Annotated in this window: 50 protein-coding genes and 1 tRNA gene (2 of these 51 running past the window's edge); 36 read left to right on the top strand and 15 right to left on the bottom strand. The window is 71.3% G+C overall.

Translation table 11 applies throughout. From position 1 onward, the window contains the following. The 12 genes from recG to HHX37_RS16140 form a co-directional block, all read left to right on the top strand. Positions 1-1198: the 3' portion of an ATP-dependent DNA helicase RecG gene (gene recG / locus HHX37_RS16195; RefSeq protein WP_111698195.1), read on the top strand. The gene continues 965 nt to the left of window position 1, outside the view; the window shows 1198 of its 2163 coding nt (coding positions 966-2163); its start codon lies beyond the left edge, outside the window; the stop codon is at positions 1196-1198. Between the two features lie 413 nt (positions 1199-1611). Beyond that, positions 1612-2181, top strand: a complete 570-nt coding sequence (gene rsmD, locus HHX37_RS16190) for a 16S rRNA (guanine(966)-N(2))-methyltransferase RsmD (RefSeq protein ID WP_138462893.1) — start codon at positions 1612-1614, stop codon at positions 2179-2181. Positions 2182-2198: 17 nt separating this feature from the next. Then, positions 2199-2675 carry a pantetheine-phosphate adenylyltransferase gene (gene coaD / locus HHX37_RS16185; protein ID WP_111698171.1) on the top strand — a complete coding sequence of 159 codons (477 nt, stop codon included), beginning with the start codon at positions 2199-2201 and terminating at the stop codon, positions 2673-2675. A gap of 69 nt (positions 2676-2744) precedes the next feature. Next, positions 2745-3299: a YceD family protein gene (locus HHX37_RS16180; protein WP_182885912.1), complete on the top strand. Its 555-nt coding sequence runs from the start codon at positions 2745-2747 to the stop codon at positions 3297-3299. 1 nt (position 3300) lies between these two features. Beyond that, positions 3301-3480, top strand: coding sequence for a 50S ribosomal protein L32 (rpmF, locus tag HHX37_RS16175; RefSeq protein ID WP_111698173.1), 180 nt, complete (start codon positions 3301-3303; stop codon positions 3478-3480). Between the two features lie 287 nt (positions 3481-3767). Next, entirely contained in the window at positions 3768-4517 is a 750-nt protein-coding gene (gene rnc, locus HHX37_RS16170; protein ID WP_182881387.1) for a ribonuclease III, read from the top strand. 19 nt (positions 4518-4536) lie between these two features. Beyond that, complete coding sequence (gene mutM, locus HHX37_RS16165; protein ID WP_182885911.1) at positions 4537-5418, top strand: bifunctional DNA-formamidopyrimidine glycosylase/DNA-(apurinic or apyrimidinic site) lyase; 882 nt, start codon at positions 4537-4539, stop codon at positions 5416-5418. Positions 5419-5488: 70 nt separating this feature from the next. After that, entirely contained in the window at positions 5489-5758 is a 270-nt protein-coding gene (locus HHX37_RS16160; RefSeq protein WP_182875400.1) for an acylphosphatase, read from the top strand. Positions 5759-5946: 188 nt separating this feature from the next. Continuing rightward, a complete protein-coding gene (locus HHX37_RS16155) occupies positions 5947-6141 on the top strand; it encodes a hypothetical protein (protein WP_079312688.1) in 195 nt (64 codons plus the stop codon). Between the two features lie 190 nt (positions 6142-6331). Further along, complete coding sequence (locus tag HHX37_RS16150) at positions 6332-10045, top strand: chromosome segregation SMC family protein (protein ID WP_182885910.1); 3714 nt, start codon at positions 6332-6334, stop codon at positions 10043-10045. 108 nt (positions 10046-10153) lie between these two features. Beyond that, on the top strand, positions 10154-11326 hold the full coding sequence (gene ftsY, locus HHX37_RS16145) for a signal recognition particle-docking protein FtsY (RefSeq protein WP_117408422.1): 1173 nt from the start codon (positions 10154-10156) through the stop codon (positions 11324-11326). Positions 11327-11462: 136 nt separating this feature from the next. Next, positions 11463-12005 carry a dihydrofolate reductase family protein gene (locus HHX37_RS16140; protein WP_182881390.1) on the top strand — a complete coding sequence of 181 codons (543 nt, stop codon included), beginning with the start codon at positions 11463-11465 and terminating at the stop codon, positions 12003-12005. 94 nt (positions 12006-12099) lie between these two features. Here the strand turns inward: HHX37_RS16140 and HHX37_RS16135 are convergent, their stop codons facing one another. Next, positions 12100-13170 carry a PLP-dependent cysteine synthase family protein gene (locus HHX37_RS16135; RefSeq protein WP_182885909.1) on the bottom strand — a complete coding sequence of 357 codons (1071 nt, stop codon included), beginning with the start codon at positions 13168-13170 and terminating at the stop codon, positions 12100-12102. Positions 13171-13458: 288 nt separating this feature from the next. Here HHX37_RS16135 and HHX37_RS16130 point away from each other — a divergent pair, with 288 nt between their 5' ends. Next, entirely contained in the window at positions 13459-14052 is a 594-nt protein-coding gene (locus HHX37_RS16130; protein ID WP_117408425.1) for a sigma-70 family RNA polymerase sigma factor, read from the top strand. 124 nt (positions 14053-14176) lie between these two features. Here HHX37_RS16130 and HHX37_RS16125 read toward each other — a convergent pair whose 3' ends face one another. Continuing rightward, on the bottom strand, positions 14177-15037 hold the full coding sequence (locus HHX37_RS16125; RefSeq protein ID WP_220499233.1) for a DMT family transporter: 861 nt from the start codon (positions 15035-15037) through the stop codon (positions 14177-14179). Between the two features lie 44 nt (positions 15038-15081). Here HHX37_RS16125 and HHX37_RS16120 point away from each other — a divergent pair, with 44 nt between their 5' ends. From HHX37_RS16120 to HHX37_RS16110, 3 genes are all read left to right on the top strand, one after another. Beyond that, a complete protein-coding gene (locus HHX37_RS16120) occupies positions 15082-15657 on the top strand; it encodes a helix-turn-helix domain-containing protein (protein ID WP_117408426.1) in 576 nt (191 codons plus the stop codon). Positions 15658-15818: 161 nt separating this feature from the next. Beyond that, complete coding sequence (locus tag HHX37_RS16115; protein ID WP_117408427.1) at positions 15819-16124, top strand: hypothetical protein; 306 nt, start codon at positions 15819-15821, stop codon at positions 16122-16124. A 34-nt stretch (positions 16125-16158) separates the two neighbouring features. Then, on the top strand, positions 16159-16995 hold the full coding sequence (locus HHX37_RS16110; RefSeq protein ID WP_182875404.1) for a polysaccharide deacetylase family protein: 837 nt from the start codon (positions 16159-16161) through the stop codon (positions 16993-16995). Between the two features lie 64 nt (positions 16996-17059). Here the strand turns inward: HHX37_RS16110 and HHX37_RS16105 are convergent, their stop codons facing one another. Both HHX37_RS16105 and typA read right to left on the bottom strand, forming a co-directional pair. Beyond that, entirely contained in the window at positions 17060-17698 is a 639-nt protein-coding gene (locus HHX37_RS16105) for a superoxide dismutase family protein (protein ID WP_182885908.1), read from the bottom strand. A 136-nt stretch (positions 17699-17834) separates the two neighbouring features. Then, positions 17835-19688: a translational GTPase TypA gene (typA, locus tag HHX37_RS16100; protein WP_117408430.1), complete on the bottom strand. Its 1854-nt coding sequence runs from the start codon at positions 19686-19688 to the stop codon at positions 17835-17837. A 303-nt stretch (positions 19689-19991) separates the two neighbouring features. Between typA and HHX37_RS16095 the strand changes: the two genes are divergently transcribed. The 4 genes from HHX37_RS16095 (at position 19992) to HHX37_RS16080 (ending at position 23307) form a co-directional block, all read left to right on the top strand. Continuing rightward, positions 19992-20435, top strand: coding sequence for a hypothetical protein (locus HHX37_RS16095; RefSeq protein WP_182881393.1), 444 nt, complete (start codon positions 19992-19994; stop codon positions 20433-20435). After that, positions 20432-21655, top strand: coding sequence for an NRAMP family divalent metal transporter (locus HHX37_RS16090; RefSeq protein ID WP_182885907.1), 1224 nt, complete (start codon positions 20432-20434; stop codon positions 21653-21655). The genes HHX37_RS16095 and HHX37_RS16090 overlap by 4 nt, the downstream gene beginning before the upstream one ends. A gap of 22 nt (positions 21656-21677) precedes the next feature. After that, positions 21678-22484, top strand: a complete 807-nt coding sequence (locus HHX37_RS16085) for a hypothetical protein (RefSeq protein ID WP_182885906.1) — start codon at positions 21678-21680, stop codon at positions 22482-22484. 67 nt (positions 22485-22551) lie between these two features. Beyond that, entirely contained in the window at positions 22552-23307 is a 756-nt protein-coding gene (locus tag HHX37_RS16080) for an alpha/beta hydrolase (RefSeq protein WP_244302424.1), read from the top strand. A gap of 239 nt (positions 23308-23546) precedes the next feature. On the opposite strand, the gene HHX37_RS16075 is transcribed toward HHX37_RS16080, so the two are convergent. Further along, entirely contained in the window at positions 23547-24983 is a 1437-nt protein-coding gene (locus HHX37_RS16075; RefSeq protein ID WP_182885905.1) for an aldehyde dehydrogenase, read from the bottom strand. 147 nt (positions 24984-25130) lie between these two features. Further along, complete coding sequence (locus tag HHX37_RS16070) at positions 25131-28193, bottom strand: M14 family metallopeptidase (protein WP_182881397.1); 3063 nt, start codon at positions 28191-28193, stop codon at positions 25131-25133. 213 nt (positions 28194-28406) lie between these two features. Here HHX37_RS16070 and HHX37_RS16065 point away from each other — a divergent pair, with 213 nt between their 5' ends. After that, a complete protein-coding gene (locus tag HHX37_RS16065) occupies positions 28407-29303 on the top strand; it encodes a coiled-coil domain-containing protein (RefSeq protein WP_182875411.1) in 897 nt (298 codons plus the stop codon). On the opposite strand, the gene HHX37_RS16060 is transcribed toward HHX37_RS16065, so the two are convergent. After that, on the bottom strand, positions 29285-30565 hold the full coding sequence (locus HHX37_RS16060; protein WP_182885992.1) for a GH1 family beta-glucosidase: 1281 nt from the start codon (positions 30563-30565) through the stop codon (positions 29285-29287). The genes HHX37_RS16065 and HHX37_RS16060 overlap by 19 nt on opposite strands. A 70-nt stretch (positions 30566-30635) precedes the next feature. On the opposite strand from HHX37_RS16060, the gene HHX37_RS16055 reads away from it, so the two are divergent. Both HHX37_RS16055 and HHX37_RS37730 read left to right on the top strand, forming a co-directional pair. Next, positions 30636-31280, top strand: coding sequence for a TetR family transcriptional regulator (locus HHX37_RS16055; protein ID WP_182875413.1), 645 nt, complete (start codon positions 30636-30638; stop codon positions 31278-31280). Positions 31281-32437: 1157 nt separating this feature from the next. Further along, entirely contained in the window at positions 32438-35128 is a 2691-nt protein-coding gene (locus tag HHX37_RS37730; protein WP_182885904.1) for a ricin-type beta-trefoil lectin domain protein, read from the top strand. Between the two features lie 87 nt (positions 35129-35215). Here HHX37_RS37730 and HHX37_RS16045 read toward each other — a convergent pair whose 3' ends face one another. The 4 genes from HHX37_RS16045 to HHX37_RS16030 form a co-directional block, all read right to left on the bottom strand. After that, positions 35216-36457 carry an MFS transporter gene (locus HHX37_RS16045; RefSeq protein WP_182885903.1) on the bottom strand — a complete coding sequence of 414 codons (1242 nt, stop codon included), beginning with the start codon at positions 36455-36457 and terminating at the stop codon, positions 35216-35218. Between the two features lie 98 nt (positions 36458-36555). Beyond that, complete coding sequence (locus HHX37_RS16040) at positions 36556-37437, bottom strand: RNA polymerase subunit sigma-70 (RefSeq protein ID WP_182885902.1); 882 nt, start codon at positions 37435-37437, stop codon at positions 36556-36558. Between the two features lie 106 nt (positions 37438-37543). Further along, entirely contained in the window at positions 37544-38455 is a 912-nt protein-coding gene (locus HHX37_RS16035) for an aldo/keto reductase (RefSeq protein WP_182881402.1), read from the bottom strand. 45 nt (positions 38456-38500) lie between these two features. Then, the gene (locus HHX37_RS16030; RefSeq protein ID WP_259406474.1) at positions 38501-40186 is read right to left on the bottom strand and encodes a pentapeptide repeat-containing protein; all 1686 of its coding nucleotides are present in this window, start codon (positions 40184-40186) and stop codon (positions 38501-38503) included. A 166-nt stretch (positions 40187-40352) separates the two neighbouring features. Here HHX37_RS16030 and HHX37_RS16025 point away from each other — a divergent pair, with 166 nt between their 5' ends. Beyond that, positions 40353-40751, top strand: coding sequence for a MerR family transcriptional regulator (locus tag HHX37_RS16025; RefSeq protein WP_117408441.1), 399 nt, complete (start codon positions 40353-40355; stop codon positions 40749-40751). Between the two features lie 120 nt (positions 40752-40871). Here the strand turns inward: HHX37_RS16025 and HHX37_RS16020 are convergent, their stop codons facing one another. Further along, on the bottom strand, positions 40872-42773 hold the full coding sequence (locus HHX37_RS16020) for an ABC transporter ATP-binding protein (RefSeq protein WP_182885899.1): 1902 nt from the start codon (positions 42771-42773) through the stop codon (positions 40872-40874). A 230-nt stretch (positions 42774-43003) separates the two neighbouring features. Between HHX37_RS16020 and HHX37_RS16015 the strand changes: the two genes are divergently transcribed. The 3 genes from HHX37_RS16015 (at position 43004) to HHX37_RS16005 (ending at position 46162) form a co-directional block, all read left to right on the top strand. Continuing rightward, positions 43004-44290 carry an ABC transporter substrate-binding protein gene (locus HHX37_RS16015; protein WP_182875420.1) on the top strand — a complete coding sequence of 429 codons (1287 nt, stop codon included), beginning with the start codon at positions 43004-43006 and terminating at the stop codon, positions 44288-44290. Positions 44291-44378: 88 nt separating this feature from the next. Further along, positions 44379-45272 (top strand): carbohydrate ABC transporter permease, encoded by an 894-nt coding sequence (locus HHX37_RS16010; RefSeq protein ID WP_117408444.1) that lies wholly within the window; start codon positions 44379-44381, stop codon positions 45270-45272. Then, positions 45269-46162: a carbohydrate ABC transporter permease gene (locus tag HHX37_RS16005; protein WP_182885898.1), complete on the top strand. Its 894-nt coding sequence runs from the start codon at positions 45269-45271 to the stop codon at positions 46160-46162. Before HHX37_RS16010 ends, HHX37_RS16005 begins: the two co-directional genes overlap by 4 nt. Positions 46163-46179: 17 nt before the next feature. On the opposite strand, the gene HHX37_RS16000 is transcribed toward HHX37_RS16005, so the two are convergent. Then, complete coding sequence (locus HHX37_RS16000) at positions 46180-47184, bottom strand: ArsR/SmtB family transcription factor (protein ID WP_182881408.1); 1005 nt, start codon at positions 47182-47184, stop codon at positions 46180-46182. 70 nt (positions 47185-47254) lie between these two features. Between HHX37_RS16000 and HHX37_RS15995 the strand changes: the two genes are divergently transcribed. Next, complete coding sequence (locus HHX37_RS15995) at positions 47255-48532, top strand: MFS transporter (RefSeq protein WP_182885897.1); 1278 nt, start codon at positions 47255-47257, stop codon at positions 48530-48532. Here the strand turns inward: HHX37_RS15995 and HHX37_RS15990 are convergent. Further along, complete coding sequence (locus HHX37_RS15990) at positions 48468-49556, bottom strand: LacI family DNA-binding transcriptional regulator (RefSeq protein ID WP_310740396.1); 1089 nt, start codon at positions 49554-49556, stop codon at positions 48468-48470. The genes HHX37_RS15995 and HHX37_RS15990 overlap by 65 nt on opposite strands. A gap of 168 nt (positions 49557-49724) precedes the next feature. Here HHX37_RS15990 and HHX37_RS15985 point away from each other — a divergent pair, with 168 nt between their 5' ends. Beyond that, positions 49725-51053, top strand: a complete 1329-nt coding sequence (locus HHX37_RS15985) for an MFS transporter (RefSeq protein WP_182885896.1) — start codon at positions 49725-49727, stop codon at positions 51051-51053. Between the two features lie 34 nt (positions 51054-51087). On the opposite strand, the gene HHX37_RS15980 is transcribed toward HHX37_RS15985, so the two are convergent. Next, positions 51088-51459 carry a phage holin family protein gene (locus tag HHX37_RS15980; protein ID WP_182885895.1) on the bottom strand — a complete coding sequence of 124 codons (372 nt, stop codon included), beginning with the start codon at positions 51457-51459 and terminating at the stop codon, positions 51088-51090. A gap of 196 nt (positions 51460-51655) precedes the next feature. On the opposite strand from HHX37_RS15980, the gene HHX37_RS15975 reads away from it, so the two are divergent. The 7 genes from HHX37_RS15975 to nhaA form a co-directional block, all read left to right on the top strand. Further along, a complete protein-coding gene (locus HHX37_RS15975) occupies positions 51656-51931 on the top strand; it encodes a hypothetical protein (protein ID WP_117408449.1) in 276 nt (91 codons plus the stop codon). A 54-nt stretch (positions 51932-51985) separates the two neighbouring features. Beyond that, complete coding sequence (locus tag HHX37_RS15970; RefSeq protein WP_117408450.1) at positions 51986-52699, top strand: response regulator transcription factor; 714 nt, start codon at positions 51986-51988, stop codon at positions 52697-52699. Further along, on the top strand, positions 52696-53760 hold the full coding sequence (locus HHX37_RS15965; protein WP_182885894.1) for a HAMP domain-containing sensor histidine kinase: 1065 nt from the start codon (positions 52696-52698) through the stop codon (positions 53758-53760). Before HHX37_RS15970 ends, HHX37_RS15965 begins: the two co-directional genes overlap by 4 nt. A 4-nt stretch (positions 53761-53764) precedes the next feature. Further along, positions 53765-54151, top strand: coding sequence for an OsmC family protein (locus HHX37_RS15960; RefSeq protein WP_182875426.1), 387 nt, complete (start codon positions 53765-53767; stop codon positions 54149-54151). Between the two features lie 873 nt (positions 54152-55024). Further along, a complete protein-coding gene (locus HHX37_RS15955; RefSeq protein WP_182885893.1) occupies positions 55025-55597 on the top strand; it encodes a hypothetical protein in 573 nt (190 codons plus the stop codon). Between the two features lie 73 nt (positions 55598-55670). Beyond that, a tRNA-Lys gene (locus HHX37_RS15950) sits at positions 55671-55744 on the top strand. 161 nt (positions 55745-55905) lie between these two features. Then, on the top strand, positions 55906-56474 hold the 5' portion of the coding sequence (nhaA, locus tag HHX37_RS15945) for a Na+/H+ antiporter NhaA (protein WP_182885892.1). Its footprint extends 814 nt past the window's final position; only the first 569 of its 1383 coding nucleotides appear in the window; it begins with the start codon at positions 55906-55908; its stop codon lies beyond the right edge, outside the window.

The raw sequence follows: 56474 nt of genomic DNA, 5'->3' as shown, positions 1-56474 counted from the left end.
TCCCACCGAGGTGCTCGCCCAGCAGCACCACCGGTCGATCGTGGCCATGCTGGGCGATCTCGCGGGCGGCGGCATGCTCGGCGGCACGGCGGTCGCGCTGCTCACCGGGTCCATGGGTGCGGCGGCGCGCAGGAGCGCGCTGCTCGACGCGGCCTCCGGCACGGCCGGCATCGTGATCGGCACCCATGCCGTGCTCCAGGAGCATGTCCAGTTCTTCGATCTCGGGCTGGTCGTGGTCGACGAGCAGCACAGGTTCGGCGTCGAGCAGCGCGACGCGCTGCGCGAGAAGGGCGGCGGCGGGCGGCCCCACGTGCTGGTCATGACGGCGACGCCGATCCCGCGCACCGTCGCGATGACCGTGTTCGGCGACCTGGAGGTCTCCACGCTGTCCCAGCTTCCCTCCGGCCGCGCCCCGATCACCACGCACGTGGTGCCCGCCGCCGAGAAGCCCCACTACCTCGACCGGGCGTGGCAGCGGGTCCGCGAGGAGACCGGCCTCGGCCGCCAGGCGTACGTGGTGTGCCCGCGGATCGGCGACCAGGAGGGCGACGAGGGCGACCTGGCGAAGGCCGACGACGAGCGCCGGCCGCCCCTGGCGGTGCTCGACGTCGCGCGGACGCTCGCGGAGGGGCCCCTCGCCGGGCTGCGGATCGAGGCGCTGCACGGCAAGCTGGCGCCCGAGGACAAGGACGCGGTGATGCGCGCCTTCGCCCGGGGGGAGATCGACGTCCTGGTGGCGACCACGGTCATCGAGGTCGGCGTCGACGTCCCCAACTCGTCGGTCATGGTCATCATGGACGCCGACCGCTTCGGCGTCTCCCAGCTGCACCAGCTGCGCGGCCGGGTCGGACGGGGCGGCCTGCCCGGGCTGTGCCTGCTGGTGAGCGAGGCGCCGGAGGGCACCGCGGCGCGGCGCAGGCTCGACGCGGTGGCGACGACCCTCGACGGCTTCGAGCTGTCCCGGGTCGACCTGGAGCAGCGCCGGGAGGGCGACGTGCTCGGCGCCGCCCAGTCCGGGCGCAGGTCGTCGCTCAAGCTGCTGCAGTTGCTGCGGGACGAGGACGTCATCGAGGCCGCCCGCGCCGAGGCGACCTCGCTGCTGTCCGCCGACCCCGGGCTGTCGGGCCACCCGGCGCTGCGCGCCGAGATCGACGCCCTGGTCTCCGACGAACGCGCCGAGTTCCTGGAGAAGGCCTGACCGGCCCGATCGGCAGTCCGGCGGCGTGGGGCTCGATGGAAGCCCGGGGAAAGCCTGGGAGAGCCGGGGAAGCCGGAGGAAATTGGAACGGGCGCCGTGCGAACACGACGCCCGTGTGACGACCCAGAGCCCGGCTCAGGGGACGGCCTCCCCCCGAATGCCGTCCCCGGCCGGGCCCGCCTCCGGGTCAGGTGCCGGAGGCGCCGACGTGCGGAAGGGCTCACGATCACGCCGGCCGGCCTCCCGCTGGGTCACCGTGGAGGCCGCAGAACTCATGATGCGCATGGGACAGGGCCAGGGATACGGCTCTTACCCTTTCCTCGCCGCCGCTTGCCCACTCTTGACCGGGCCGATCTACGCCCGGCCCGTCGCCGGAGTGCCGCGGCGGCCGTCGCGGGCGGGACAATGAGGACGTGACGCGGGTGATCGCAGGGACGGCGGGGGGCCGCAGGCTGGCCGTCCCGCCGGGGAGATCGACCAGGCCGACGAGCGACCGCACCCGGGAGGGGGTGTTCGCGACGGTCGGCTCCACGCTCGGGCCGCTGGACGGGACCCGGGCGCTCGACCTGTACGCCGGGTCGGGCGCCGTGGGCCTGGAGGCGCTGAGCCGGGGGGCCGCTCACGCGCTGCTGGTCGAGTCGGACGCCAGGGCCGCGCGGACGATCAGGGAGAACATCGCGTCGCTCGGGCTGCCGGGGGCGTTCCTGCGGGCCGAGAAGGTCGAGCGGGTGGTCGGCCGCCCGTGCGAGGAGCCGTACGACTTCGTCTTCGCCGACCCGCCCTACGCGGTCTCGGACGAGGCCGTCTCGCGGGTGCTCGCGGCGCTGCGCGACAACGGCTGGCTGGCGGAGGGCGCGCTGGTCGCCGTCGAGCGGGAGTCCAGGGGTAAGGACCTGGTGTGGCCGGAGGGATTCACCGAGGACAGGGTCCGCCGGTACGGCGAAGCGGCCGTTTGGTACGGTCGCGCCGCCGGGAACCCGTGAATCTATGGGGGTGCGCGTTGCGTCGCGTCGTCTGCCCGGGGTCGTTCGATCCCGTCACCAACGGACATCTGGACATCATCGGCCGGACGTCACGGCTGTACGACGAGGTCGTCGTGGCCGTGTTGATCAACATCGAGAAGCGCAGCCTGTTCACCGTCGACGAGCGCATCGAGATGCTCCAGGCGGTGACGAAGGAGTACGGCAACATCCGGGTCGAGAAGTTCCACGGTCTGCTGGTGGACTTCTGCAGGCAGCAGGGCATCCCGGCCATCGTGAAGGGCCTGCGGGCGGTCAGCGACTTCGACTACGAGCTGCAGATGGCCCAGCTCAACTATCGGATGTCGGGGGTGGAGACGCTGTTCATGTCCACCAACCCGGAGTACTCGTTCCTGTCGTCGAGCCGGCTCAAGGAGATCGCCCGGTACGGCGGCGACGTGTCGGGCCTGGTCCCGGACCTCGTCCACCAGCTGCTCATCGAGCGGCTCAGAGGCTGAACGGGGCTGGTATTCTTGCCTTTCAGCCTTGCACGACGGCGGTAGTTCGCCATGCCTAACGAGAGCAGGATGAGTCTGCGCAGCCTCGATCCCCGTGCCCCCTGGGTGATTTCCACCCATGATCTGGGACGCCGACCGGGATCGATGCGCACCCTCGCCCCGACTCTCCCGGCGCCGGTGGACCTCGCGGTCGGAATGATCGGCGTTCCCAAGGACGCCGACGTCGAGCTGGACATCCGGCTCGAGGCGGTGATGGAGGGCGTGCTCGTGACGGGCACGGCGCAGGCTCCCCTCACGGGGGAGTGCTCGCGTTGCCTGGACCCGTTGACCTCGGAGATCGAGGTCGACTTCCAGGAGCTCTACTTCTACTCGGCGGAGGACGCCGGAGAGGACGATCTGCTCCTCGACGGCGAACTGCTCGATCTCGAGCCGGTATTCCGTGACGCGGTGGTGCTCGCACTGCCGCTGAGCCCGGTGTGCGGTGAAGACTGCCCCGGTCTCTGCGCGGAGTGCGGAGTCAGGCTGGCGGAAGCCGGCCCGGGCCACCGGCACGAGACGGCCGACCCCCGCTGGGCGGCGCTGCAGGGTTTGGTTGTGGAACAGGAAGACGATCAGGAGGGTTGACGTGGCCGTCCCCAAGCGGAGAATGTCGCGGAGCAACACCCGCGCCCGCAGGTCCCAGTGGAAGGCGGCGGCAGTCGCACTCGTGAGCTGCCCGCAGTGCCGCTCGCCCAAGCGCCCGCACGTGGCGTGCCCGACCTGCGGCACCTACAACCGCCGTCAGGTCGTCGAGCCGTCGGCCTGATCGCGCGCAAGCTGCCGCGAGCACGGCCCGGAGACCCGTCTCCGGGCCGCGCACAGTAATCGGGACGCCGGCCGGATCGTCAACAGGACCCGGCCGGCGTTACCGTTCTTCGAGGAACGTGCGGCGGTAGGACGGTAGACACGCACCGGCATGCACGCCCGCGGCCGTGGTGGACGCCGGGGCCATCGGCTCCCGGCGGACCGGCGTCCACCACGCCTTCGGGCCATCGGCGGATCCACCTGCCTCCCGCGCACGGACCTGTCCCGCGCAGGAGTTGGGAGGAATCCATGGCCGCACCATCGGCGAAACCCGTGCCCGTCGAGATCGCCAGAGACGAGCTTCACCAGTTGCTGGACGTCCGGCTCACCACCGGAATCCTGGAGCGGGCGCTGACGCACCGCTCGTACGCGTACGAGAACGGCGGGCTGCCGACCAACGAGCGCCTGGAGTTCCTGGGTGACTCGGTGCTCGGCCTGGTGGTGACGGACACGCTGTACCGCAACCACCCGGACCTGCCGGAGGGCCAGCTCGCGAAGCTGCGCGCCGCCGTGGTCAACATGCGGGCGCTCGCGGACGTCGCCAGGACGCTCGACCTCGGCAAGTACCTGCGGCTCGGCCGCGGCGAGGAGGGCACCGGCGGACGGGACAAGTCCTCCATCCTGGCCGACACGCTGGAGGCCCTGATCGGCACCGTGTACGTCGACAAGGGCCTGGACGAGGCGTTCCGCGTCGTCCACCTGCTGTTCGACCCGCTCATCACGCGGTCGGCGTCGCTCGGCGCCGGGCTCGACTGGAAGACGTCCCTGCAGGAGCTCACCGCCGCCGAGATGCTCGGCGTGCCGGAGTACCACGTCGACGAGAGCGGGCCCGACCACGCCAAGTCCTTCTCGGCCGTCGTGCGCGTGGGCGGCAAGGAGTACGGCAAGGGCGCCGGGCGCAGCAAGAAGGAGGCCGAGCAGCAGGCGGCCGAGGCGGCCTGGACCGCGATCCGCGCGATGCGCGACGCCCGCGAGGGCGCCGGCCCCGTCCGCGCCTGACCCCGCCCGGGGAGGGAACATGCCCGAACTGCCCGAGGTCGAGGTCGTACGCAGGGGCCTGGAACGCTGGGTCGCCGGCCGGACGGTCGTCGCGGCCGAGGTGCTCAACCCCCGGGCGGTCCGCCGCAACACCGGCGATCTGGCCGCCCAGCTCAAGGACCGCACCCTCGCCTCGGCCGAGCGCAGGGGCAAGTACCTGTGGCTGCCCCTGCTGGACGGTCCCGCGGGTGCGGAGGAGGCGGGGGAGTCGCTGCTCGCCCACCTGGGCATGAGCGGCCAGCTTCTCGTCGTGGACCCGACCGCGCCGATCGAGAAGCATCTGCGGGTCCGCATGGGCTTCGCCGACGGCGGGCCGGAGTTACGCTTCGTCGACCAGCGCACCTTCGGGCACCTGCTGGTCGCCCCGATGACCGCGGGGCGGGGCCGGGCGGTGCCCGAGCCGGTGGCGCACATCGCCGCCGACCCGCTGGAGGACGCCTTCGACGACGCCGAGTTCGCCGTCCGGCTGCGGCTGCGCCGTACCGGGATCAAACGGGCACTGCTCGACCAGTCGCTGATCAGCGGGGTCGGCAACATCTACGCGGACGAGGCGTTGTGGCGGGCCCGGCTGCACTGGGCGCGCCCGACCGAGGCGCTGACCCGGCCGAAGATCTTCGAGCTGCTCGCGGCGGTCCGCGCCGTCATGACCGAGGCCCTCGGCCAGGGCGGCACGTCCTTCGACAGCCTGTACGTCAACGTGAACGGCGAGAGCGGCTACTTCGACCGGTCGCTCGCGGTGTACGGCAGACGCGACGAGCCCTGCCGCCGGTGCGGCACGCCGATCAGGCGGGAGGCGTTCATGAACCGGTCCTCCTACAGCTGCCCGAAGTGCCAGCCCCGCCCGAGGAACGCGCGCCCCTAGCCCGGCCCCAGCCCGCCCGTAGCCCCACCCCCGGCGATCGCCGCCGGAGGCGATCTGGATACTTGTATTCGTGATTCGGTTGACGGCTTGGGTCCGGGGACGGGTGCAGGGCGTGGGGTTCCGCTGGTGGACCCGCGCCCGCGCGCTGGAACTCGGGCTGGTCGGGTGGGCCGCGAACCTGGCCGACGGAAGGGTCGAGGTCGTCGCCGAGGGTCCCAGGGAGTCGTGTGACAAGCTCCTGGACCTGTTACGCGGCGGTGACACGCCCGGCCACGTCGAGGGGGTGGTCGAGCGCTGGAGCGAAGCGAAGCGGAGTATCGCCGGGTTTGTCGAGAGGTAGGGCTTCCCTCAAACCCCGTAAATCCGGTATATTTACCTAGCGAGAGTGCCCACCGGCTTCATCGTGCGGAGCGTTCAACTTGACCGTCTCCAATGCCGGTGCGACTCTTGAGAGGAACCACGCGCACCCCTCCCGCGGCATGAAGTGCGCGAACCAGTCTGGTCACTCAGCGTGGAGGACCCTTTACTATGGCGAAGGCTCTACTCGGCCACGTCGGCGGTCCTGATCCTCGAATGATCTCGGAAATGCGTCGCCTCCAGCAGCGCATCCGCGACCTCGAGGCAGAACTCAACCGGCTCCAGGCCCAGAACGACGCGCTCGCGGCGCAAACTCGTGATGAGGCCCTGGTCCGGCTGCAGGATCGCGAGCCGGCTCTCACCTGAGGGACCGGCCGGAACAGGAAAAGGATTGTAGGGACGCCCCGCAAAGGCGTCCCTTGCCATTTCCGGAACTGTTCCACGGGAATTGCCACCCCGGCCGGCCGGATGTCAAGCGGCGTCTATTCCGCGTACTCCGGCCCCGGGACCTGTAGTCTTTCCCCCCAGCCGACGGGCGAGACCGAGGGGGGCGGACGTGTACCTGAAGACGCTCACCTTACGCGGTTTCAAGTCGTTCGCGTCGGCCACCGCCCTCCGTTTCGAGCCCGGCATCACGGCGGTGGTCGGCCCCAACGGATCCGGCAAGTCCAACGTCGTCGACGCCCTCGCCTGGGTGATGGGCGAGCACAGCGCCAAGTCGCTGCGCGGCGGCAAGATGGAGGACGTCATCTTCGCGGGCACCTCCAGCCGCCCGCCCCTCGGCCGCGCCGAGGTCACCCTGACGATCGACAACGGTGACGGTGCGCTGCCGATCGACTACACCGAGGTCACGATCAGCCGGCTGATGTTCCGGTCGGGCCAGAGCGAGTACGCCATCAACGGCGACACCTGCCGCCTGCTCGACATCCAGGAACTGCTGTCCGACTCCGGCATCGGCCGGGAGATGCACGTCATCGTCGGCCAGGGCCAGCTCGACCAGGTGCTGCACGCCGGCCCCGAGGAGCGCAGGGCGTTCATCGAAGAGGCCGCGGGCGTGCTCAAGCACCGCAAGCGCAAGGAGAAGGCGCTCCGCAAGCTCGACGCGATGCAGGCCAACCTCACCCGCGTCCAGGACCTCGTGGCCGAGCTGCGCCGCCAGCTCAAGCCGCTCGGCCGGCAGGCCGAGATCGCCAGGAAGGCGGCCGTCATCCAGGCCGACCTGCGCGACGCGCGGCTGCGCCTGCTCGCCGACGACGTCGTGACCCTCCGCGACACCCTGCAGCGCGAGGAGGCCGACGAGGCGGCCGTACAGGCCAGGCGGGCCCGGGTGGAGGCCGAGCTGGCCGAGGGCCAGCGGCGGGAGGCCGAGCTGGAGACCGCCGAGAACGAGGCCCAGCCGCGGCTGAAGGCGGCCCAGGAGACCTTCTACCACCTCTCTGGCCTGCGGGAGCGGCTGCGCGGCGTGGAGAGCCTGGCGGCCGAGCGCAGGCGGCACGCCGCCGACGCCGCGTCCGTCGAACGGCGCGGGCGCGATCCGGAGGACCTGGAGCGCGAGGCCGCCGAGGTGCGCGAGCAGGAGCGGGTGCTGGCCGACGAGCTGGACGAGGCGCGCGAGCGGCTCGCCGCCGCCGTCGAGGTGCGTGCCGAGGCCGAGGAGGCGCTGGCCGCCGAGGAGCGGCGCCTCTCGGTCGCCGCCCGCGCCGCGGCCGACCGCAGGGAGGCGCTCGCCCGCCTGCGCGGCCAGGTCGAGTCGGCCAGGAGCCGGGCCAGGGCCGCCGGGGACGAGATCGGCCGGCTCACCAGGGCCGTCGAGGACGCCACCCGCCGCGCTGAGCAGGCCCAGGACGAGCTGGACACGGGTGTGCTCGACGAGCCCGCGGCCGACCCCGAACTCGTAGCGGAGCTGGAGACCGCGCAGGAGGGCGTCGACCTCGCCCGCGCCGCGGTGGAGGAGGCCAGGGCCGTCGCCGAGCGGGCCGGGGCCGTGGTGGAACGGGAGCGGGCCGCCCTGGCCGCGCCCGGCGCCGCACTGGCCGCCGCGAAGGCCGCCGTCGGCGCCGCCCGCGCCGCCGACTCCGAGTCGCAGCGCGCCGTCGCCGCCCTGCAGGCCCGGTGCGAGGCCCTGGAGATGAGCCTCGCCGGAGGCGCCGACGGGGCCGCCGCGCTGCTCGGGGCGGGCCTGCCCGGGGTGCTCGGCCCCGTCGCCACGCTGCTGGCCGTACGGCCGGGGGCGGAGGCCGCCGTCGCGGCCGTGCTGGCCGTGGACGGCGTGGCCGTCGCCTCGCTCACCGCCGCCGTGGCGGCCGTCGAGCATCTGCGTGAGGCCGGCGCCGGCCGCGCCGCCCTGCTCGTCGCGGCGGACCGGCACGAAGCCTGCGACCGGCCGGAGCCGCCCGTCGCGGGCGCGGAGTGGGCGGCCGACCTGGTGGCCGTGCCGGACGAGCTGCGCCCGGCGGTGGAGGCGCTGCTGTCCGACGTGGTCGTGGTGTCCGACCTGCCGGCCGCGCGCAAGGTCGTGGACTCCCATCCGGAGCTGCGGGCCGTCACCACGTCGGGCGACCTGCTCGGGGTCCACGCGGCGCACGGCGGCTCCGGCGGAGGGTCCTCGCTGCTGCAGATGCGGACCGCCCTCGACGAGGCCGCCGCCGACCTGGCCACCGCCAGGGCCGGGGCCGAGCGGCACGCCGAGGCGCTCGCGGAGGCCGTGGCCGCCGAGCGGGAGTGCCAGCTCGCGCTGGAGGAGGCCCAGACGCGGGTGGCCGAGGCGCAGAGCGGTGTGAGCGCCGCCCAGGGCGGCGTCAACGACGCCCAGAACGGGCTGAACGCGGCGCAGGCGGTGCTCGACCGGTTGCGCGGTAGGCAGCGGGAGGCCGACCAGAGGGCCGCCGCCGCGGCCAAGCAGCTCGCCCGGCTGGAGGCCGCCGTCAAGGCCGCCCAGGACGAGGCGGCCCGGCTGGGCGGGTCGGTGCGCGACGCGCAGGAGGCCCGCGAACAGGCCCAGGCCGTGGTGGTGGAGCTGGAGGAACAGCTCGCCGAGGCGGAGTACGCCGCCGAGCTGGAGGCCGAGCCGACCACCGACACCCGTGACGAGCTGGCCGCGGTCTGCGGCGTCACCCGCCAGGCCGAGATGGAGGCCCGGCTGACCGTCCGTACCGCGGAGGAGCGGGCGCGGGGCATCGCGGGCCGCGCCGACGGCCTGCTCCGCGCGGCCCAGCGGGAGCGGCAGGACCGCGCGCGGGCCGCGGCGGACCGGGAACGCCGGCGCAGGCAGGCCGAGATCGCCGCCGCGGTCGCCGAGGGCGCCCGCACCGCGCTGACCGCACTGGAAGGCTCGCTCGCGCGGGCCGCCGAGGAGCGCGACGAGGCCGAGCGGGCGCGCGGGCAGATCGACGCCGAGCTGAAGCAGGTGCGCCTGCGCGTCCGCGAGCTCGGCTCGGAGCTGGACGCCCTCGTCAACAGGGTCCACGGCAGCGAGATGGCGAGGACGGAGCGGCGGCTGCGCCTGGAGCAGATGGAGCAGCGGGCCCTGGAGGAGTACGGCATCGAGCTGGAACCCCTCATCGCCGAGTACGGCCCCACGGCGCCGGTGCCGGGCGAGCCGCCCGTGCCGTACGTGCGGGAGGAGCAGGAGAAACGGGCCAGGACGGCCGAGCGGCAGATGACCCAGCTCGGCAAGGTCAATCCGCTGGCGCTGGAGGAGTTCGCCGCGCTGGAGGAACGGCACGCCTTCCTGACCTCCCAGCTGGAGGACCTCAAGAAGACCCGGCGCGACCTGCTGCTCGTGGTCAAGGAGGTCGACGACCGGGTCGAGCAGGTCTTCGCGGCGGCGTACGAGGACGTGGCGCGCGAGTTCGAGCAGATCTTCGGCCGGGTCTTCCCCGGTGGGGAGGGCCGCCTGCTGCTGACCGACCCCTCCGACATGCTGACCACCGGAGTCGAGGTCGAGGCCCGGCCGCCGGGCAAGAAGGTCAAGCGGCTGTCGCTGCTGTCCGGCGGCGAGCGGTCGCTGACGGCGGTGGCGTTCCTCATCTCGATCTTCAAGGCCCGTCCGTCGCCGTTCTACGTCATGGACGAGGTCGAGGCGGCCCTGGACGACACCAACACCCAGCGGCTGCTGACTCTCTTCGAGGAACTGAGACAGACCTCACAGCTCATCGTGATCACGCACCAGAAGCGCACCATGGAGATCGCCGACGCGCTGTACGGCGTGTCGATGCGCGGCGACGGCGTCACCCAGGTCGTGAGCCAGCGCCTGCGGGAGAAGGTCTAGCCCGCCCGGTCTCCGGGCGCCCCGATCCGGTGACGGCCGGGGCGTGCGGCGCGCGGCGGGCAGGTCCGCGCGACCGAGCACTGCCGGTTGTCTGGGAAACTGCATGGTGTGGACGGTTACCTCGGCATCATCGTGATCGTGGCCATCGTCGCCATACTGGCGGTGGGTGGCCTGTGGCTGCTGTTCCGGCCGAAGGCGAAGGACCTGCCGCCCGCGCCGCCGGCCCCGCCCGAGCCTAAGGCTCCCGTCGTGGAGGAGCCGCTCAAGGCGGGACTGGGCGAGGAGGACGGCGGCACGACGACCACGCTGCCTCCCCCCATCGAGGAGCTGATCAAGGCTCCGGAGATCGAGGTCCCGCCGCCGTCGGCGGGACGGATGGTCCGGCTGCGCAGCCGCCTGGCCCGCTCGCAGAACGTCCTCGGCAGGGGACTGCTCGAACTGCTGTCGCGGGACCGGCTCGACGACGACGTCTGGGACGAGATCGAGGAGACCCTGATCACCGCCGACGTCGGCGTCGCGCCCACCCGCGCGATGGTGGAGGAACTGCGGACGAAGGTGAAGGTGCTCGGCAGCCGCACCCCCGACGAGGTGCGCAGGCTGCTGCGCGAGGAACTGCTCACGCAGATCGCGCCGGACCTCGACCGCACCCTCCACACCCGGCCGCACGGGGAGCGGCCCGCCGTCGTGCTCGTCGTCGGCGTCAACGGCACCGGCAAGACCACCACCTCGGGCAAGCTCGCCCGGGTGCTGGTCGGCGACGGCGGGAAGGTCGTGCTCGGCGCCGCCGACACCTTCCGGGCCGCCGCCACCGACCAGCTCCAGACGTGGGGCGACCGGGTCGGCGCGGGCGTCGTCCGCGGCCCCGAGGGCGGCGACCCGGCGTCCGTGGCGTTCGACGCCGTGGCCAAGGGCATCGAGGACAAGGCCGACACCGTGATCATCGACACCGCGGGACGGCTGCACACCAAGACCGGTCTCATGGACGAGCTGGGCAAGGTCAAGCGGGTGATCGAGAAGAAGGCGACGGTGGACGAGGTGCTGCTCGTCCTCGACGCGACCACCGGCCAGAACGGCATGCGCCAGGCGCAGGTCTTCGCCGAGGTGGTGAACGTGACCGGCATCGCCCTGACCAAGCTGGACGGCACCGCCAAGGGCGGCATCGTGATCTCGGTCCAGCGCGAGCTGGGCGTGCCGGTGAAGCTCGTCGGCCTCGGCGAGGGCCCGGACGACCTCGCGCCGTTCGACCCCGAGGTCTTCGTGGACGCCCTCATCGGCGAGTAGCGGCGGGCGGGGCGGGCCCGGCGGCCCGCCCCGGACCCGCCGGTCGTCGTCACGGCCGGTGGTCGTCAGGGCCGGTTGTTTGTCAGGGCCGCTCGCTATCTTGCCTCGACGAGGATCCATCCTGTGGAGGTAGGTCATGGCGAAGATGCTGTACTCGGCCACGATGTCGGTGGACGGCTACATCGCGGGGCCCGGCGGCGACATGTCCTGGCTGACCGAGCACATCGGGCCGAACCCGCTGGTGGATCGGCTGATCCGCGACATCGGCGCGCTGCTCGTCGGCAACCGCACGTTCGGCGGCGACGACCCGCATCGGGGCACCGACAAGGAGGGCAAGCCCTTCGGCGGCGGGTGGGAGGGGCCGCAGTTCGTGCTCACCCACCTCGCCCCGGCGACGCCGGTGCCGGGTGTCACCTTCGTCGGCGACCTGATGGAGGGTGTCGCCGCCGCCAAGGCCGCGGCGGGTGACAAGTACGTCAACATCCTCGGCGCCGAGGTCGCCCGGCAGTGCGTCGAGGCCGGGGTTCTCGACGAGATCCTCGTGTTCGTGGCGCCCGTCCTGCTCGGGGACGGGGTCCGGCTGTTCGAGCACGCGGGCGGCGCCCGGGTCCGGCTGGAACGCCTCAGCCTGACCGAGACGCCGGCCGCGACGACCATCTGGCTGCGCGTCGTCCGATAGGAGCCCTGGCCGGGGGCCGGGTCGCCCCGGCCAGGCCGGCTCAGCTCGGGTCAGCGCAGCTCAGGTCAGGTCAGCGCAGCCCGATCGGCTCGGGTCAGCTCGCGAGGAACGCGCGCAGGTCGCCGAGGTGGGGCCCGATGTCGATGCCCTGGTCGGCGAGCCAGCGCGGGCTGCCGTAGGTGTCGCGGTAGCGCTCCGCGCCGTCGCAGATCAGGGTGACCACGCTGCCCCGCTCGCCCCGTTCGCGCATCTCCCGGATGATCTGTACGGCCGCCGCGATGTTGGTGCCGGTCGAGCCGCCGACCTCCCGGCGGGTGACCTCCCTGACCCAGTGCATGGCCGCGATCGACAGCGCGTCCGGGACCTGGCACATCCTGTCGATGACCGTCGGCAGGAACGACGGCTCGACCCTCGGCCGGCCGATCCCCTCGATCCGCGATCCGGCGCCGCCGCGCTCCTCGCCGGAGACCCAGGACGGGTAGAACGCCGAGCCCTCCGGGTCCGCCACGCACAGCCGGGTCTGATGGCGGCGGTAGCGGATGTAGCGGCCGATCGTCGCCGAGGTCCCGCCGGTCCCCGCGCCGACCACGATCCAGGCGGGCTCGGGGTGCCGCTCCAGGGCCATCTGCTGGAAGACGCTCTCGGCGATGTTGTTGTTGCCCCGCCAGTCCGTCGCCCGTTCCGCGTAGGTGAACTGGTCCATGTAGTGGCCGCCGGTCTCGGCGGCGAGGCGGTGTGACTCGTCGTAGATGGCCCTCGGGTCGTCCACGAGGTGACATTTGCCGCCGTAGAACTCGATGATCTCCCGCTTCTCCGGGGACGTGCCCGCCGGGATCACCGCGATGAACGGCAGGCCGAGCAGGCGGGCGAAGTACGCCTCGCTCACGGCGGTGGACCCGCTGGACGCCTCGATGATCGTCGTGGTGGGGCCGATCCAGCCGTTGGCGAGGCCGTACAGGAAGAGGGACCGGGCGAGACGGTGCTTGAGTGAACCGGTCGGGTGTACCGACTCGTCTTTCAAGTAGAGGTCGACACCCCAGTGCGAAGGGAGCGGGAAGGCGTGGAGATGAGTGTCGCAGCTTCGGTTGGCGTCGGCCTCGACGGCCTGGATGGCCTCGGCCACCCACGCCCGCGTCGCGGCGTCATGCCGGTCCAGGTGGTTCATGGCGCCACTTTAGCCAGTGAACTCCGCCACATTTTACGCCGGATTGAGGCTTCAGTGTTACGCTAACGAGACTTGTTCGGCCTGCGCGTGACCTGGCCGCGTGGGACCGGCCCCGGAAGCGATGGCGCTGAGTGATGGGGCTGAGGGATGAGGATGACCACTCCGGACGAGCTAACGGCGTGCTTAGGCCCCGACCGGCACGATGTCCTTGGCAGAACAATGAACGGTCGTCCTCGCATGTGTTCGGGCCGGACGGGTAACGGGGGATAAGTTCCGTAGGGGGAAGAGATGATCTCGACCGACGAGCAGCGGCAGACATGGTTCGAGCGTGAGGTCGTGCCGGTGACGAGCCAGCTCTACGCCTCCGCCATGCGCCTGACGCGCAACCCCGCCGACGCGGAGGACCTGGTCCAGGAGACGGTCGCCAAGGCGTACACCTCCTACCACCAGTTCCGCGAGGGCACGAACCTCAAGGCGTGGCTGCACAGGATCCTGACCAACAACTTCATCAACGACTACCGCAAGAGGCAGCGGTCGCCCAAGCTGTCGGCCGCCGAGGAGATCGAGGACTGGCAGCTCGCCGCGGCGGAGTCGCACATGTCGACCGGCCTGCGCTCCGCCGAGACCGAGGCGCTCGACCTGATCCCCGACAGCGTCGTGATGAACGCCCTGCGCGCCCTGCCGGAGGAGTTCCGGGTGGCGGTCTACCTGGCCGACGTCGAGGGGTTCGCGTACAAGGAGATCGCCGACCGGATGGGCACCCCGATCGGCACCGTCATGTCCCGCCTGCACCGGGGCCGCCGGCAGCTGCGGGGAATGCTCGAGGGCTACGCCCGCGAGGAGGGCGTCGTCCGGGTGCCCGAACCCGCCTGCGCTGCCTGAGCCCGGCCTCTCCGAGCCGGGCCGTGCCACCTGGCCCGGCCTCTCCGAGCCGGGCCGCGCTGCCTGAGGCCGGCCTCTCCGAGCCGGGCCGCGCCGCCTGAGCCCGGCCTCTCAGCGGGGCTGGTCAGGCGGCGGCGATGAGGGCGATCGCGCCGAGCGCGAAGCCGACGCCGGTGATCTGCACGGGGCTCAGCCGTTCGCCCAGCACGTACCTCGCCAGCAGCAGCGTGCTCGCCGGATAGAGCGACACCAGGACCGCCACCAGGGTGAGCATCCCCCGCTGCGCCGCGAAGAGATACAGCACGTTGGCGGCCATGTCGAGCACGCCGGCCACGACCGTCACCCGCAGGGAGCCCGGCGCCGGGCGCAGGCCCCTGCGCGTGGCGAGGGCGAGGAGGGCGACGAGCGTGATCGACGCGAGCCTCGCGCCCAGCAGCGGCCAGGCCCCCGAGTCGGCCGGAGCAAGCTTGAGCAGCACGAAGAACCCGCCGAAGCCCGCTCCCGACACCAGCGCGGCGACGACCGGGCCGAGCCTCGGACGGCTCGCCCCGCCGCCCGGCTCCCGGCTGACCAGCAGGACGGCGAACAGGCCGAGCGCGACCCCGCCCAGCGCCAGGGGCGACGGACGGTCGCCGGTGAGCAGGCCGAAGACCACCGGGACCGCCATCGCGGTCGTGGCGGTGGTGGGGGCGACCACGGACATCATGCCGGTGGCCAGGCCGCGGTAGAACAGCACGATGCCGAAGGCCCCGGCGACGCCGGACGCCGTCCCCCAGAGCAGCGCCGCCGTACTGGCGTGCCCCGGCAGGATCGGGAGGAGGGCGACGACCAGCAGCATGCCGCCCAGTTGCGAGAGCACGACGACGGCCAGCACCTTCGATCGTCTGGTGGCGAGGCCCCCGAAGAAGTCGGCCGTACCGAAGATCACCGCGCATGCGGTCGCGAGCGTGATCGCCGTCACGACCAACCCCCAAGAAAACTTCATGAATAGTGCAATGGACTGCAATAGTAGACCAATATAATGGACGCATGCCGGAACCCGGGACGATCACCGCGGCCATCGCCGCGAACGTGCGCGGCCAGCGCGCCCACCGGGGGATGACCCTCGACGAACTCGCGGCCAGGTCGAACGTGAGCCGCGGCATGCTCGTGCAGATCGAGCAGGGCCGCACCAACCCCAGCGTCAACACGCTCACGCGCATCGCCGACGCGCTCGGCGTCACCCTCGCCCGGCTGGTGGAGGTCGCCGACACGCCGGTCGTCCGGATCGTGCCCGAGTCGGAGGTCGTGACGTTCGAACAGCCCGGGGGAGGATCGGCCCGCCTGCTCGTCGGGACCGACGCGCCCGCGATCCTCGAACTCTGGGACTGGCGCCTCGCGCCGGGCGAGCACCACGACGGCGACGCGCACCCCGCGGGCACCCGCGAGATGCTCACCGTGCTGGAGGGGCGGCTCACCCTCGGCGTGTACGGCCGGAGCCACGTCGTCGGGACCGGCGACGCGGTCGTGTTCAGCGCCGACCGCCCGCACCGGTACGCCAACGAAGGCGACGCGCCGCTGCGGTTCGTGATGGTCGTCACCGAACCCAGGGAGCCCTCGCCCTAGATCGCGGCCATCCCGCCGCGCCTGGGGCCACATGACTCACGAGTAAGGGCTGCGCGGTGACGCTGAGTGGTCGATGATTACAGAATGAATCGGAAGGCGCCGCCTCAAGCTTGGGTACATCCCTTTTTGTACGTGTCTGGTGGGCAGGGGGGCGGTGCCCGGTGAGCGAGTCGCGGGTCGCGGTGGAAAAACTTCGCGCGGAACTCGCCGCGCTCGGGGTGGCCGACGCGTACGAGATCGGCGACGAGGCTACCCTCTCGGTGTGGATAGGCCTCGTCGTGACCTTCCGTGACGGGTTTTACCGTTGGCGCGAGGGTGCCGTGAAGTGCCGGCACCTGGGTACGGATCCCGCAGGGTGCGCCGTCCGGGTGGCTCGCAGACACGCCGAACTGAAAGCGGACGTGCCGCCCTGGTGGGAGGAGCTGGACAGGGTTCTGCGGGGGGGAGCCGCCGGCGGCTATCCGTGACGTTCGTGGCCCCCCGCCTGCTCCGGGGGGTCGTATGCGGATCGGATTCGTGCTGCTGTCGTTGGCGCTGGTCGCCGGATGCGCCCAGAGCAGGTCCGCGCCTTCGCTGCGGGGAGCCGAGCGCAAGGCGGTGCGGGCCGTGGCGCCGCACTTCCGTTTCGGGCCGGTGCGGCGGTTCGACGCCGACCTGCTGCGCTGGCGGCTCGCCGGGGCGCAGCGGGGAGCGCCCGGGGCACGCCTGCCCGCGGTGCCGCCGCCCCGGCAGATCGACTGCCGGCAGCACCGGTGCGTGGCGCTGACCTTCGACGACGGGCCCGCCGAGTACACCGGGCACGTGCTCGACCTGCTCGCCGCCCATCACGCCCGGGCCACGTTCTTCATGCTCGGCCAGATGATCACGGGGGAGACCCGGGACTTCGTCCGCCGCATGGCCTCCGAGGGGCACGAGCTCGGCAACCACTCCTGGGACCACGCCTCGCTGTCCGGCCTCGCGCCCGAGGCCCTGCGGCGCGAGCTGGAGCGGACCCAGGAGGCCGTACGGACGGTCACCGGTGTCCGGATGCGGCTCATGCGCCCGCCGTACGGCGCGACGAACAAGTCGGTGGAGGAGGAGTCGAAGCAGGAGGGCCTCGCGCAGATCCTGTGGGCGGTCGACACCCTCGACTGGCTCAACCGCAACCCCACCGTGATCGCCCAGCGCAGCGCCGCGGCCAAGCCGGGCGACATCGTGCTGATGCACGACATCCACCCCACCACCGTGCAGGCGCTGCCCCACCTGCTCGACGAGCTCGACCGCAAGGGCTTCACGTACGTCACCGTCTCCGAGCTGCTCGGCAGCCCCGCACCGGGGAAGACGTACACGAACCGCTGACGGCGTGGCGCCGGGAGCGTCCCAGCCGTCCGTCCACCCCGGGCATGTGGGTCGGGCATGCCGGTCAGGCGCGCGGCCTGACGACACCGCAGCCGACGCGCGCGCCGGCGTCGCCGGTCCTGCGGGTGGTGAGGTCCGGGCCGGTGGCCCCCATCGAGTCGGGGCGGTGGAAGTACCTTTTCGGGATGTGGGCGAAGTTGTCCGGTCCGGCGTGCACCACGACCGCGCTTCCGTTGGCGTCCGCGAGATCCTCCAGCGTGAACCGGTCGGTCACGAAGGAGGCGGAGGCGGTTCCGTCGTCCGCGGCCAGCAGCGGAGGCATGTCCCCGGCCCCGGCGCCGTGCGTGCCCGGGCCGAGGTGGCTTCCGGCGCTGGAGAACGGCGTGCCCGTGTCCCGGTCGACGGCACGCGGGTCGCACACGCCCGCCGCGTGGATGTGGAAGCCGTGGAACCCGGGGGCGAGCCCGCGCACGCTGACGCTGACCCTGGTCTTCTCCAGGTCGTACCGCTCGAACCGGACGCTGCCCAGGACGCGCCCGGAGGCGTCCCTGACGACGGCGGCCGCCGTCCCACCGGTGCGTGACGGTGTCGCGGGAGCGGCGGACGCCCCGGGGACGGCCGTGGCGGCGAGTCCCAGGGCGAGGCCGCCGGCCACGGCCAGTCCCAGCGAGAGACCCAGGGCGAAACGGGGTGGGCGAGGCATGGCGCTGTCCTCCTCAGACGCTTGACGCATCCGACAGCAGAGCACGGTGAGCCGGGCCGAGGAGGACGAACGACGCCGTCTGTGCCCGCCGTTTACCCGTTCTTGGCGTCGCGGGCCGGGCGAGCGGGTGAGGAGGTCAGTTGGCGCGCTTGGCGCGGGCGGCGGCGCGGCCCCGGAGGGCGGAGTCCAGGACGACCTTCCGGATGCGCACGGTCTGCGGGGTGATCTCCACGCACTCGTCGTCGCGGATGAACTCCAGGGCCTGCTCCAGCGACAGCACGCGCGGCGGGATCAGCTTCTCGGTCTCCTCGCTGGTGGAGGAGCGCATGTTCGTGAGCTTCTTCTCCTTGGTGATGTTCACGTCCATGTCGTCCGAGCGCGAGTTCTCGCCGACGATCATTCCTTCGTACACCTCGGTGCTGGGGGAGACGAACAGGGTGCCGCGCTCCTGCAGGTTCATCATGGCGAACGCGGTGACCTGGCCCGACCGGTCGGCGACCAGCGAACCGGTGTTGCGGGTGCGCAGCTCGCCGAACCACGGCTCGTAGCCGTCGAAGACGTGGTGGACCAGGCCGGTGCCGCGGGTCTCGGTGAGGAACTCGGTGCGGAAGCCGATCAGGCCGCGCGACGGCACCACGAACTCCATGCGGATCCAGCCGGTGCCGTGGTTCGTCATGTGCTCCATGCGGCCCTTGCGCACGGCCAGGAGCTGGGTGACCGCGCCCAGGTACTCCTCCGGGCAGTCGACGGTGAGGCGCTCGACCGGCTCGTGCAGCTTCCCGTCGATCGTCCTGGTCACGACCTGCGGCTTGCCGACGGTCAGCTCGTAGCCCTCGCGGCGCATCTGCTCCACCAGGATGGCCAGGGCCAGCTCGCCGCGGCCCTGGACCTCCCACGCGTCCGGGGTCTCGGTGGGCAGCACGCGCAGCGAGACGTTGCCGACCAGTTCCTTGTCGAGGCGGTCCTTCACCAGGCGGGCGGTGACCTTGGCGCCCTTGACCTTGCCCACCAGCGGGCTGGTGTTGGTGCCGATCGTCATGGAGATCGCCGGCTCGTCGACCGTGATCAGCGGCAGCGGGCGCGGGTCGTCCGGGTCGGCCAGCGTCTCACCGATCATGATCTCCGGGATGCCGGCGATGGCGATGATGTCGCCCGGCCCGGCCTCCTCGGCGGGCTTGCGCTCCAGCGCCTCGGTCATCAGCAGCTCGGAGATCTTGACGCGCTGGACGGTGCCGTCGGTGCGGCACCAGGCGACCTGCTGGCCCTTGCGGATGGTGCCGTGGTGGACCCGGCACAGCGCGATCCGGCCCAGGTAGCTGGAGGCGTCGAGGTTGGTGACGTGCGCCTGGAGCGGCGCGGAGGGGTCGTACACCGGCGCCGGGATCGTCTTCTTGATCGTCTCGAACAGCGGCTCGAGGTCGGGCGAGTCGGGCATGCCGCCGTCGGCGGGACGCGCCAGCGACGCCCGGCCCGCCTTGGCCGAGGCGTACACGATCGGGAAGTCGATCTGCTCCTCGGTGGCGTCCAGGTCGATGAACAGCTCGTACACCTCGTCGACGACCTCGGCGATCCGGGCGTCCGGGCGGTCGACCTTGTTGATGCACAGGATGACCGGCATCTTGGCCGACAGCGCCTTGCGCAGCACGAAGCGGGTCTGCGGCAGCGGGCCCTCGGAGGCGTCCACCAGCAGCACGACGCCGTCGACCATCGACAGCCCGCGCTCGACCTCGCCGCCGAAGTCGGCGTGGCCGGGGGTGTCGATGATGTTCAGCGTCATGCCGCCGTGCCTGACGGCGGTGTTCTTGGCGAGAATGGTGATGCCCTTCTCGCGCTCCAGGTCGTTGGAGTCCATGACGCGCTCGTCCACGTCCTGGTTGGCCCGGAACGCGCCGGACTGCCAGAGCATGGCGTCGACCAGCGTGGTCTTGCCGTGGTCGACGTGCGCGATGATCGCGATGTTCCGCAGGTCGTCGCGGGTGTTCATAGGCATAGGGAAGTCTCGCTCTGGTTCGTCGGGGTGTCGTCCGCGTCCCGGGACCGAAGCGAGACGCACAGCAGCCGCAAGACGCGGCCATACCAGTTTAGTTGATCCCGATCGCCGGCACGCGCCGACGGCTCCGGGGCCCTCGATGGCAACGCCGGCGCCGCCGCTCGCATTCCACTCCGTTCAAAGGCCTGCCGTCCGGGCAGGTGAATCGGCTGTGACGGATGAAGGACTCGTGCTGCTGATCGCCTGGGCGGAGTTGCTCGTGCCGCTCCTCGTCCTCGCCTACCTCCTGCTGCGGCGGCGCACATGATCCCACTTGCTCGGCTGGCACCGCTCGCCCTCCTGACGGCACTCCTGCTGTCCGCCTGCGTCAGCCCCGCGTGGGACGACCACGACTACGCGCTCAAGGCCGGGAAGACGGCCGAGTCGGCCGTCTCGGCCGTGCGGTTCGCGCGTTCCGTCGTGGCGCACCGGGACCGGATGACCGGGCCGTACGCCGAGGTGGTGCTGACCGAGGCGGTGCAGGACCTGAGCAGCGTGAACGACCAGTTCGGCGGCGTGCAACCGCCCTCGGACTCCTCGGACCGCGTCAGGGACGAGGTGCTGCGCCTGACCGAGAGGGCCGAGAGCGAGGTGGCGGACCTGCTCATCCAGTGGCGTCGCGACGGGGTCAAGGACCCGGAGGCGGCCGTACGGGACCTGGACGGGCTCGCGAGCGAGCTGAGCGACTTCGCGGAGAAGCACAGATGAAGAGACTCCTCGCGGTCACGCTCGGCATCCTGACGGCCTTCGGCGGCTTCGTGGACATCGGCGACCTGGTCGCCAACGCCGTCGTGGGGTCGAGGTTCGGGATGTCCCTCGCGTGGGTGGTGATCGTCGGCATCATCGGGATCTGCGTCTTCGCCGAGATGTCCGGCAGGATCGCGGCGGTGTCGCAGCGGCCGGTCTTCGATCTCGTCCGCGAGCGCATGGGTCCGCGTGCCGGGCTGGTCAACCTCGGCGCGTCGTTCTTCATCAACGTGCTCACGCTCGCGGCCGAGATCGGCGGCTCCGCGCTCGCGCTGGAGCTGGTGACCGGGATCAACTACCTGCTGTGGGTGCCGCCGGTGGCCCTGGTCGCCTGGCTGGTCATGTGGCGGGTGAAGTTCGAGACCATGGAACGCGTCTTCGGGCTCGCCGGGCTCGCGCTCGTCGTGTTCATCGTCGCGCTGTGGCAGCTCGGGCCCGACTGGGGCGAGCTGACCACGCAGCTCGCCCGGCCGCCGCAGGACGAGGGGGTGCCGACCTACCTCTACTACGCGATCGCGCTGCTCGGCGGGGCGATGACGCCGTACGAGGTGTTCTTCTTCTCCTCGGGCGGTGTCGAGGAGAAGTGGACGCGCAAGGATCTGGTGACCGCGCGGGCGAACGTGTTCGTCGGCTTCCCCCTCGGCGGTGCGCTGTCGCTGGCGATCGCGGCGTGCGCGGCGACCGTCTTCATGCCGGTCGAGGCCGAGCCCGGCTCGCTCGGGCAGATGGTGCTGCCGGTCGCCGAGGGACTGGGCAAGGTCGGGCTCGGTGTGGTGATCCTCGGGGTGTTCGCGGCCACGTTCGGCGCGACGCTGGAGACCGCCCTGTCGTCGGGCTACTCGCTGAGCCAGTATTTCGGCTGGCAGTGGGGCAAGTATGTGGTGCCCGGCCGGGCCGCCCGGTTCCACGTGACCGTGCTCGCCTCGGTGATCGTCGCGACCGCGCTGATCCTCACCACCATCGACCCGATCAAGGTGACCGAGTATTCGCTGGTCTTCTCGGCCGCGGCCCTGCCGCTCACCTACCTGCCGGTTCTCATGATCGCCAACGATCCCGACTACATGGGGGCGAAGGTCAACGGCAGATTCAGCAACGTGCTGGGCAGCTTCTACATGGTGCTGCTGCTCGTCGTGGCGCTCGCGGCCATCCCCCTGATGATCGCGACGAAGGCGGGCCAGTGACGACCCGGGAGGCGAGGGAACCGTGAACGAGCACGCGCGGGTGCTGCACGCCCGCCTGCACCTGCTCGACCGGCAGGTCGTCAGGGAGAGTGACGACCGCCTGCTGTGCAAGGTGGACGACCTGGAGGTGCGGCCCGGCGACCGGCCGTACGTCACGGCGATCCTGTCGGGGCCGCTGGCGCTCGGTCCACGTCTCGGCGGTCTGCCGGGATGGCTGATGACGGAGACCGACCGCCTTTTCCGGGGGGAGGCGCGGCCCGGGCCGTACCGCATCGACATGAGCCTGGTGACCGACGTCGGCAGCGCCGTGCGGGTGGCCGGCCACCCGCAGGACCTGGCGCTGGAGCGCTGGCTGACCAGGAACGTCGTCGGCCGGATCCCGGGAGCGGCGGGCACACCCGAGCAGGATGCTCCCGAAAGCACGGCGGGGGACGCGTCGGAGAAGACCCTCAGGGTGCGGGAGAGGGAGGAGGACAGGCCGGACACGATGCGGCTCGGCGGACTGCTCGGCCGTACGGTCCGCGGCCCGTCGGGGGAGGTCGCCGGTGACACGGCGGACGTCCGCCTCGTTCAGGACGGGCCGCTGCTCGCGGAGGTCCGGCAGGCCTTCCGGCTCGCCGGTCTGCTGATCGCCCGGCGGCGTGCCGGGCGGCTCTTCGGGTACGAGCGCGGTCCTGGTCTCTGGCGGCCGTCGCTGCTCGGCGCCCTCGTGCGGCGCATGCACGGCGAGATCCGGTACGCCGAGTGGGACCAGATCGAGTCGCTCGACGACGACGAGGTCAGGCTGGGGGTCGCCTGGGACCGGCTGCGCTCGACCGCCGACCTGTGACGGTTTCCCGTCGCGTGGGGGCGGCATGCGGGAGAGAAGTGACATGGGGGGAAATAAGGTCGGAGGCATGGCTCTCGCTGCTGCTTACGGAGCGATGCTGCGGACGGCGGACGGCGTCCGCATCGACGCGGCGCACACGCCCAACGGCTCTCTCGACCTCGGCGTCGTGGTCGCGCACGGGTTCACCGGCACGTGGAGAGGGCCGGACACCCGCCGCATCGTGCACGTCCTGTCGAGGTTCGGCGGGGTGGTGTCGTTCGACTTCCGGGGCCACGGACGCTCCGGCGGCCGGTCGACGGTCGGTGACCTGGAAGTCCTCGACGTGGACGCGGCGGTCAAGCTCGCCCGCTCGATCGGTTACCGCCGGATCGTCACGCTCGGCTTCTCGATGGGCGCGGCCGTCGTCGTACGGCACGCCGCGCTGCACGGGGGCGTGGACGCGGTGGTCGCGGTGAGCGGTCCGGCCCGCTGGTACTACCGGGGCACCAAGCCCATGCGCCAGGTGCACTGGGCGATCGAGCGCTGGCACGGGCGGCTGGCGGTCCGGCTGGCCAAGCGGACCAGGATCGCGGTCGAAGGATGGGACCCCGTGCCGCTCCCGCCGCACGAGGCGGCGGCGATGGTCGCCCCCACGCCCTTGCTGATCGTGCACGGGGACCGGGACCCGTTCTTCCCCATCGAACATGCCCACCAGCTCTACGAAAGCGCCGGGGAGCCGAAGGAGCTCTGGATCGAGCCCGGCTACGGCCACGCCGAGGCGGCGGCCACCCCCGATCTGATTCGCAGAATTGGTCGGTGGATTTCGCGAACCAAACCCGCATAAGGGTCGTCTATATGGCCAGAGCGAGCCTGAGGGGCGCGCCGGCGTCTGGACTGAGGAGTGCGCGGGAGCGAAGCGACCAGAGCACGACGAGGGCAGTGTTTATGGCGTGCCTCCGGCACGACCTGCCGGATGTGAGCGCCTCGATGGTGAGCGGGAAGCGCAGCGTCGCGGGGGCGCGCTGGGCGGTCCACCGGCCTGGTGCGGCACGCGTGCCGCACCAGGCCGGAGGGACGCACGCATCAGCCCAGGCGGGCGATGGACTTGTGCTCCAGGTAGGCCGACAGGCCCTCGGGGCCGAGTTCACGGCCGAGGCCGCTGGCCTTGAACCCGCCGAACGGGGTGTTCGGGTCGAGCGTGTGCATCGTGTTGACGCCGTACGTGCCGGTGCGCACCTGGCGGGCGATCCCCATGCCGTGTTCGGCGTCGCCGGTCCAGACCGAGCCGGACAGGCCGTAGTCGCTGTCGTTGGCGATCCGCACGGCGTCCGCCTCGTCCTCGTACGGGATCACCGTGAGGACCGGGCCGAAGATCTCCTCGCGGGCGATGCGCATGTCGTTGGTGGCGCCGGCGAAGACGGTGGGGGCGACGTACCAGCCCCGGTCGTACGGCCGGTCGAGGCCGCCGACGACGGGCTTGGCCCCCTCCTCGACGCCCGACCTGATGTAACCCTCGACCCGCTCCTGCTGGCGCCGGGCCACCAGCGGGCCGATGCCGGTGGCCGGGTCGGCGGGGTCGCCCACCCGCTGGCTCGTCACCATGTGGGCGACGGCCTGCACCACCTCGTCGTACCGGGCGCGGGAGGCGAGGACGCGGGTCTGCGCCACGCACGCCTGGCCGTTGTTCATCAGCGTGGCCATCGACAGCATGCCCATGGCCGAGGGCAGGTCGCAGTCGTCCAGGATGATCGCCGCCGACTTGCCGCCCAGCTCCAGCGTGCACCGCTTGAGCCGCTCGCCGCAGATCGCGGCGATCCGGCGGCCGGCCGCGGTCGAGCCGGTGAAGGCGACCTTGTCGACGCCCGGGTGGGAGACGAGGTGCTCGCCCGCCTCACGGCCGGCCGGGACGATGTTCACGACCCCGGCGGGGATCCCGGCGTCGTGGATCATCTCGGCGAGCAGGTAGGCGTCGAGAGGCGTCTCGGGGGCGGGCTTGAGCACGACGGTGCAGCCCGCGACGAGCGCCGGGGCCAGCTTGCTCATCGTGACGAACTGGGGGACGTTCCAGGGGACCACGGCCGCGACGACGCCGACCGGTTCGCGGCGGACGGTCACGGGGCCGAACAGGCCGGGCCGCTCCTCCTCGACGGGGAAGGCGGCGCCGAGACCGGCGAAGTACTTCAGCATCCCCAGCGGCTGCGGGGTCTGGGCGAGCCGGGAGAACGTGATCGGGGCGCCCATCTCCAGCGTGATCAGCTCTGCCATCTCGGCCTGGCGCGCCTCGTAGATCTCCGCGAGGCGTCCCACCACCGCCGCGCGCTCGGCCATCGTCATGCGTGGCCACGGCCCGTTGTCGAAGGCGTCCCTGGCGGCCGCGACCGCGCGGTTCATGTCGGCCGCGGTGCCGTCCGGGACCCGGCCGACGACCTCCTCGGTGTGCGGGGAGACCACCTCGATCGTGCCCGTGCCCGCGGGGGCCACCCAGTCGCCGCCGACGAACAGCGTGTCGTGCTGCCGCATGCCTGCCTCCCCGATCGGGCTTGACCACACACGGAGACCGAATCATGTTCTGCTCGGTGTTGGCAAGAGCCGGCACGGCAGGAGCGCGGCCGTGGCCCGGCCCCCGCCGTACGGCGAGGACCGGGCCACGGGTTCTCCGGCGCAGCCCTACGGAAGGGCCGGTCCGAGCAGGTGCCGCATCGACCGGCGGACCAGGTCGGTCCGCATGGCCTGGGTCGTCGCACCCTCGGCGCCGAAGCCGAAGTAGACCGTGTCCTGCGTCGTGACGCCGGCGCCGTCCTCCAGTGTCTGGTCGCTGCGCGTCCAGTCGTTCAGCGCGTCCGCCGAGCCCGGGGGCGGGCCCGCGACGGTCCAGCCGCCGAGGCCGTCCTCGAACGAGGTCTGCGAGACGACCGCGCCGTCGGCCTTGACCGTCGCGTCGTCCAGCCAGACGCCGAGGCCCTGGGTGCCCCAGTCGCTGATGTAGGAGATCGACACCTCGACCTGCTTGCCCGCGTACGCCGTCAGGTCGATCGTCCACTGCTGCCAGCCGTTCGACGAGCCGGAGGCCGCGTTCCAGGCGCCGGTGGTGCCGGTCGCCGTGCACGACGAGGCGCCGTCGTACGTCTGGTAGTGGGCGGTGAACGGGTGGAGGTCCGCCCAGCCGCCGGCGCAGCTCTCACCGGGCTCCTGCGTGGTGTGCCCGTTCGCGTCGGGGAGCGTCGTCCAGTCGTCCTGGCCGGCCGTGTGCGCCTCGACGGTGAGGAAGTCCCAGTCCGGCTCGGTGTTGTACGACGTCCAGAACGACAGCTCGCCACTGGTCTTGCCGGTGAGGTCGATCGTCCTCGTGAGCCGCTTGTACGACTGGTCCGCCTCGCCGCTCTGCACGTCCCACGCGCCCGTGTGCGGCGCGAAGGGCGAGCCCCCGGCGTACTGCCACTTCAGCGGGGCCGCGCTGGCGAACTGCGGGAACCGGCCGACCGGCAGCACCGACGAGGTCGTGACGAACGCGGAGGTGTGGTTCTGGTTGCCGGGCGAGTCGCCGCCGTTGAGCGTGCCGAGGAACCCGGCGAAGGCGCCGCTCGTGCCCTGCAGCGGCACCGTGGCGCCGTCCGCGTCCTGGCCGCCGCCTTCCACGAAGGTGTAGGCGCCGAGGTAGTACTGCACGAAGTCGTTGCTGAGCGCCAGGCACGGCGGCTTGCTCAGCGTCGTGCACTCGGGCTGCGCCGGATAGTCCGGCTCGTACCAGTAGGCGCCGTCGACGTTCTGGCCGTACAACGCGTATTTTCCGGTGACGAGCAGTTTGCCGCCCTCGTTGAGGTAGTCGCGGAACGCGAGTTCCAGCTCCTCGGCCAGGTTCGCGGCGGTGCCGCCGGGCTGCCCGGCCGCGCGGGGGATGATGTCGTCGCCGGTCTCCCAGACGACGGCCTTGTAGTGGCTGAGGACCCCGAGCGGGTGGGGCGCCTTCCGGCCGTTCTTGTCCACGTCGTACACGTCGGAGGAGTAGCCGGACCCCGTCAGCGCCGTGGTGTAGGCCCCGGCGTACTTCGCCTCGGTCGCGCCCTGCGCGGGGCTGATCCCCGTGACGTCCTCCGCCGCGACGACCAGCACCTTCCCGCCGATGTCCGTGGACACCGTGTAGGTGAAGTCGTCGCTCTTCCTGAGGAGCGAGGTGAACCAGACCTTCACCCGGTCACCGGGCTTGGCGCCCTTCACCGTGCCCCTCAGCCGGTGGAAGTAGGTGTCGTAGCCCTCGCCGTACCGCTCGCCGCCCTTCCACTCGCTCGTCGGCGCGATCTTCGTCCGCCCGCCGTTGATCTGGTAGTTGAGGACGACGGGACCGAGCTTGCGCTTGGCGTCGACCTGCACGACCTGGTCGGTGCCGTAGCTGACGTCGAACGGGTCGACGACGAAGTCGGGGACCGTGTTGCCGAGGTGGCTGACGGGCTCGCTCGGGTTCAGCGCCGACTTCGCGATGTCCAGCGCGAACGGCAGTTGCTTCTCGAACTCGGCCTGCACCAGCCCCTCGTCGTCGGGGAACACGAAGCCGCAGCCGTCACAGCCCTCCTCCAGCTCCGGCGTCCAGGCGAGCGTGCCGTACGCCTTGTGCGCGTGGTCGGTGGTCTCGCCGTTGGTGGTGTAGAGCTCGGCGCCGACGCCGGGGTCGAAGCCGGGCACGGCGGGCTTCTCGTCGGTCCCGGTCAGGGCCAGGTAGATGGGATCGTCCGCGGTCGTCGTCTGGACCTGCCAGCCCTCGGGATAGAGCAGCAGCGGGCCGTACGAGTGGTAGTTGACCTGGGCCTTGAAGCGCAGCCGCTTGAGCAGGCCGTCCAGGGCCCGGGTCTCGGGCTCCGACGCCGGGGCGGTGCCGCGGTAGGTCTCGCTGCTGAAGACGCTGGAGGAGCCCTCCTCGTCGTATCCCCACTTGGTGGGGTAGTTGCGGTTGGGGTCGACCCCGTCGACGCCGGTGATCTGGCCGTCGCCGTCGTTGTCGCGGAGGTTCTTGCGCCAGAGCCGGTTGCCCTCGGTGAAGGTGAAGTCGTAGCCGTCGGGGTTGGCCACCGGCACGAACCACACCTCGGTGGTGGCCAGCAGCTTCGCGACGTCGGACTTGCCCTTGTTGGCCACCAGGTACTTCAGCAGCCGCATGTCGACCTCGGTCGCGATCCACTCCCGGGCGTGCTGGGTGGCGGAGTAGAGCACGGCGGGCTTCAGGCCGTCGGGCAGCACCCGGGCCAGCGCGGTCAGCTTGAGGGCGAGGATGTCCTTACCCTGGACGGTCTTGCCGATCGACTCCAGCTTCGCGACGTCCTTGTTGGCGTCCGCGATGGCCTTGAGCTGGTCGGCGATGCCGCCCTTCTCCGAGTAGGACCTCCAGACGGTGTATCCGCCGGCCGCCTGGGCCCTGGCCGCCTGCAACTGCGTCTGGCCCTGGGGGTTGCGAACCGGTTGCGGCCGGTAGCCGAGGATCTGGAGCTTCTTGACGTCGGCGGGCGTCGCCGTCAGCTCGACGTGCTCCTGGTCGCCCGAGGGGTGCTGCTGGACGACGTCGAAGCCCTTCTGGTTCAGCGTGGCCGCGGTTCCGGGCGCGCTGTCGAGCTGGTAGAGGTCGATCTGGTCCGTGGGCGGGAGCGGGTCGCCCTGGCCGGCCTGCGCCGGCACGGCCGGCGCCAGGAGCGCCGCGCCGAGGGCCACGGCGGCCAGGGTCGAGACGATCACTCGTCGGGACATCGAGGAGCCCTTCGTGAGGGGTAGCGATCTCCCGAATCTCCGTCGCGGTCAATCCGCGTTCAAGTGCAGTAAGGCGACGCGTAAGTCTCGAATCGATCACAGAACGCGGAACCCGACGATTGCTCGCTTTCAACCCAACAGTTTCTCCTGTTCCGCTAGCAGACATAAAGATCGTCTCCTATAGTTTCGGACCGAATCCGAGTGGAGGTCGACGTGCGGTCGGGACGCTGGGCCAGACTGGCGGTGGTCACCACCGTGCTCCTCGCCGCACCCGCTGTCTCAGGCGCGTTCACCGCCTCGGCCGAGCCCGGCCAGCAGGCCAAACTGCGCAGGCTGACGAAGGAGGCCGCCGCGCTGCAGAAGGAGTACCGCGGGGAGATCCTCAGCCTGGAGGACGCGGAACTGGCCGCCAAGAAGGCGTCCGCCAAGGTCGGGAAGCTGAAGGTGGACCTGCGCGCGGCCCAGCGGGCGGTCACCCAGTTCGCCCAGACCTCCTACATGAGCGGCGGCATGGACGCCTCACAGCTCTTCTCGGTGTCGGGCGACCTGAGCTCGCTGTCGACGCTGGCCTATCTGGGTGACGCGAAGTCGGAGCGGCTGAACGGCATCAGGGCGTTGATCGCCAAGCAGCGGAAGGCGAGCCGCGACGCCGACGCCGAGATCGACAAGCTGCAGCGCCACATCAAGGAGCTGAAGGCGAAGCGGCGCGAGATCGAGACCCTGATGGCCAAGTACGGCTTCCAGGCCCCCGACGCCGGCAGCGGCCTGACCCAGCGCATGATCACGGTGCGCAACGCGATCATGTCGCAGTTCCCGATGCCCTTCAGCGTCGGCTGCCTGCGGCCGGGGGACCCGGGCGAACACGGCAAGGGCCGCGCCTGCGACTTCATGATGAGCAGCGGTGGCCGCATGCCCGACGCGGTGGCCAAGGAGCGGGGCGACGCCCTCGCCCAGTGGTGCATCCAGCACGCGAGCCAGTACGGGATCATGTACATCATCTGGCAGCAGCGCTTCTACGACATGCGCACCGGGGCCGGGTGGCGGATGATGTCCGACCGCGGGGGGATCACCGCCAACCACTACGACCACGTTCACGTGTCGGTGCTCTGAGCCTTCAGGAAGTCCGCGAACCAGTGGTAGGACGCCTTCGGGGTGCGCCTCAGGGTCTCGAAGTCGACGTGGACCAGGCCGAACCGCTGGTGGTAGCCCTCGGCCCACTCGAAGTTGTCCAGCAGCGACCAGACGAAGTAGCCGCGCACGTCCGCGTCCGCCTCCCGCATCGCCCGGATGTGGCCGTCGAGGTAGGCGATCCGCTCCTGGTCGTCCAGGCCGTCGTACGAGCAGCCGTTCTCGGTGACGTAGACGGGCGGGAGCGCGTCGCCGTACCGGGCGGTGAGGGAGCCGAGCAGCTGGCGGAGGCCGCCGGGGACGACGGGCCAGCCGAAGGCGGTCACGGGATGACCGGAGATCGGCTCGAACTCGAACGGCAGGTCGCCCCCGCCGGGGCCGGAGATCCGCGTCGGCATGTAGTAGTTGACGCCCAGGCCGTCGAGCGGCTGGGCGATCGTCTCCAGGTCGCCTGTCTTCACGGGCAGTTCCACGCCGTACGCCGACAGGTCGGGGTAGGCGCCGGTGAGGACCGGGTCGTTGAACAGCCGGTTGTGCAGGACGTCGTACGCCTCGGCGGCGGCGAGGTCCTGCTCGGAGCCGGAGGCCGGCCAGACGGGCGTGCAGTTGTTCGTGATCAGCACGTGGCGCGCTCCGGCCGCCCGCAGCGCCTGTGTTGCCAGGCCGTGGCCGAGTAGCTGGTGGTGGGCGGTCGGCAGCGCGCCGAGCATGAGCGTCCTGCCGGGGGCGTGCATGCCGAGGGCGTATCCGTACACCATGTGGACGAACGGCTCGTTCAGTGTGATCCACATGGAGACCCGGTCGGCGAGCCGGTCGGCCACGACGGCGGCGTAGTCGGCGAAATATCGCGACGTGTCGCGGTCGAGCCAGCCGCCCTCGTCCTCCAGGGCCTGCGGCAGGTCCCAGTGGAAGAGCGTCGGGACCGGGGTGATCCCCTTCTCGTGGAGCGCGTCCACGAGGCGGTCGTAGAAGTCGAGCCCGGCCTGGTTGACCCGGCCCCGGCCGGTCGGCAGGACTCGCGGCCAGGCGATCGAGAACCGGTAGGCGTCCACCCCCAGACCGGCCATCAGGGCGACGTCCTCGGCGTACCGGTGATAGTGGTCGCAGGCGACGTCGCCGGTATGCCCGTCACGGACCTTGTGGGGGGTGTGGGAGAAGGTGTCCCAGACGGAGGGGCCCCGGCCGTCCTCCGCGACGGCTCCTTCGATCTGGTAGGACGCGGTGGCCGTACCCCACAGGAACATGCCGTCTCCCGTTATCATGAGCGTTACTCGCGTTAACGTATCCGCCTGATGGGCGGGAGACAATGGCGGCATGACCACAGGGGGAACGTTGCGCCGGCGGCCCGCCCAGCGCCGCAGTCAGGAGCGCGTGGAGCGCATGCTCGACGAGTGCGCCGGGCTGCTCGACGAGGTGGGGTACGAGGCGCTGACGACCAAGGAGGTCGCCCGCCGGGCCGAGGTGCCGATCGGCACCTTCTACCAGTTCTTCACGGACAAGCAGAGCCTGGTCCGCGCGCTCGCGCTGCGGAACCTGGAGGCCTACCTGGACCGGATGGCGACCCTGCTGTCCGACGCGCGGCTGTCCGACTGGGCCGGTGCGGTCGACCTCGGCATCGACGAGTTCGTCCGGATGAAGCGCACCATGCCCGGCTTCGGGGTGGTGGACTTCGGCGAGGTGCTGGCCGCCCCCGGCGGCCCGGCCCTGCCCGGCACCCAGCGGATGCTCGACGAGGCCCTGGAGAACAACGTGGTCGTGGCCGACCGGCTGCGCTCGATGATGGTGGAGGTGCTCGGCGTCGTGCCGGGCGACGGCCTGTCCCGCGCCTTCGTGGTCGCCGTCGAGGCCGCCGACGCCGTGCTCAAGCTGGCCTTCCGTGCCCACCCGGACGGCGACCCCGACCTCATCGCCGAATGCAAACGCCTCGTCCGCCGCTACCTCTCCGACCACCTTCACTAGGCGCCTGTCCGGACGCTCTGAAGAACCCGCGATCCGAACCCGGAGCGGCGGGGGTTGTGCACCCTGAAGGCGCATCGGCTCCTGAGAGTTGCGGCAGGCCGGCCGCCACGTTTCGTATACGGGCATGCCGCGGTCGCGAAGGAGCCGCTCCTGTGGGTGGCGGACGTAGTGGTGAGCAGTACGGCGAGGACGCTGGCGCGAGGCGAGGACCCCGGAACTGTCGGCTTGGGGGATGCGCTTTCGTACGTGGGCTGTGAGCCTGCGTGACCTCTGAACACGCGAAAGCCGGGCCACCACCTGCGGAGGTTAACCCGGCTTCACTTCGTAACCCCGAGTGGGCTACGCATCACTAATAGTATTCAACTTTGACTTCCTGTCAAGTCCCTCGGGCCAGGGGCCGCCCGCCGTACAGGGCGCACGGCGGGTGAGGCGGGGTGGCGGTACCTCGGCGGCGTGGGTTGGCCGACGCCTCCGCTCTGTGACCGGGGGAGACTGAGCGGGTCGGCGAGTGTGATCACATCGCCGCTGAAAGTTTCACCATTGCACGTGATCCACCACTTGCTGATGTGGGCGGTTCGCTGCCTCGGCCTGTCCCGGAACACGGGCTGATCCGGCGGCGATCCGGGGTGTCGCAGGCTCCGCATGGCGGATCGCGCCGGGCCGCCGGCAACCGGCGCGTCACCGGATACGCCTGCCCCTGACCTGGTAGATCGTGCCCACGAGCTGCCAGGGCGTGCCGCTCGGGTGACCGGCGGCATCCAGCCGCGACGCGTGTGAAGTTCACCATGTCGCGAACGATCACTTTGCCTTATGGCGCCGGGGTGGGCGAAGGCGGGCCTTCCCACGCTCCGTCGACTCTTGCGAGACACCCCTCAAAATGCCACATTACCCATCGACATCAGACGGCATACGTCATACGTTACGACGTCACAGTCGGTAACGCTATGTCTGCCACGGATTCTTAGGGCGTGTTATGGCCGCGCATGCCGTGAGGACGGCCGGCTCCTCGGCCCGGAAAGACGCACGGCCCTCCGATCGAAGTCCTCGACCACAAGACAGGTGCCACACCCGCGCAGTGGCACACCCCCGATGAGTTCTCCTGTGGCGGGTCGATCGCGCGGCGAAAATATGCTCGGAACCAGCGAAGGGAACAGAGCGTGAAGTCAGCCCTGTCCACCACTGGGAAGGCGTTAGCAGCGCTTGCGGTGTTCGTCGCCGCCGTGTTGCTGCCGACCTTCGCAGGCCCGGCCTCGGCAGCGACCCAGGCAACCTACTACGTCGCTCCCGACGGAAACGACGCGAACCCCGGAACGATAGCGTCGCCGTTCAAAACCCTGCAGCGCGCGAGGGACGTCGTCCGCACGGTGAACGCCGGCATGTCAGGCGACATCTACGTGTATCTCCGCGGGGGCAACTATCCGGTCGGCAGCACAATCGACTTCACGCCCGCCGACTCCGGCACGAATGGTTACCGGGTCATCTACGCCGCGTACCAGAACGAGACGCCGATCCTCAGCGGAGGCGTCCAGGTAACCGGATGGACGCAGCACAGCGGCAACATCTGGAAAGCCCCGCTGAATCGCAGCAACAAGCTCCGTGCGCTCTATGTCAACGACAAGCGGGCGTACATGGCCTCGAAGACGATGAATTCGGCCGGATGCTACGGGACCTACAACATCACGGCGGGGCAGGCGTCCTGGGCGTGGGAATCGGGTTCGCAGTGCGCGGGGGCGAAGTACAGCCTCAGTGATTTCCCCGCTGTCGCCGCCAACCAGGACGACATCGAGATAGAGACGTCGACGACCTGGACCACGGCCATCGTGGGCGTCCGGCAGGTCACCACCGAGGGCTCGAACCGCATAGCTCTGTTCCAGCAGCCGGGAGCGGCCATCGCCCAGGGCGCCTTCAACGGCAACGCCCAGGTCGGCGGCAGCCACAAGGTGATGAACGCCTACGAGTTCCTGGACGCGCCGGGCGAGTTCTTCTTCGACAAGACGAGCCGGACCTTGTACTACTACAAGGCGAGCTCGGAGGACATGACGACCGCCGCGGTCTGGGCGCCGAACAACGTGTCCACCCTTATCAAGGTCGCCGGCACCTCCACGACCAACCGCGCCAAGAACATCACGTTCTCCGGCCTCACGGTCCAGCACTCCGACTGGAACCTGTTCAACGTGGCCGGCTCGGTGTTCAAGCAGGCCCAGCAGGGCAATCTCGGCGCACAGGTGTACGCCAAGCAGAACTTCCACGCCTATTACTACCGCAACGTCGACCTGGCGCCCGGCATGATCCAGATCGAGAACGCCGACGGGCTCGTCCTGCAGAACAACCGGATTCAGCACACCGGCGTCGACGGAATAACCCTGGCCAACGACGTGGTGAACACCCAGTTGATCGGTAACTACACCAACGACATCGCCGGATCCGCCATCGACGTGGGCCACCCCCAGCATGTCTACATCGGGGACTACACCTCGTCGAACCGCGAGAAGTATCCCGTTCAGGTCGAGGGCGCCCCCAAGAACATCGAGATCAAGAACAACTACATCTACGACAGCGCCGTGTTGTTCAACGGGCACAGCCCCATCTCGGCGTACTTCGCCGACACCCTGTCCATCCAGCACAACCGCATCGAGAAGACCCCGTGGTCCGGTATCACGCTCGGCTGGGGGTGGTGGAACTTCGACGGATCGTCAGGCTCGATCGCGCCCAACCGGCCGACCACCACGGCGAGGAACAACACCATCAGCTACAACCACTTCATCGACACGGTGCAGCGGCTGAGCGACACGGCGCCCATCTACACGCTGGGCAACCAGCCGGGCACCACGATCACCAACAACTATCTGCAGGGCGTCCCCTCCGGTCACAAGTACGGACTCCACCCGGACGAGGGCTCGGGAAACATCACCTTCCGCGACAACGTCCTGAGCGTGGACAAGAACGTCACGTGGCTCATCAACTCCGACGACTTCGGGCGTAAGCACGACCTGAGCATCACGCAGACCTACGGCCCCATCAACAAGGTCTCCAACAAGAACCTGCCGAACAGCACGGTCCAGGACATCCTCGTGTACTCCGACTATGTCTGGCCGTCGCAGGCCTACGGCATCGCCGTGAACTCCGGACTCGAGGACGCGTACCGGAACATCGTCCCGCAGAGCAATCTCTCCCTGCCGGACTACGTCCTGCCCGCCAGCACGTTCGTCGCCGCCGGTGTGACGTCGATTCCGATCCGGAGCGCCGGCGACGCGAGCAAGACGGTCTGGCTGGCTCCTTCGGGTACGACCAACTTCACCGCCGGAAACACGATGACCACGGCGAGCGGAACCGCGACCTCCATCGCCGTTCCGGCGTCGAACGGCGAGTATCGGCTCTACGTCGTCGACGCCCAGGGCAATCGATCGGCCGAGTCGAAGTCGCTCGTCAGGCAGGGGAACGGCGGTAGCAACCCGCAGCAGGGCGTCCAGATCGTGGGCGGCCAGTCGAACCGGTGCGTCGATGTGCCGAACTCCAGCACCACCAATGGCACCCAGGTGCAGTTGTGGGACTGCGGGAGCGGCACCAACCAGCGGTGGACGTACACCTCGGGCAAGCAGCTGCAGGTGCTCGGCAACAAGTGCCTGGACGCCTACGGCCAGGGCACCTCGAACGGCACCCAGGCGATCATCTGGGACTGCAACGGCCAGACCAACCAGCAGTGGAACGTCAACTCCAACGGCACGATCACCGGCGTGCAGTCCGGGCTGTGCCTGGACGCCAACGCGGCCGGCACCGCCAACGGCACGAAGCTCATCCTCTGGGCCTGCAACGGCGGAAACAACCAGAAGTGGACCCTGCGCAGCTGACGTGAGGTCCTGACCGGGCCGCGGGCGGTCGTACACGCACCGCCCGCGGCCCGCACAGCTCCACAGATCGAGGTCGTCCGGCAGGCGTCAGTCGGCAGACGTGGCGACGAGGGCGGGCGCGGCGTCGCGAGACGGGGTACGCCACGGGAGTACCGCGGCCGTCGCGACGAGCAGCACCACGCCGATCGCGATCGCGGCGCGGGCGCCGGCGAGGCCGGCCAGGACGCCCCACACGGCCGTGAGCGTGGCGGTCGTCGTCCGCGAGGTGATGGTCCAGGCGGTCAGGACCCGCGCCACCTTGCCGTCCTCCACCCGTTCGAGACGGTAGGTGGCGAAGACGGGGTTGAAGACGCCCATGCAGGTGATCAGGCCGAACTCGACCAGCATGATCAGCGCGAGGCCGGCCGGGCCCTGCCCCGTGAACGGGAGCCCGACGAGCCAGGGCACCCGCGCGACGCCGAACGTCAGCAGCATCGCCCGCTGCCCGAACCGGCGGACGAGCGGGCGGGAGATCCGCGAACCCAGAATGCCGCCCAGGCAGGGAACGCCGAAGGCGAGCCCGTACTGCAGCGGCGTCAGGCCGAGATCGTGCAGCATCAGGAAGGTCAGCGGCGGAGCCGTCGCCATGATGAGCGCGGAGACGAGCACCGTGTTCGCGAACAGGACGCGCAGCCCGCGGTCCGCGACGATCGTCCGCCACCCCTCGGCGATCTCCGCCCGGCGCGAGGTGCCCGTACGGCGGACAGGTGGGTCCGGCTCGGGAGCCGTGATCGCGCGGATCCCCAGCGCGGACAGCAGATAGCTGGCCGCGTTCAGGGCGACCGTGACGACAGGGCCGAGCATCCCGATGAGCGCGCCTCCGGCCGGCGGGCCGACAGCGGTGGACGTCCACATGACCATCTCGAACCGGCCGTTCGCCTCCATCAGGTGGCTCTTGGGCACGAGGGCCTTGAGGTGGGCCCCGCCGGCCCCCACGAAGACGATGTCGGCCAGGGCGACGACCACGGCCACGACGAGCAGGTGCGCGTACGTCAACGCGCCTGCGGTGTACGCGACCGGCACGGTCAGCAGCGTCAGGAAGCGGACCAGGTCGGCCCGGATCATGAGCCGCCGCTTCCTCCGGAACTCCATCCACGGGCCGAGCGGCACGGCCAGCAGGGCGCCGGCGGCTCCGCCGGCCGCCGCGATCAGGGACACCTGCGCGGCGCCGGCGTGCAGGGCCAGGATGGCGATCAGCGGAAACGCGTCCAGCGCCAGCCATGTCCCCAGCGAGCTCACCGCGTAGGCCCCCCACAACCACGCGAAGTCCCGTCCCAGCCCCCGCGCCATCGGCCGCCCCCGCCTCTCCCCAAGCGAACAGAGGTCGATCCAACACCCGTCCGGGACCGGGAGCCAACCGACGGCCGTCAGCCGGTCCGGCGCCGGGACTACTCCGTGCCGTCCGCCGGCAGGCGCTCCGGCAGCCCGAGCCGCGGAAACCGGTCGTCGTGGAACGTGACGATCTCGGTGATCGCCCCGCCGGTGACGCGCAGGACGTCGATCGTCAGCGGCAGGTACGCGCCCTCCCGCTTCCGCCACTGGTAGAAGGCGACGGCGGGCTGCCGGTTCACGGAGGTGGGGACGGCGCGCAGGTGCTTCATGCTCTCGAAGCCGCTCTCGACCCAGTCCTTCACCACCGCGTCGCGGCCGACGCACAGCCCCGGCGTGGGCGGCATCGAGCAGCGGACGTCGTCCCGCAGCAGGGCGGCGAGCCCGTCGACGTCCGTGGCCACGCTGGCCTCGGTGTAGCGGCGCACCAGCTCGCGCGTCCCGGCGCGGGCCCGTTGCAGCGCGCTGTTCACGGAGTTGACCGAGTCGCCGAGGAGCTCCGCGACCTCCTTCGCCGGCCAGCCGAGCACGTCCCGCAGGATCAGCACGGCCCGCGGGCGCGGCGCGAGGTGCTGGACCGCGACCACGTACGCCAGCTCGATCGTCTCCCGCGCGACGGCGACGGCCTCCGGCTCGTCCGCGTCGCCCGCGGGCAGTTCGTCGAGCAGCCGGTCCGGGTACGGCTGCAGCCACAGCACCTCGCCGCCGGTCGCGGGTTCCGGGCGGCCCCTGGCGAGGAGGTCCAGGCAGGCGTTGGTGGCGATCCGGTACAGCCAGGCCCGGAACGTCGAGCGCCCCTCGAAGGTCTCCCGCCGCCGCCAGGCACGGAGGAACGTCTCCTGCACGGTGTCCTCGGCGTCCTCGAACGACCCGAGCATCCGGTAGCAGTGCACGTGCAGCTCCCGCCGGTGCCGCTCCGCCAGCCCCGAGAACGCCGGCACGGGTGCGGGCGCGACAACTCATCACCCGGGCCGGCATGGCCGGCCCGGTGCCGGATCGGGCTGAGCGGCCCCGGCGGGAGAGGTCCCGCGCCGGGGCCGGTGGGGGTCAGACGGGGGCGTCGAGGCGGGAGAGCAGGTCGTCGTCGAGCTTCACGTCGGCCATGACCTCCTCCAGCTGGGCGACCGAGCTGACCCCGACGATCGGGAGGATGTCCTGCGCGCGCAGCCAGGCGAGCACGACCTGGTTGCGCGTCGCGCCGATCTCGCCCGCCACCTCGTCGAGCACGGCCAGCCGCCTGGTGGTGCCCGGGTGGTCGTAGTGCTCGGGCAGCGGCTTGGCCGTATACGCGCCCGCCAGCAGTGTGGAGTAGACCCACAGCTTCAGGTCGCCCTCGGAGCGTACGTAGTCGAGCAGCTCCTCGGTGACCAGGGTGTGGCCGCCCTCGGGCAGCCGTACGCCGGGGCGGGGACGGAGGTAGGAGTGACGGAGCTGCACGTGGCCGTACCGGGTGCCGCCGCGCGCGGCCGCCAGTGTGCGGGCCCGCTCCAGCCGCCAGGTGGCGTGGTTGCTCGCGCCGATCTCCCTGGCCTTGCCGGCCCGCACCACCTCGTCGAAGGCGGCGACGGTCTCCTCCAGCGGCGTCGTCCTGTCGTCGATGTGGGCCCAGTACACGTCCACGTGATCGGTGCCGAGGCGCCGCAGGCTGCCCTCGATCGCGGCCCGCACGACACCGGCGGACAGGCCCTCGGCGGCGTCGAGCGTACGGGCGCCGGGCACGGACGGGCGGGCGCCGCACTTGGTGCTGATCACCACCGCGTCCCGGTCGCGGCGGGAGGCGAGCCACCGGCCGATGGTGGCCTCGCTCTCGTCCCCGGTCGCGCCGTCCATCCAGAAGGGGTAGTTGTTGGCCGTGTCGAGGATCGTTCCGCCGCCTTCGACGAAGCGGTCGAGTATGGCGAAAGAGGTCTCTTCGTCCACGGCTGTCCCGAAGGGGATCGTCCCCAGAGCGATTCTCATGCCGATCACCCTGCCGCCTGGAGCGCACTCCAGCGCAAGCCGCTTTCACCGGCGGCGGGTGAGGGCCTTCCGGCCGCGCGCCACGATCGTCTCGACGTCCTTCAGGTCGTCCATGTCGTGGGCGGTCGCCAGCGCCTCCTTCGCCGCGTCGTAGGCGTCCAGGGCAGCGTTCCAGTCGATTTCGCCGGTTCTGTCCGCTGCGCCATCGATCTCCTCTCCCAGCCGCGTGACGTTCTCCTCCTGCACGCTCCGGGCGTCCGAGAAGCGGACGGCCCTTTCCGCGGCCTGCTTCCTGGCGGCCTTCCTCCGCCGGGTTCCGCGTACGACCAGCCCGAGGACGATCCAGAAGACGATCAGTCCCACGATGCCGAAGAAGACGACCCAGCCGGCGCCGAGCCTGCTGGTGGACCCGGACAGGTCGGCGTCCTCCGCGTAGTCGACCTCCAGGCCGGTGACCTCGGCGTCCTGGAAGGTCGCGCCCCGCAGCTCGGCCGACTGCAGGCTGGCGTCGGTCAGCGTCGCCTTGCGGAAGACCGCCTCCCGGAGCCTGCCGCTGTTGAGCTGTGCCCGGTCCATCCGCGCGGCGGTGAAGTCGGCCTGGTCCGCCGTGACGCTGGTCATCTCCGCCCCGCGAAGATCGGCGCCGGTCAGTGTGGCCCCGGTCAGGTCGGAGCTGCTCATCGCGGCCTCCGAGAGGTCCGCCCGGGTCAGGTTCGCCCCGGTGAGGTCCGCGCTGCCGAGCGCGGCCCGTCGCAGGTGCGCGCCGGTCAGGTCCGCGCCCTTGAGGGAGCGGAAGGTCGTCCCGGCCGCGGAGACGTCCCGCAGGACGGCCCGGTTGAGCTTGACGCTGCCCAGGTCGAGGCCGTCCAGCTTGGCGCCGGTGAGGTCGGCGCAGCTCAGGTCGTCGGGGAAGTCGGTGACCGTGGTCAGGTCCCACCCCGCGTAGTGCTGGCCCTCGCCCGGCTCGCACGCCGCGCCGGGAGCGGGCAGGTCCTTCGGCATGCCCGTGCTCCCGGTCAGCCGGGCGCCCCGCACGTCACGCAGGTCGGCCCCGCCGAGGTCGGCGTCCCGGAAGTCCGCGCCGTCCATCACCGACCCGTACAGCTGAGCGTCCCGGAGGTCGGCCCGCCGCAACACGGCCTTGATCAGGGTGGCGCCGTAGAGCCGGGCCTTCGGGGCCTTCACCCGGGTGAGGTCGGCCCGGCGCAGGTCGGCCCCGTAGACGTCGGCGTCGGTGAGGTCGGTGCCGACCAGCTTCGCGTCGTCGAACTGGGCGGAGTACGCCTTGGCCCGCGTCAGCGTGGCTCCGCTCAGGTCGGCGCCCTCCAGGTGCGCGCCGTACGGCGAGGAGTCGTCCATCGTCGCCCCGCGCAGGTCCGCGCCCCGCAGGTCCGCGTAGTAGAGCTCGGCCTCGGACAGGTCGGCCTTGCCCAGCCTGACCCCGGCCATCTGGGCGTTCCCGAGATGCGTCCCCTTGAGCGACGCTCCGCGCAGGTCGGCCCCGGTGAGCGGGACGCGTACGTACAGCCCGTCCAGCGTGGCGCCGCGCAGGTCGGCGCAGGACAGGTCGGCGGGCAGGGCGGCCCGGGTGAGATCCCGCCCGGCCAGTTTCGGGCCACTGCCGGGACGGCACGGGAGCGGCGCGGCGGAGGCCGGCGAGACCAGGACCACCGGCAGGACGACGGCGGCGGCGAGTGCCATGCCGGCGAGTAGGCGGGGAAGGCCGGGCATCTCTGTCTCACTGTCTCCTTCGGAAGCGCCGCCTTTCGGAGCAGGTCCCGGGAAAGGCGTTGAACAGCACCCGTTATATGGGGAACTGTTTGCGATCCGCTTGCGAACCGCCTACAGACACAACCGCTCGCGGCGGTACGGCATCCGCTGTGACAGGATCAATGGCGTGGCCGTGTACACACCTGGACAGGTCGTCGAGGAGACCGGTTTCAGCCTCGACACCCTTCGTTACTACGAACGGATCGGGCTGCTGGAGCCGATCGGCCGGAACGCGTCGGGCCAGCGGCGCTTCACCGAGGAGGACGTGAGCTGGCTCGGCATGGTCCGCTGCCTCCGGGACACCGGCATGCCGATCGCCGAGATGCTGCGCTTCGCCGCGCTCGTACGGCAGGGCGAGCACACCATCGCCGACCGGATCGCGCTGCTGGAGGAGCACGACCGGAAGGTCGAGGCCCAGATCGCCGACCTGCGTCAGAAGCAGGGCGGGGTGCAGCGGAAGATGCAGTACTACAAGGACGTGCTCACCATGCGCGCCATGCTCCCCGACTGCGAGCAGGCCTCCTGAGGGCCGGACCGGGCCGGTCCAGGTGCGTGACCGGCCATGCTGGGCTGCGCCCGCTCGTGCCCGGCCCGCTGGTGCCCGGCCCGCTCGTGGCGGGCCGGGCGGGCGGCTTGTAAGGCCGGCTCAGGAGGCCCGGTACGCCTCGGCCTGGAGGTTGTAGAGCTCGGCGTAGAGCCCGTCGAGCGCGATCAGTTCGTCGTGCGTGCCGTGCTCGCGGACGAGGCCGTGGTCGAGCACGTAGATGCGGTCGGCGTAGCGGACGCTGGCGAGCCGGTGCGTGATCAGCAGCACCGTCCGCCCGTCGGCGTGTCGCCTGATCCGGTCGAACAACGCGTGCTCGGCCCGGGCGTCGAGGGCCGCCGTGGGCTCGTCGCAGATCAGCAGTGGCGCGTCGCGGTAGAAGCCGCGCGCCACCGCCACGCGCTGCCACTGGCCGCCCGACAGCTCGTGGCCGTTCTTGAACCGGCGGTCCAGCAGGGTGCGGTAGCCGTGCGGCAGTTCGGCGATGACCTGGTCGGCGCCCGCCACCTCGGCGGCGCGGACCACCTCGTCCTCGCCCCTCTGCATGCCCATCGTGATGTTGTGGCGGGCGGTCAGCGGCCACCGGGTGTGGTCCTGCGCGATGACCGCGATCCTGCGACGCAGGCTGTCAGGATCCACCTCGCTCACGTCGACGTCGTCCCACAGCACCCGCCCTCCGTCCGGCTCGTACAGCCCGGCGAGGATCTTGGCGAGGGTGGTCTTGCCCGAGCCGTTCTCCCCGACGAGGGCCACGACCTCCCCGCGCTCGACGCGGGCCGACACCCCGCGCAGGGCCGGGGCCGGCGTGGCGGGGTAGGTGAACGTGACGTCCTCGACCGTGATGCGCTCGAAGCGTTCCGGGGCCTGCCGCTCGCGGAGGGGCGGGACCCTGCTCTCGGCGTGCGCGACGAAGTCCAGGAAGTCGGTGAAGTAGAGGCCCTCCTCGTAGAGCCGGTTCGTCGCGTACAGGAGGTTCGCCAGCGACGCCTGGCCGGTCCGGATGGCGAGCACCGCGGTGCCGGCCACCGCGAGCGGCACCGCGCCGATCACCAGCAGCACCCCGAGCGTGACGTAGACGACGCCCTGACCGACGCCGCCGAGCGCCTCGCCCAGGACCCGCGCGAACGTCTGCCGCCGCGCGAGCGCGAGCATCGCCCGCTGCTCGCCCATGGCGACCTTGTCGAACATGCGGAGCAGGAAACCGCGCATGGTGAACGTGCGCACCTCGGCCGCGGTGTGCTTGTCGGCGAGCAGTTCCTCGATGATCCACTTGCGGCGGTGGACCGAGATCAGCTGCAGATTGGTCGTGTAGTTCATCCGGGCCGACCGGACCGCCGCCCAGGCGTCGGGCAGCACCGCCAGCAGGAGCAGCGGCAGCAGCACGGGGTGCAGCACGCCCAGCACGCTCGCCGCGGCCGCGAGCCCGACGAGGGCGGACACGGTGTCGATGGCCGTGCGCACGATCGAGTCGGCCACCATGCCGCGCATGCGGGCCCGCTGCAGCGCGTCGTGGAACTCCGGATCGTCGTAGCAGACGAGCTCGACCTGGCTCGTCAGCGTGTAGAGCCGTCGCTCGGTGATGCGGCTGACCTGGGGTGACAGCCGTGACTCGGCCCAGCCCGCAGCGGCCTGCACCGCCGTGCGCACGGTGGCGGCGAGACCCACGAGCAGCAGGCTCGGCAGCGCGGCCCGGACCCGGTCGGGGGTCGGGCCGGCCTGGAGCAGCGCGGTCAGGACGCCGGTGGTGGCCAGCAGGCCGAAGGCGGTGAAGACGCCGCCGAGCACGCTCAGCGCGATGGTGGCCAGGGTGTCGCGGGGGCTCGCCTCCCACGCGATGCGGAGGGCCTGGCGGGTCAGGCCGGGCAGCCGCCGCGCCACGGTCAGGAAGCTGAGCCCCGCCATCGTGCCGTAGTGCCGGGCCCACTGAGGTGACTCGATCTCCTCCAGATCAGGTAGGTCGTCCTCGGACAGATGGTCATGTCCCCCCTGCTGTGTGACCGTCATGCCAGCAGTGTGTGCGCCCGTACCGACAATTTCGCGGGCTCCGGCCGCGGCGCTCCCTTTGACGCACGTCCCTAACAGTCCGCCAACCTCCGTATGCAGAGACGTTATCGGGACAAACTTGACGGCGTGCCCGTGGAAGTGGGTGGATGGGCTGTGCTGACAACGTTGTCAGCCATATGTGTCTTCGGGGAGCCCGAAATCCTCGCGAAAAGCCTGAAGGGAATGTTGCGATGAGACGACGGTGGATGGCGGCCGTCGCGGTCTCGGTGGCAGGCCTGCTGACCCTTTCCGCGTGCGGCGGCGGTGACAAGCAGGACACCGCGGGTGGTCCGGCCGCGCACAAGAAGGTCGAGGTCTTCTCGTGGTGGACGGGCCCGGGTGAGGCCGACGGCCTGAAGGCGATGCGCGAGATCTTCGCCAAGGAGAACTCGAACTTCGAGTTCTTCGACGCGGCCGTGGCCGGCGGCTCGGGCGACCAGGCCAGGGCGCTGCTGTCGAGCAAGCTGCAGGCCAACCAGCCTCCGGACACCTTCCAGGGGCACGCCGGGGCCGAGCTCCAGGGCTACATCAAGAGCGGCAAGCTGGAGTCGCTGAACTTCCTCTACGACGAGCTGAAGCTCAAGGACGTGCTGCCGCAGCAGCTGATCGACCAGATCACGGTGGAGGGCCAGGTCTACTCCGTGCCGGTGAACATCCACCGGTCGAACGTCCTGTGGTTCAACCCCTCGGTCCTCAAGGACGCCGGGATCTCGGGCGCGCCGAAGACGGTGGACGAGTTCATCGCCGACCTGGAGAAGGTCAAGAAGAGCGGCAAGATCCCCCTGTCGATCGGCTCGCAGTGGACGCTCGTCCACCTGCTGGAGTCTGTGCTGCTCGGCTCGCTCGGCACCGACGCCTACAACGCCCTGTGGACGGCCACCTCCGACTGGTCCAACGCGAACGTGACCAAGGCGCTGGAGAACTTCAAGACGATCCTGTCGTACGCCGGGACCCCGCAGGACGACTGGCAGCCGGCGGCCAAGCAGGTCGCCGACGGCGAGGCCGCCTTCAACATCATGGGCGACTGGGCCTACGGCTACTTCCACAACCCGCCGGAGGGCGGTCTCGGCAAGGAGTCGAAGAAGGACTTCGACTGGGCCGCGTCCCCGGGCACGGACGGCACGTTCATGTGGCTGTCGGACAGCTTCACCCTGCCGAAGGGCGCGCCCAACCGCGACGGCGCGATCGCGTGGCTGAAGGTGGCCGCCAGCAAGGAGGGCCAGGACGCGTTCAACCCGCTGAAGGGCTCGATCCCCGCCCGCAAGGACGCCGACCAGTCGCTCTACAAGGACTACCTGGGCTGGAGCCTGGAGCAGTGGTCCGCCGACAAGCTGGCCGGCTCCATCCAGCACGGCGTGGTCGCCAACGACACCTGGCGTACCGCGATCACCGATGCGGTCGGCCTGTTCCAGCAGGACAAGAACGTCGCCAAGTTCCAGCAGGCGCTGGTCGCGGCGGCCAAGAACAGCGGCCAGTGAGCTGATCTCCCCGTACGGCCCACGCCGTGACCGCCGCCGGGCTCCGGCCGGCGCGGCGTGGGCCGTGCTTGACTTCTGAGAGGCGCAAGTGACGCGGGTGCGCAGATGGCTGCCGGGGCTGCTCCTGGTCTCGCCGTCGATCATCCTCATCGCGGTCTTCGTGTACGGCCTGCTGGGCTGGAACTTCAAGCTCGCCATGACCGACAAGCACAACGAGATCGCGGAGATCCCCGGCAGGTTCGTGGGGCTGGAGAACTTCACCGGCATCTGGGGCGAGGAGCGCTGGGGCCTGTCGGTCCGGCACTCGATCGTCTTCACCCTGGTCTTCGTCGCCGGCGCGCTCGTCCTCGGCTGGCTCCTCGCGTTCCTGATGGAGAAGGGCATCCGGGCGGAGGGCGGCTTCCGCACCGTCTACCTGTTCCCGATGGCCGTCTCCTTCATCGCCACCGGAGTGGTGTGGCGGTGGCTGATGAACAGCGCGACGGGCGAGCACGCGGTGGGCCTCAACCGGCTCTTCCACTACATCGGGCTCGATTTCCTGCAGTGGCAGTGGTTCCGCGATCCCGACTGGGGCATGGCGGCCATGGCGATCCCGGCCGTCTGGCAGATGTCCGGATACATCATGGCGCTGTTCCTCGCCGGGTTCCGCGGCGTTCCCGACGAGCTGCGGGAGGCCGCCCGGGTGGACGGCTGCGGCGAGTGGGGGGTCTACCGGCACGTGGTGCTGCCGATGCTGCGCCCGGTGACGCTCTCCGCGCTGATCATCCTCGGCCACATCTCGCTGAAGGTCTTCGACCTCGTCGTCGCGGTGTCGGGCAAGCAGATCATCACCGACGTGCCCGCGACGTTCATGTGGACGGCGGTCTACGACTCGCACGACCCGGCCAAGGGCGCGACGATCGCGTCCTACATCGTGCTGTCCGTCGTGATCTTCGTCGTGCCCTACCTGATCTGGAACGCCCGTAAGGGGAACCGTTCATGACCGCCCACGTCGCCGGGAAGGCCCCGCGTACGGCGCCCGCCGCCCCGGCCCGCGAGAAGGGCAGGGCGGGCACGTGGGTGCGGCTCGTCCTGTTGCTGCTGTTCGTCCTGGTCTTCCTGATCCCGGTCTACGTGCTGCTGGTCACGAGCTTCAAGCCGCTCAGCGAGGCCGACCCCGCCCAGGCGTGGAACCTCCCCAAGGTCTGGACGACCGAGGCGTGGAGCGTCGCCTGGGAGAAGCTCGAACCGGGCATCGTCAACAGCTTCCTGCTCGCGGTCCCCGGGTCGCTGATCTCCGCCGCCCTCGGGTCGCTGAACGGGTACGTGCTGTCCAAGTGGCGCTTCCCCGGCGCCGACGTGCTGTTCACACTGTTCCTCTTCGGGATGTTCATCCCGTACCAGGGCGTCATGATCCCGCTGGTGCAGCTGATGGTGGACCTGGGCGACGCGCTCGGCGTGCAGCTCTACGGCGGCATCCCGGGCCTGGTCCTCGCCCACGTGGTGTACGGCATCCCGATCTGCACGCTGATCTTCCGCAACTACTACGTGACGATCCCCGACGAGCTGATCGAGGCCTCCCGCGTCGACGGCGCGGGCATGCTGCGCACGCTCTGGTCGATCGTGCTGCCGGTCTCCGGCCCGGCCTTCGCCGTGGTGATCATCTGGCAGTTCACCTCGATGTGGAACGACTTCCTCTTCGCCGTCTTCCTCACCGGGCCCACCTCGTGGCCGACCACGGTCATGCTCAACAACATCGCGGGCGCGGTGACGACGCCGTACAGCCAGCAGATGGCCGCGGCGATCCTGGCGTCCATCCCCACGATGGTCGTGTACGTCCTGCTCGGCCGGTTCTTCATGCGCGGCCTCATGGCCGGCGCGCTCAAGGGCTGACGCTCGGGGGCCGGTCGTCACAGAGCGGGGGCACCGGCCACCAGGGCGTCCCCGAGAGGGGTGCGGCGGTAGAGCACCTGCCGCCCGACGCGGGTGCCGGCCACCAGCCCGGCGGCGCGCAGCGCGCCCACGTGGCCGCCGGCCGTGCCGAGCGCCAGCCCGAGGCGGGCGGCGAGTTGCGTCGTGGTCGCCGGAGTCTCCAGCTCGGCCAGGATCCGGGCCCGGGACCGGCCGACCAGCCCGGCGAGCGCCGCGGCGCCGCCCGCCCGCGGGCGCCCCGCCGCCACCCCGCGCGCCGGATACACCAGCGCGTACGGCCAGGCGTCGTCGAGATAGGCGATCACGTTCCGTACGAAGACGCTGGGCAGGAACAGCAGGCCCCGGCCGTCCAGCCGGTGCCGCTCGTCCCCCTTGCCGGGGGCCCCGACCTCGATCCGGCCGGGTTCCGGCCGCCAGCGGACCCGCGGGCCGAGGTCGCCGAGCGCGGCCGCCCACCCGTACGTCGCCAGCCGCCCGGCCCGCTGGATCACGTCACGCTCCAGGACGGCGTGGAAACGCGGCCATTCCGGCGCCACCAGGTCGGTCCAGGTACGCTCCAGCCCGTCGGCCAGCGACGCGACGACGTGCTCGTCGTCCAGCACCGTCATGATCTCGTCGGACGGCGGCGGCCGTCCGTCCAGCGACAGCGCGATCTCGGTGCGCGCCCGGTCCAGCGGTGTGGCCCGCATCGCCGCGATCTCCTCGGCGAAGGAGACGTTCACGCCCGCCGGCGGCGGTGCGATGAAGTCGGCGTTGTAGGCCCCCTGCCGGAACAGCGCCACCAGCGCCCGCGCTCCCGCGCTCGCGGTGAGCAGCCGGGCGAACCGGGGACGCGCCACGGCGGCCCAGGCCGCGTGCGCGCCCGCCTGCTGCCGCCCGGACAGCATCCACATCGCGTGCATGGTCTCGTTCAGCGGGGAGATGGCGAACCGGCTGGCGGCGACGTCCTGGGGGCCGACCTCGATCAGGTACACGACGTCCATTCTTCGGCCATTTCCGAAGGATTGGCGCGGCCGGAGGCCCGGTGCCGAGCATGGTCGCCGGGAGGTGGCCATGACACCGGGCCAGGACAGATCCACATTCCGGGCGTGCTTCGCCGTCGCGGAGTTCCGGGTGCTGTTCGGGAGCCAGCTGCTGCTGGTCCTGGGCGACACCGTGAAGATGCTCGCGTTCTCCGTTCTGGTCTACGCGCGGACGGGGTCGCCCGGCCTGGCGGCGCTCGCGTACATGATCGGGTTTCTGCCGCAGGTCGCGGGTGGCGTGTTCCTGCTGTCGCTCGCCGACCGGTGGCGCCCGCGTGCGCTCATGGTCGCGGGCGACCTCCTGCGCGTGGCCACGTGCCTGGTCCTCGGCCTCGGCGACCTGCCGATCGGGGTCATGCTCGCGCTGGTGTTCGCGGCGGGCGTGCCCACGCCGCTGTTCTCGGCCGCCCGCGCCGCCGTGCTGCCCGACGTGCTGGTCGGCGACGCGTACGTGCTCGGCCGGGCGGTGTTCGGCACCACCGCGGCGGGCGCCCAGATCGCGGGCCTGGCGGCCGGCGGCGGCCTGCTCGCCGTGTCGGGTCCCGCCCGGGCCCTGCTGATCACCGCGGCGTTGTCACTGGTCAGCGCGGTGGTCGTACGGCTGGGGCTGCGCGATCGCCCGGCGCGGGCCACGAGGGGCGAGCGGGAGGCCGGGGCCGTACGGACGACGTTGCGGGTCAACCGGGCGCTGCTGGCCGACCGGGCCGTCCGGGGGCTGCTGCTGGCCGGGTGGCTGCCGGCCATGCTCTCCGTCGGGGCGGAGGCCGTCTACCTGCCGTACCTGACGGACGAGGGATCGGCGCCGGGCGTGGGGATCGTCCTCGCCGCCGCGGCGGCGGGGATGGGAGCGGGGGAGTTCGTGGTCGGCCGGTTCGCCGCGCCCGCCCTGCGGGAACGGCTGGCCTTCCCGCTGGCGTTCGTGCTCGGCGTGCCGCTGCTCGGGTTCGCCGTCCGGCCGGGCGTCGCGGGAGCGGCGGTGCTGGCGGCGCTCTCGGGGGCCGGGCTGGCCTACAACCTGGGATTGCAGCGGCGGTTCCTCGACGCGGTGCCGCCGCACGCCCGGGGCCAGGCGTTCGGCCTGCAGACCTCCGGCGTGATGACGGCCCAGGCGCTGGGCGCCGCGGCGGCCGGGGCGCTCGCCGAGGTGGTGCCCGCCCATCTCGCCATCGCGCTGACGGGCTGCGCTTCCGTCGCCGCCGTGGTCGTGCTGCGCCGGCACCTGCGTGGCGGCGCGCGTCCCGGTGTCAGCCGCGGTCCCGGCGGGGCGGGGGAGGGCGCTCGCCCGAGCCGCGCGGGATCAGCCGGGTAGGCAGTTCGAACCGGGTGACCGGGCCGTCGTCCCCGGCCAGGCGCAGGAACAGCAGGTCGGCCGCCGTACGGCCGAGCCGGGCGGGGTCCTGCGCCACCACGGTCACGCCCAGCAGGTCGGCCAGTTCGAAGTCGTCGAACCCGACCAGGGCGAGGCCGCCGAGGCCGGGCGGCGCGCGGTCCGGGAAGGCGCCGGTCGTCGCCGGGCCGGTCGCGGAGCCGGTGATCGAGGCCAGCGCCCGCAGCGTCTCGACGGTGGTCCGGCCGTTGCCGGTCAGCAACGCGGTCGGCGGGTCGGACGCCCCCAGCAGCCGGGTGAGGTCGGCCCGCAACCGCGCCGGTTCGGCCGGTCCCATGGCCACCAGGCCCTCGTCGTACGGCAGGCCCGCGGCGGCCAGCGCCTCCCGGTAGCCGCGCAGCCGCTCGGCGGCCGTGAAGATCCTGGGAAGGTCGCCGAGGAAGGCGACGCGGCGATGACCGTGGGCGATCAGATGCGCCGTGCCCGCCCGGGCTCCGCCCACGTTGTCGGACAGGACGACGTCCGCCTCGCAGCCCGCGCCGGGCGGCCGGTCGGCGAACACCGCCCTGGTCCCCGCCTCGAACTCGGGAGCCAGATAGGTGTGGTCCGTCCCGGCGGGCACGATGATCAGCCCGTCCACCCGGCGGGCGCAGAAGGCGAGCACGAGGTCGCGCTCCCGGGCCGCGTCCTCCTGGGACGACCCGGTGAACAGCAGGCATCCGTGGTGCAGCGCGGTCTCCTCGACCGCCCGGCTGAGACTGGAGTAGAAGACGTCGGCGGCGTCCTCGATGACCAGGCCGATGCTCGCCGTACGGCCGCGGCGCAGCGTCCGCGCGCTGTCGTTGCGGCGGTAGCCGAGCCGGTCGATCGCGGCGTGCACCCGCAGCGCCGTCGCCGCGTTCACGCCGGGCTCGTTGTTGACGACGCGGGAGACGGTCTTCAGCGCCACGCCGGCCGCGGCGGCCACGTCGTTCATGGTCGGACGGCCGCGTCTGGTCTCTCCCACGCAGGGATCATCTCCCATTCCACGACGTCTGGACAACGTTGTCAGCACGCCGTCACGCCACGACTCCATCGGCGTGTCCGGTCGCCGCTCGGTCGGGCGGGGCGCAGGTCCGGCACCCGGCGGTCGCCGAGGTCGGCTTTGAGCCGCGACGGTAGGGTTTCGCGGGTGATGAGGGGGATTGTTGGCTATCGGGGCGATGTATTGCTGATAGTCGGGTTTGTCCTGGCGGCGCTGAACCTCCGGCCCGCGCTCGCGGGCGTGTCGCCGATCCTTCCCACGATCCTGCGCGACCTCGGCCTCGGCCCCGCGGGCGGCGGCGCCATCACCACGGTCATGGTGGGGTGCCTCGGCCTGCTCGCCCCGGCCGCACCCGTGCTGGCCACCCGGATCGGGCTCGACCGCACCCTGCTGGCCGGCCTGCTCGTCCTCGCTGCCGGTGTGGCCCTGCGCAGCGCGGACGGGGTGAGCGCCCTGTACGGCGGGGCCGCGCTGGCCGGCGCGGCGATCGCCGTCATGAACGTGGTCATGCCGGGGCTGGTCAAGCAGCACTTCCCCGGCCGGATCGGCCTCTTCACCGGCCTGTACGTCTCGGTCATGGTGGGCGGGGCCGCCCTGGCCTCGGCGGTCATGGTCCCACTGACCGACGGTCTCGGCTGGCGGACGGCGGCCGGTTCGGCGGCGCCGCTCGCGCTGCTGGCGGCGGCTCTGTGGGCGGTGGTCGCGGTCCGGCCGGGCGCCGTACGCCGGACGCCGCGCGTGGGGGCGGATCCGGCCCCGGTCGCACCGGCGGGATCGGCGGAGGTCCCGGCCGCGGAGAACCGGAGGGCCGGCGCCCGGGCGACGGCTCCGGGAGTACGGCGGATCCCGGCGACGGGGGAGGGGCAGGTCCCGGCGACGGGGGACGGGCGGGCCGGTGGGCGGCCATACCTCGCCCTGCTCCGCGCCCGCGCCACCTGGCTGGTCGCCGCCTTCATGGGCCTGCAGTCGCTGACCTTCTACGTCATGCTGGCCTGGCTGCCCACCATCTTCCAGGCGGCCGGTCTGCCGGCCGGGCAGGCGGGATACCTGCTGGGCCTGACGAACCTCGTGCAGATCCCCGCGGCGCTGATCGTCCCCCTGCACGCGGGACGTGCGCGTTCCCAGGTGCCGCACGTCGTCGCCGCCATGCTGCTGGTCATCGCCGGATACGCCGGACTGCTGCTCGCGCCCACGACGGCGCCCTGGTTGTGGATGGTCGTCCTGGGCCTCGGGCAGGGAGCCGCGATCGCCCTCGCCCTGCTCGTGATCACGGTGCGGGCGCCGGATCCGGCCTCGGTGACGGCGTTGTCGGCGGTCGCCCAGACGGGCGGCTACCTGCTCGCCGCGCTCGGGCCGCTCGCGATCGGCGTGCTCCACGAGGTCTCGGGCGGCTGGACCGTGCCCCTGCTCGCCGGGCTGGGCGCCTGCGTCGTCCAGCTGGCCGTCGGCGTGCTCGCCGCCCGCCCCGCACCCGTCTGAGGATCGGCCCGTCGCCGGAAGGGCCGCGGCGAGGTCAGTCGTCGCCGAGGATCATGTTGAGGACCCAGCTGATCACGCCCACGACGATGGCGCCCCAGAAGGCGGCGACGAATCCGCTGACGTGGAAGGGAAGGTCGAGCTGCCCGGCGAGCCAGCTCGTCAGCAGCAGGAGCGCGGCGTTCACCACGAGGGCGAACAGGCCCAGCGTGAGCACGTAGAACGCGCATCCGATGGTCTTGATGACCGGCTTGATGACGGCGTTCACCAGACCGAAGATCAGCGCGACCGCGAGGAGGGTGCCGATCTGTTTGGCGGTGGAGCTGGCGCTCACGGTGATGCCGTCAACCAGCTTGGTGGACGCCCACAGGGCCGCGGCCACCACAACGATCTTGAGTATGACCTTCACGTCCACGATCCTTCCACGGTGCGGCAAAGAGTGCGCGGTTTCCGTGTCCGGGGAACGGCCGGAGCCGTACGCCCGGTTCCCCCCGGCTTGACCGGGCGCGGCGGCCCGGCGGGGGTGGGCCCCGGCACGCCTTTCTCCCGGCGCCGGGTATAAGCGGCAAACATCGGGGAAACCCTCCTTGCGGAGGTGAGATCGAATGGACGTGGAAGAGCTGGAGTCGCTACCCGCGAAGGAGCTGCACGACCGGGCCGTGCGCTACGCCGTGCGACACGGTGACCTGGGTTTCCTGTGGGATCTGCTGAAGGTCATCCCGGCGGCCGAGGCGGCCAGCGGGAACACCGACGAGACCGCGAACGACCTCAGCAGAGTGTCGGCGCTGCTCAGCGATGCCATGGCGGCGGGCGAGGGCGAGCTCGGCGACGCGCTCCGGCCGGTCTACGTCGACTACCTGTCGAGACACCCCGACGCCTGAGCGCACTCCGCCCCTGCTCAGCAACCTCTCATCTCCCCACGTCACAATGACGGCGTGGTCAAGACACAGGTGCTGGTGGTCGACGACGAGCCCGAGGTCCGCGACGCGATCGCGCGCGCCCTGCGGGTCGAGGGGTACGGCGTGGCGACCGCGGGCGACGGCCTCGACGCCCTGGACGTCATCGGCGGCTCGGCGCCCGACCTGATGGTGCTCGACGTCCTGATGCCGGGGATGGACGGCATCGAGGTCTGCCGGGCGCTGCGCGGCGACGGCAACCGGCTGCCGGTCCTGATGCTGACCGCGCTGGACGGGATCGGCGACAAGGTCGCCGGGCTGGACGCGGGCGCCGACGACTACCTCGTCAAGCCGTTCGCGCTGGAGGAGCTGTTCGCCCGGGTGCGGGCGCTGCTGCGCCGCGCCGCGCCGTCGCCCGAGGCGGGCTTCGCCGACCTCCACCTGCTGCCGGACAGCAGGCAGGCCCGGCGCGGCCGCCGGCTCATCGACCTGACCAGGACCGAGTACGCCCTGCTGGACCTGCTGATCCGCAACGGCGGTCAGGTGCTCACCCGGCAGGTCATCCACGAGCGCATCTGGGGCTACGGCTTCCGGCCTGGCTCCAACCCCCTGGAGGTCTACATCCGCTACCTCCGCAGGAAGACCGAGGCGGGGGGCGAGCCCCGGCTGATCCACACCGTGCACGGCCTGGGGTACGCGCTGAGAGAGCCGGTCGGTGAGCCAGTTGGTGAGCCGGCGGGGGAGGAGCGGTGAAGCTCCGCTGGCGGCTCGCGATGGCCTCGGCGCTGGCCGCCGCGGTCAGCGTGATCGTCGTCATCGTGGCCGCCTACTTCATCACCTGCCGCCGGGTCGAGTGGGCGAGGGACCACTACGGGACGTACGAGGGGTACGGCGACTCACCGCCCCGCGGTGTGCTGGCCGCCCTCGCGGACGTCGACGACCTGGGCTGGCCCTTCGTGGCCGTGGCCGTCGGCGGGCTGGTGCTGTCGGGGGCGCTCGGCTGGCTGGCCGCCCGGGCGGCGCTGCGGCCGGTGAACGCGCTCAAGGACGCCGCGGGACGGGTCACCACGACCCGGGATCTCACCACCCGCATCCAGGTGTCCGGGGACGACGAGCTGAGCAGCCTCGCCCGCAGCTTCAACGCCATGCTCGACGCCCTCGAACGCTCCGCGAAGTCGCAGAAACGCCTGGTCGCCGATGCCTCCCACGAGCTGCGCACGCCGCTCACCGCCGTACGGACCAACGTGGAGCTGCTGATCAGGGGCAACCTGCCCCGGGAGGACCGCGACGAGGCGAGCAGGGCCGTGATGAGCGGGCTGGAGGAGCTCACCGCGCTGGTCGCGGACGTGGTCGAACTGGCCCGCGACGAGGAGCCCGCCGTACTCGTGGAACGCGTGCGCTTCGACGAGCTGGTCTCCCGGGAGGTCGCCCGCGCGGCCAGGCACTGGCCCGCGACCGAGTACGCGGTGTCGGTCGAGCCCGCGGTGGTCCGCGGCGTGCCCGACCGGCTCGCCAGGGCCGTCGCCAACCTGCTCGACAACGCGGCGAAGTACAGTCCCAGGGGCGGGCGGGTCGAGGTGTCCCTGCAGGACGGCGTGCTGACCGTCCGCGACCACGGCCCGGGCATCTCGACCGACGACCTGCCGCACGTCTTCGACCGCTTCTACCGGGCGCCCTCGGCGCGGGCGCTGCCCGGGTCGGGGCTGGGGCTGGCGATCGTGGGCCAGGTGGTGGACAGCCACGGCGGCAGCGTTTCCGCCGGTCCCGCTCCCGGCGGAGGCACGCTCGTCCGGCTGGCGCTGCCAGTAGGGTAGACGCATGGGCTCTGTACGCGTCGAGCGGACCGAGGACGGCTTCGTCGCCCGCAACGAGAGCGGCGCGGAGATCGTGATGGGCTCCGGTGACGGGCTGTTCAGCCCGGTGGAGCTGCTGCTGGCGGCCGTGGGCGGGTGCAACGTCATGACCGTCGAGCCGCTCACCGCCAAGCGCGGCCACCGGCTCGCGCGGCTCGCCGTGGAGGTCTCGGCGGAGAAGGAGAGCCCGACCCTGTTGCGGTCCGTCACCGTGACGTACGACGTGGAACTGCCGCCGGGGGACACGGGAGAGGTCTTCGAGGCCGTCGCCGGACGGGTCCACGAACGGCACTGCACGGTGAGCCGGTCCCTGCAGCAGGGCACCGAGGTCAGGCTCGTGCTCGGCGAGTAGCACGGGCGGGCGGAGCCCGCCGGATGCAGGCCGAAAGTCAACCTGCGTATGACGACTTCATGGCAAGCGGGCTTGTACTGTTGAAGCATGTCCTCGGGAGAGGACGAGAGACTTTTTCGATAAGGGCGCGGATGGGGGAACCGCGTCCGGAAAGCGGGGGACCCGCCGGTGCCTTTGGGGAGGGCATTCCTGGCGGAACCGCTTTGATCCGGAGCCGGGCAGTTGGGGGACTGCCCGGCTCCGGCATTTTCCGGCCCGTCCGAAGGCCGATCCCTTCCCCGCACACCCCCGCCCCGTCCCTTCTCCGCACGCCGCCGGCCGCCTCGCCGGCAGGTCCGACCGTCCGCCTGTCGGTGCGGCCTGTCCGCCTCGGGTTCTTGACCGCCGCCTCCCGCCGGCTGCTCTCTCCTCCCCGTCCCGCCGGCCGCGCCTCGCCGTGCGTGGCGCGTAGCGCTTTACTTTCATGAAGGAGCGCCTGCGGCGGATCGCCCCAGATGTGCGGCGTGGCCGACGTTGCCGCTGCACAAACAAGCCGACAGGTAGATCTTCCGCGTCTTATGTCCGGTTTACTTTGCTCCGTCCTGACTCGTCCTGTAGTGTCCTATTCGTTGCCGCCGAACGGTGGCTGGATTGGACTTGGGGAGGAGATCACGGTGGGCGACCCCGCCCGGACCTCCGACCCAAGGCGCTTCGGATCCCACGTCTGACTCACGACGGCCTTCCGGCCGATCGCCATAGCTTCAGCGCACACGCCTCCGGGTGGTCGATCTGTCCCGCCCGGACACGTGGCCCGTCACCGCGACCCGCCGTACGGCGGGTCCCTTGATGACGCATGGCCATCCACTGTCGTCTCACGAAAGATCCCCAGCCTTGATGAAGACTCTGTCCGACCTGCGTGGCAAGCGACGGGTCACCGCCGTGGCCACGCTCGCCGGCGCCGCGGTGCTGGTCACGTCCCTCGTGGCCGCCGCCCCCGCGCCCGCGGAGCCGCCGGTCGGGGAAGCCGTCAACCTTTCCAGCATCGTCCCCATGCACGAGGAGGTCCTGTACGCGGGGGCCACCACGGGCTCGTACTTCTGGGACGACGCGTCGGGCCGCCAGGGAGACACCGGCATGCCGGCCATCGGCAAGCCGATGCAGAAGGGTCTCTTCGCCAGCCCGAGCTGGCCGCTCGGCACCGAGGGCTACATCATGTACAAGGGCCGGAAGGCCAAGTTCTTCATCGGCGACCGCGGCCCGGGCATCCCCTCCAACAGCGGCGTCATGCTGGACATCGACGGCAAGACCTTCGCCGAGCTCACCGGCACCACCTGGAACGAGAACACGCTGACCGTCAGCGGCGACGTCGGCCACATCGCGATCCAGTACGTCATCACGAGGTGGGGCGACGGGCCGGGCCTGCGCGGCGAGCCCGCTCCCTTCTCCAGCGGCGCGTGGCGGGGCTGACCGGCACGGGTGATCCCCGCATCCGGCGATGTGCGCGACCTGCGCAGGACTGCTATGGTTACGGACATCGCGGGCGCCGCTAGCTCAGTTGGTTAGAGCAGCTGACTCTTAATCAGCGGGTCCGGGGTTCGAGTCCCTGGCGGCGCACAACATGTGATCAGGCCCGGCATCCGGAACGGATGCCGGGCCTGATTCGTCCCGCGCTCCGGGTCGTTGTCCGCACGGGTCGCCCGGTTTGTCTAAGATGCGTATGGGGTGCCGGGAAGTCTGGTCGGCTGTCGCTGACCCGATCCCGGAAACGGAGCCTCATGAGCACGCCCCGCCGCACCCCTCTTCTCGGCCCCGGGTCCCGGACGGAGACCCGCCGGATCGCCGACATCCTGCGGCAGGAGACCATCGGCGGCGCGTTGCTGCTGATCGCCGCGCTCGCGGCCCTCGTGTGGGCCAACTCGCCCTGGTCGGCCGGGTACGAGACGCTGCGGTCGGCCCGGGTGGGGCCCGAGGCGCTGCACCTCGACCTCAGCCTCGCGACCTGGGCCGCCGACGGGCTTCTGGCGATCTTCTTCTTCGTCGCCGGGCTGGAGCTGAAGCGCGAGTTCGTCGCGGGCGACCTGCGCGACCCCCGGCGGGCCGCGGTGCCGGTCGTGGCGGCGGCCGGCGGCGTGGTCGTGCCCGCGCTGCTCTACCTGCTGGTGAACACGCAGCTCAACCCGCTGACCGGCCCCGGCGCGGACGGCGCGCTGCGGGGCTGGGCGGTGCCGACCGCCACCGACATCGCCTTCGCGCTGGCCGTGCTCGCCGTGGTGGGCAGGAACCTCCCGTCGGCCCTGCGCACGTTCCTCCTCACCCTCGCGGTCGTCGACGACCTGCTCGCCAT

The organism is Microbispora sp. H10885, from assembly GCF_014161415.1.
In the GTDB taxonomy this organism is placed as follows: Bacteria; Actinomycetota; Actinomycetes; order Streptosporangiales; family Streptosporangiaceae; genus Microbispora; species Microbispora triticiradicis.
This window is presented reverse-complemented; position numbering and strand designations above follow the sequence as displayed.

What these genes read in the sequence shown, in the direction of transcription:
- HHX37_RS16180 (WP_182885912.1), top strand. Translation starts at nt 2,745, where the DNA reads ATGAGTCTGCGCAGCCTCGATCCCCGTGCCCCCTGGGTGATTTCCACC.
- rnc (WP_182881387.1), top strand. Translation starts at nt 3,768, where the DNA reads ATGGCCGCACCATCGGCGAAACCCGTGCCCGTCGAGATCGCCAGAGAC.
- mutM (WP_182885911.1), top strand. Translation starts at nt 4,537, where the DNA reads ATGCCCGAACTGCCCGAGGTCGAGGTCGTACGCAGGGGCCTGGAACGC.
- HHX37_RS16155 (WP_079312688.1), top strand. Translation starts at nt 5,947, where the DNA reads ATGGCGAAGGCTCTACTCGGCCACGTCGGCGGTCCTGATCCTCGAATG.
- HHX37_RS16140 (WP_182881390.1), top strand. Translation starts at nt 11,463, where the DNA reads ATGGCGAAGATGCTGTACTCGGCCACGATGTCGGTGGACGGCTACATC.
- HHX37_RS16135 (WP_182885909.1), bottom strand. Translation starts at nt 13,170, where the DNA reads ATGAACCACCTGGACCGGCATGACGCCGCGACGCGGGCGTGGGTGGCC.
- HHX37_RS16130 (WP_117408425.1), top strand. Translation starts at nt 13,459, where the DNA reads ATGATCTCGACCGACGAGCAGCGGCAGACATGGTTCGAGCGTGAGGTC.
- HHX37_RS16125 (WP_220499233.1), bottom strand. Translation starts at nt 15,037, where the DNA reads ATGAAGTTTTCTTGGGGGTTGGTCGTGACGGCGATCACGCTCGCGACC.
- HHX37_RS16120 (WP_117408426.1), top strand. Translation starts at nt 15,082, where the DNA reads ATGCCGGAACCCGGGACGATCACCGCGGCCATCGCCGCGAACGTGCGC.
- HHX37_RS16110 (WP_182875404.1), top strand. Translation starts at nt 16,159, where the DNA reads ATGCGGATCGGATTCGTGCTGCTGTCGTTGGCGCTGGTCGCCGGATGC.
- HHX37_RS16105 (WP_182885908.1), bottom strand. Translation starts at nt 17,698, where the DNA reads ATGCCTCGCCCACCCCGTTTCGCCCTGGGTCTCTCGCTGGGACTGGCC.
- typA (WP_117408430.1), bottom strand. Translation starts at nt 19,688, where the DNA reads ATGCCTATGAACACCCGCGACGACCTGCGGAACATCGCGATCATCGCG.
- HHX37_RS16095 (WP_182881393.1), top strand. Translation starts at nt 19,992, where the DNA reads ATGATCCCACTTGCTCGGCTGGCACCGCTCGCCCTCCTGACGGCACTC.
- HHX37_RS16090 (WP_182885907.1), top strand. Translation starts at nt 20,432, where the DNA reads ATGAAGAGACTCCTCGCGGTCACGCTCGGCATCCTGACGGCCTTCGGC.
- HHX37_RS16080 (WP_244302424.1), top strand. Translation starts at nt 22,552, where the DNA reads ATGGCTCTCGCTGCTGCTTACGGAGCGATGCTGCGGACGGCGGACGGC.
- HHX37_RS16075 (WP_182885905.1), bottom strand. Translation starts at nt 24,983, where the DNA reads ATGCGGCAGCACGACACGCTGTTCGTCGGCGGCGACTGGGTGGCCCCC.
- HHX37_RS16070 (WP_182881397.1), bottom strand. Translation starts at nt 28,193, where the DNA reads ATGTCCCGACGAGTGATCGTCTCGACCCTGGCCGCCGTGGCCCTCGGC.
- HHX37_RS16060 (WP_182885992.1), bottom strand. Translation starts at nt 30,565, where the DNA reads ATGTTCCTGTGGGGTACGGCCACCGCGTCCTACCAGATCGAAGGAGCC.
- HHX37_RS16055 (WP_182875413.1), top strand. Translation starts at nt 30,636, where the DNA reads ATGACCACAGGGGGAACGTTGCGCCGGCGGCCCGCCCAGCGCCGCAGT.
- HHX37_RS16045 (WP_182885903.1), bottom strand. Translation starts at nt 36,457, where the DNA reads ATGGCGCGGGGGCTGGGACGGGACTTCGCGTGGTTGTGGGGGGCCTAC.
- HHX37_RS16035 (WP_182881402.1), bottom strand. Translation starts at nt 38,455, where the DNA reads ATGAGAATCGCTCTGGGGACGATCCCCTTCGGGACAGCCGTGGACGAA.
- HHX37_RS16030 (WP_259406474.1), bottom strand. Translation starts at nt 40,186, where the DNA reads ATGCCCGGCCTTCCCCGCCTACTCGCCGGCATGGCACTCGCCGCCGCC.
- HHX37_RS16020 (WP_182885899.1), bottom strand. Translation starts at nt 42,773, where the DNA reads ATGACGGTCACACAGCAGGGGGGACATGACCATCTGTCCGAGGACGAC.
- HHX37_RS16015 (WP_182875420.1), top strand. Translation starts at nt 43,004, where the DNA reads ATGAGACGACGGTGGATGGCGGCCGTCGCGGTCTCGGTGGCAGGCCTG.
- HHX37_RS16005 (WP_182885898.1), top strand. Translation starts at nt 45,269, where the DNA reads ATGACCGCCCACGTCGCCGGGAAGGCCCCGCGTACGGCGCCCGCCGCC.
- HHX37_RS16000 (WP_182881408.1), bottom strand. Translation starts at nt 47,184, where the DNA reads ATGGACGTCGTGTACCTGATCGAGGTCGGCCCCCAGGACGTCGCCGCC.
- HHX37_RS15995 (WP_182885897.1), top strand. Translation starts at nt 47,255, where the DNA reads ATGACACCGGGCCAGGACAGATCCACATTCCGGGCGTGCTTCGCCGTC.
- HHX37_RS15985 (WP_182885896.1), top strand. Translation starts at nt 49,725, where the DNA reads ATGAGGGGGATTGTTGGCTATCGGGGCGATGTATTGCTGATAGTCGGG.
- HHX37_RS15975 (WP_117408449.1), top strand. Translation starts at nt 51,656, where the DNA reads ATGGACGTGGAAGAGCTGGAGTCGCTACCCGCGAAGGAGCTGCACGAC.
- HHX37_RS15960 (WP_182875426.1), top strand. Translation starts at nt 53,765, where the DNA reads ATGGGCTCTGTACGCGTCGAGCGGACCGAGGACGGCTTCGTCGCCCGC.
- HHX37_RS15955 (WP_182885893.1), top strand. Translation starts at nt 55,025, where the DNA reads ATGAAGACTCTGTCCGACCTGCGTGGCAAGCGACGGGTCACCGCCGTG.